This is a genomic window from Photorhabdus caribbeanensis (assembly GCF_018448885.1).
Taxonomy (GTDB): Bacteria; Pseudomonadota; Gammaproteobacteria; order Enterobacterales; family Enterobacteriaceae; genus Photorhabdus; species Photorhabdus caribbeanensis.
In genome coordinates this window covers 1-57671 of sequence record NZ_RCWB01000024.1, presented here as the reverse complement: position 1 = coordinate 57671, position 57671 = coordinate 1, and the positions used below count along the sequence as shown (strand labels likewise).

45 protein-coding genes and 1 other annotated feature (1 of these 46 running past the window's edge) are annotated in these 57671 nt (G+C 43.1%); of the genes, 11 read left to right on the top strand and 34 right to left on the bottom strand.

Translation table 11 applies throughout. The features are described from left to right. From ppsR to EAE90_RS15865, 8 genes are all read left to right on the top strand, one after another. Positions 1 to 294: the 3' end of a posphoenolpyruvate synthetase regulatory kinase/phosphorylase PpsR gene (gene ppsR, locus EAE90_RS15900; protein ID WP_214054286.1), read on the top strand. Its footprint begins 588 nt before the window's first position; only the last 294 of its 882 coding nucleotides appear in the window; the start codon falls outside the window, past its left edge; the stop codon is at positions 292 to 294. A 141-nt stretch (positions 295 to 435) separates the two neighbouring features. Continuing rightward, entirely contained in the window at positions 436 to 1482 is a 1047-nt protein-coding gene (locus EAE90_RS15895) for a 3-deoxy-7-phosphoheptulonate synthase (protein WP_214054285.1), read from the top strand. Positions 1483 to 1654: 172 nt separating this feature from the next. Next, on the top strand, positions 1655 to 1852 hold the full coding sequence (hemP, locus tag EAE90_RS15890; RefSeq protein WP_214054284.1) for a hemin uptake protein HemP: 198 nt from the start codon (positions 1655 to 1657) through the stop codon (positions 1850 to 1852). An 89-nt stretch (positions 1853 to 1941) separates the two neighbouring features. After that, a complete protein-coding gene (locus EAE90_RS15885) occupies positions 1942 to 3972 on the top strand; it encodes a TonB-dependent hemoglobin/transferrin/lactoferrin family receptor (protein ID WP_214054283.1) in 2031 nt (676 codons plus the stop codon). Between the two features lie 30 nt (positions 3973 to 4002). Continuing rightward, positions 4003 to 5076 (top strand): hemin-degrading factor, encoded by a 1074-nt coding sequence (locus EAE90_RS15880; protein ID WP_214054282.1) that lies wholly within the window; start codon positions 4003 to 4005, stop codon positions 5074 to 5076. Continuing rightward, the gene (locus EAE90_RS15875; RefSeq protein WP_214054281.1) at positions 5073 to 5894 is read left to right on the top strand and encodes a heme/hemin ABC transporter substrate-binding protein; all 822 of its coding nucleotides are present in this window, start codon (positions 5073 to 5075) and stop codon (positions 5892 to 5894) included. The genes EAE90_RS15880 and EAE90_RS15875 overlap by 4 nt, the downstream gene beginning before the upstream one ends. Then, positions 5891 to 6892 carry a FecCD family ABC transporter permease gene (locus EAE90_RS15870; protein WP_214054280.1) on the top strand — a complete coding sequence of 334 codons (1002 nt, stop codon included), beginning with the start codon at positions 5891 to 5893 and terminating at the stop codon, positions 6890 to 6892. Before EAE90_RS15875 ends, EAE90_RS15870 begins: the two co-directional genes overlap by 4 nt. Then, positions 6892 to 7686 carry a heme ABC transporter ATP-binding protein gene (locus tag EAE90_RS15865; protein WP_214054279.1) on the top strand — a complete coding sequence of 265 codons (795 nt, stop codon included), beginning with the start codon at positions 6892 to 6894 and terminating at the stop codon, positions 7684 to 7686. Before EAE90_RS15870 ends, EAE90_RS15865 begins: the two co-directional genes overlap by 1 nt. Before the next feature lie 49 nt (positions 7687 to 7735). Here EAE90_RS15865 and EAE90_RS15860 read toward each other — a convergent pair whose 3' ends face one another. Next, entirely contained in the window at positions 7736 to 8350 is a 615-nt protein-coding gene (locus EAE90_RS15860; protein WP_214054278.1) for a hypothetical protein, read from the bottom strand. Between the two features lie 263 nt (positions 8351 to 8613). Here EAE90_RS15860 and EAE90_RS15855 point away from each other — a divergent pair, with 263 nt between their 5' ends. Then, complete coding sequence (locus EAE90_RS15855; protein WP_214054277.1) at positions 8614 to 8979, top strand: helix-turn-helix domain-containing protein; 366 nt, start codon at positions 8614 to 8616, stop codon at positions 8977 to 8979. 863 nt (positions 8980 to 9842) lie between these two features. Here the strand turns inward: EAE90_RS15855 and EAE90_RS15850 are convergent. From EAE90_RS15850 to EAE90_RS15790, 13 genes are all read right to left on the bottom strand, one after another. Further along, the gene (locus EAE90_RS15850; RefSeq protein WP_339921601.1) at positions 9843 to 10253 is read right to left on the bottom strand and encodes a hypothetical protein; all 411 of its coding nucleotides are present in this window, start codon (positions 10251 to 10253) and stop codon (positions 9843 to 9845) included. 716 nt (positions 10254 to 10969) lie between these two features. Then, complete coding sequence (locus tag EAE90_RS15845) at positions 10970 to 11575, bottom strand: FMN-binding negative transcriptional regulator (protein WP_214054275.1); 606 nt, start codon at positions 11573 to 11575, stop codon at positions 10970 to 10972. 186 nt (positions 11576 to 11761) lie between these two features. Continuing rightward, positions 11762 to 13057 carry a SidA/IucD/PvdA family monooxygenase gene (locus tag EAE90_RS15840; RefSeq protein WP_214054274.1) on the bottom strand — a complete coding sequence of 432 codons (1296 nt, stop codon included), beginning with the start codon at positions 13055 to 13057 and terminating at the stop codon, positions 11762 to 11764. Positions 13058 to 13081: 24 nt separating this feature from the next. Continuing rightward, entirely contained in the window at positions 13082 to 14437 is a 1356-nt protein-coding gene (locus tag EAE90_RS15835; protein WP_214054273.1) for a diaminobutyrate--2-oxoglutarate transaminase family protein, read from the bottom strand. Between the two features lie 25 nt (positions 14438 to 14462). After that, a complete protein-coding gene (locus tag EAE90_RS15830; protein ID WP_214054272.1) occupies positions 14463 to 15503 on the bottom strand; it encodes an aromatic ring-hydroxylating dioxygenase subunit alpha in 1041 nt (346 codons plus the stop codon). A 77-nt stretch (positions 15504 to 15580) separates the two neighbouring features. Next, positions 15581 to 17107, bottom strand: coding sequence for a 4-hydroxyphenylacetate 3-hydroxylase family protein (locus EAE90_RS15825; protein WP_214054271.1), 1527 nt, complete (start codon positions 17105 to 17107; stop codon positions 15581 to 15583). Positions 17108 to 17142: 35 nt separating this feature from the next. Further along, the gene (locus tag EAE90_RS15820; protein ID WP_214054270.1) at positions 17143 to 17889 is read right to left on the bottom strand and encodes a sulfite exporter TauE/SafE family protein; all 747 of its coding nucleotides are present in this window, start codon (positions 17887 to 17889) and stop codon (positions 17143 to 17145) included. Between the two features lie 42 nt (positions 17890 to 17931). Further along, positions 17932 to 18996, bottom strand: a complete 1065-nt coding sequence (gene zapE, locus EAE90_RS15815) for a cell division protein ZapE (RefSeq protein WP_214054269.1) — start codon at positions 18994 to 18996, stop codon at positions 17932 to 17934. 371 nt (positions 18997 to 19367) lie between these two features. Next, the gene (locus tag EAE90_RS15810) at positions 19368 to 19823 is read right to left on the bottom strand and encodes a hypothetical protein (RefSeq protein ID WP_214054268.1); all 456 of its coding nucleotides are present in this window, start codon (positions 19821 to 19823) and stop codon (positions 19368 to 19370) included. A gap of 406 nt (positions 19824 to 20229) precedes the next feature. After that, entirely contained in the window at positions 20230 to 21456 is a 1227-nt protein-coding gene (locus tag EAE90_RS15805) for an efflux RND transporter periplasmic adaptor subunit (protein WP_214054267.1), read from the bottom strand. A gap of 43 nt (positions 21457 to 21499) precedes the next feature. Beyond that, positions 21500 to 22978, bottom strand: coding sequence for a TolC family protein (locus EAE90_RS15800; protein WP_214054266.1), 1479 nt, complete (start codon positions 22976 to 22978; stop codon positions 21500 to 21502). Continuing rightward, positions 22971 to 24185 carry an ABC transporter permease gene (locus tag EAE90_RS15795; protein WP_422615999.1) on the bottom strand — a complete coding sequence of 405 codons (1215 nt, stop codon included), beginning with the start codon at positions 24183 to 24185 and terminating at the stop codon, positions 22971 to 22973. Before EAE90_RS15795 ends, EAE90_RS15800 begins: the two co-directional genes overlap by 8 nt. Further along, positions 24178 to 24921, bottom strand: a complete 744-nt coding sequence (locus EAE90_RS15790) for an ABC transporter ATP-binding protein (protein ID WP_246550836.1) — start codon at positions 24919 to 24921, stop codon at positions 24178 to 24180. The genes EAE90_RS15795 and EAE90_RS15790 overlap by 8 nt, the downstream gene beginning before the upstream one ends. 316 nt (positions 24922 to 25237) lie before the next feature. On the opposite strand from EAE90_RS15790, the gene EAE90_RS15785 reads away from it, so the two are divergent. Then, positions 25238 to 25654 carry a flagellar protein FlhE gene (locus EAE90_RS15785; RefSeq protein WP_246550833.1) on the top strand — a complete coding sequence of 139 codons (417 nt, stop codon included), beginning with the start codon at positions 25238 to 25240 and terminating at the stop codon, positions 25652 to 25654. A 100-nt stretch (positions 25655 to 25754) separates the two neighbouring features. On the opposite strand, the gene EAE90_RS15780 is transcribed toward EAE90_RS15785, so the two are convergent. Both EAE90_RS15780 and EAE90_RS15775 read right to left on the bottom strand, forming a co-directional pair. After that, positions 25755 to 25976, bottom strand: a complete 222-nt coding sequence (locus EAE90_RS15780; protein WP_246550831.1) for a type II toxin-antitoxin system TacA family antitoxin — start codon at positions 25974 to 25976, stop codon at positions 25755 to 25757. Between the two features lie 168 nt (positions 25977 to 26144). Further along, positions 26145 to 27074 (bottom strand): hypothetical protein, encoded by a 930-nt coding sequence (locus tag EAE90_RS15775; RefSeq protein WP_214054265.1) that lies wholly within the window; start codon positions 27072 to 27074, stop codon positions 26145 to 26147. A gap of 443 nt (positions 27075 to 27517) precedes the next feature. Here EAE90_RS15775 and EAE90_RS15770 point away from each other — a divergent pair, with 443 nt between their 5' ends. After that, on the top strand, positions 27518 to 28321 hold the full coding sequence (locus tag EAE90_RS15770; protein WP_214054264.1) for a YrpD family protein: 804 nt from the start codon (positions 27518 to 27520) through the stop codon (positions 28319 to 28321). Positions 28322 to 28562: 241 nt separating this feature from the next. Here the strand turns inward: EAE90_RS15770 and EAE90_RS15765 are convergent, their stop codons facing one another. The 18 genes from EAE90_RS15765 to EAE90_RS15680 form a co-directional block, all read right to left on the bottom strand. After that, the gene (locus tag EAE90_RS15765) at positions 28563 to 29078 is read right to left on the bottom strand and encodes a C40 family peptidase (RefSeq protein WP_214054263.1); all 516 of its coding nucleotides are present in this window, start codon (positions 29076 to 29078) and stop codon (positions 28563 to 28565) included. A 96-nt stretch (positions 29079 to 29174) separates the two neighbouring features. Continuing rightward, positions 29175 to 29555: a 4-amino-4-deoxy-L-arabinose-phosphoundecaprenol flippase subunit ArnF gene (gene arnF / locus EAE90_RS15760; RefSeq protein WP_214054262.1), complete on the bottom strand. Its 381-nt coding sequence runs from the start codon at positions 29553 to 29555 to the stop codon at positions 29175 to 29177. Continuing rightward, a complete protein-coding gene (gene arnE, locus EAE90_RS15755; protein WP_214054261.1) occupies positions 29552 to 29893 on the bottom strand; it encodes a 4-amino-4-deoxy-L-arabinose-phosphoundecaprenol flippase subunit ArnE in 342 nt (113 codons plus the stop codon). The genes arnF and arnE overlap by 4 nt, the downstream gene beginning before the upstream one ends. Further along, positions 29890 to 31551: a lipid IV(A) 4-amino-4-deoxy-L-arabinosyltransferase gene (gene arnT / locus EAE90_RS15750; protein WP_214054260.1), complete on the bottom strand. Its 1662-nt coding sequence runs from the start codon at positions 31549 to 31551 to the stop codon at positions 29890 to 29892. Before arnT ends, arnE begins: the two co-directional genes overlap by 4 nt. A gap of 7 nt (positions 31552 to 31558) precedes the next feature. Beyond that, on the bottom strand, positions 31559 to 32452 hold the full coding sequence (gene arnD, locus EAE90_RS15745) for a 4-deoxy-4-formamido-L-arabinose-phosphoundecaprenol deformylase (protein ID WP_214054259.1): 894 nt from the start codon (positions 32450 to 32452) through the stop codon (positions 31559 to 31561). Next, positions 32452 to 34434, bottom strand: a complete 1983-nt coding sequence (arnA, locus tag EAE90_RS15740; protein WP_214054258.1) for a bifunctional UDP-4-amino-4-deoxy-L-arabinose formyltransferase/UDP-glucuronic acid oxidase ArnA — start codon at positions 34432 to 34434, stop codon at positions 32452 to 32454. The genes arnD and arnA overlap by 1 nt, the downstream gene beginning before the upstream one ends. Beyond that, positions 34435 to 35412 (bottom strand): undecaprenyl-phosphate 4-deoxy-4-formamido-L-arabinose transferase, encoded by a 978-nt coding sequence (gene arnC / locus EAE90_RS15735; RefSeq protein ID WP_214054257.1) that lies wholly within the window; start codon positions 35410 to 35412, stop codon positions 34435 to 34437. Then, complete coding sequence (gene arnB / locus EAE90_RS15730; protein WP_214054256.1) at positions 35413 to 36558, bottom strand: UDP-4-amino-4-deoxy-L-arabinose aminotransferase; 1146 nt, start codon at positions 36556 to 36558, stop codon at positions 35413 to 35415. A gap of 156 nt (positions 36559 to 36714) precedes the next feature. Beyond that, the gene (gene btuD / locus EAE90_RS15725) at positions 36715 to 37461 is read right to left on the bottom strand and encodes a vitamin B12 ABC transporter ATP-binding protein BtuD (protein ID WP_214054299.1); all 747 of its coding nucleotides are present in this window, start codon (positions 37459 to 37461) and stop codon (positions 36715 to 36717) included. 34 nt (positions 37462 to 37495) lie between these two features. Next, on the bottom strand, positions 37496 to 38503 hold the full coding sequence (gene btuC / locus EAE90_RS15720; protein ID WP_214054255.1) for a vitamin B12 ABC transporter permease BtuC: 1008 nt from the start codon (positions 38501 to 38503) through the stop codon (positions 37496 to 37498). A gap of 66 nt (positions 38504 to 38569) precedes the next feature. Continuing rightward, positions 38570 to 38866: an integration host factor subunit alpha gene (gene ihfA / locus EAE90_RS15715; RefSeq protein ID WP_011146885.1), complete on the bottom strand. Its 297-nt coding sequence runs from the start codon at positions 38864 to 38866 to the stop codon at positions 38570 to 38572. Between the two features lie 4 nt (positions 38867 to 38870). Then, the gene (gene pheT / locus EAE90_RS15710; RefSeq protein WP_214054254.1) at positions 38871 to 41258 is read right to left on the bottom strand and encodes a phenylalanine--tRNA ligase subunit beta; all 2388 of its coding nucleotides are present in this window, start codon (positions 41256 to 41258) and stop codon (positions 38871 to 38873) included. 14 nt (positions 41259 to 41272) lie between these two features. Continuing rightward, the gene (gene pheS, locus EAE90_RS15705; protein WP_214054253.1) at positions 41273 to 42256 is read right to left on the bottom strand and encodes a phenylalanine--tRNA ligase subunit alpha; all 984 of its coding nucleotides are present in this window, start codon (positions 42254 to 42256) and stop codon (positions 41273 to 41275) included. A gap of 86 nt (positions 42257 to 42342) precedes the next feature. Then, positions 42343 to 42467, bottom strand: a sequence feature (Phe leader region). 101 nt (positions 42468 to 42568) lie between these two features. Beyond that, positions 42569 to 42925 carry a 50S ribosomal protein L20 gene (gene rplT / locus EAE90_RS15700; RefSeq protein WP_214054252.1) on the bottom strand — a complete coding sequence of 119 codons (357 nt, stop codon included), beginning with the start codon at positions 42923 to 42925 and terminating at the stop codon, positions 42569 to 42571. A gap of 41 nt (positions 42926 to 42966) precedes the next feature. Further along, positions 42967 to 43164, bottom strand: a complete 198-nt coding sequence (gene rpmI / locus EAE90_RS15695; protein ID WP_011146889.1) for a 50S ribosomal protein L35 — start codon at positions 43162 to 43164, stop codon at positions 42967 to 42969. Positions 43165 to 43261: 97 nt separating this feature from the next. Continuing rightward, positions 43262 to 43801: a translation initiation factor IF-3 gene (gene infC, locus EAE90_RS15690; protein ID WP_071647077.1), complete on the bottom strand. Its 540-nt coding sequence runs from the start codon at positions 43799 to 43801 to the stop codon at positions 43262 to 43264. Positions 43802 to 43804: 3 nt separating this feature from the next. After that, complete coding sequence (gene thrS, locus EAE90_RS15685) at positions 43805 to 45733, bottom strand: threonine--tRNA ligase (RefSeq protein ID WP_214054251.1); 1929 nt, start codon at positions 45731 to 45733, stop codon at positions 43805 to 43807. 386 nt (positions 45734 to 46119) lie between these two features. Further along, a partial coding sequence (locus EAE90_RS15680) for a non-ribosomal peptide synthetase (protein WP_214054250.1) occupies positions 46120 to 57671 on the bottom strand: 11552 nt, incomplete at its 5' end.

The following is a 57671-nucleotide window of genomic DNA, read 5'->3' as shown; positions in this document are numbered from 1 at the left end:
TATCCTTTCACTGCGGATGATATGGACAATTTACAATTACCTGTGACATTAAAACAATTTCAACATAAGTTATTCGGTTTAACTATAAGCCCTGAACGGTTAGCCGCGATTAGGGAAGAACGTCGAGAAAATAGCCGTTACGCATCATTAAGGCAATGTAGAATAGAAATTTCCGAAGTTGAAGCTTTATTCCGTAAAAATAAGATTAATTATCTTAACACCACCAATTATTCTGTTGAAGAAATCTCGACCAAAATAATCGACATGATGAAGCTAAACCGCCGAATGTTTTAAAAATATATCAATAGGAATAATGGAAAAAAATTTATCATATGATTAATTATATCATTTGTTTAACTTAGTCGTTTTCGTTTATTGTAATTTCAATTACCTATAGATATGCCTGCTAATGTGAAACGAACTTTGAGAAAATATATGTACAAAACAGATGGTTTAAGGATTCACCGTGTCGATAGTTTGGTAACACCTCAAACTCTTGCAATTCAATTTCCCGTATCCGAAAAAATCGCCAACAATGTAACAGTGTCACGGAAACGTATTGCCGATATTCTCTGCGGGAATGACCCACGGCTTATGGTAATCATCGGTCCTTGTTCTATTCATGATATTGATGCTGCTTTAGATTATGCTCAGCGACTGAACAAATTGCGTGAAAAATACCAGCACAGACTGGAAATCATTATGCGCACCTATTTTGAGAAACCGCGCACGGTGGTAGGCTGGAAAGGTTTAATTTCAGATCCTTATCTCGACGGCTCTTGCCAGGTAAATCGGGGTATTACTTTGGCTCGGAAATTACTGGTTGACGTCAATGAGTTGGGTTTACCCACGGCAACCGAATTTCTAGATATGATAACCGGCCAGTATATTGCTGATCTGATCAGCTGGGGCGCTATCGGAGCGCGAACAACAGAAAGCCAGATTCACCGTGAAATGGCATCCGCCCTCTCCTGTCCAGTTGGCTTTAAAAATGGCACGGATGGCAACATCCGTATCGCCATAGATGCAATCCGCGCAGCCAGTGTCTGTCACACATTTCTCTCGCCAGATAAGCACGGTCAGATGACCATCTATCAAACCGAAGGCAACCCATACGGCCACATTATTATGCGTGGAGGCAAACAGCCTAATTACAATGCCGAAGATATCGCTCTGGCTTGTGCCCAGCTACGTGAATTTAATTTACCAGAACATTTAGTTGTCGATTTCAGTCATGGTAATTGTCAGAAAATACATAAACGCCAGCTGACTATAGCAAAAGAGGTGGGCCAACAGATTCAAGAGGGTTCTACCGCTATTGTCGGTGTGATGGTTGAAAGTTTTCTGGTCGAAGGCGCCCAGAAAATCATTCAAGGGCAACCGCTAAATTACGGTCAATCGATTACAGATCCTTGTCTAAACTGGCAAGATACAGAACAACTTATTGATATTCTCGCCGAAGCAGTAAGTTACCGTTTCTGACCCCTTATTCTGAGTTAGCCTTTTTCATTCATAAAAGGCTAACTAATAACAAATTAATTAACTTGCATTAATGTATTGATCATGACCACCAAAAATATTGCTTGAAGTCACCTCTTTATATAACGATAATAATTCTCACTATGATAATAGTTAGTATTCGCAAAGTGGTTTTATGACTAAAATATGTCACCAACATTCTTGCATTGCGCTTGAAAAACGATGCAACACCTATCCTGCTGAAATTGTAGAAATTGGCTATATTGACAGCAAACAACTATTAGGTGAGCTAGGAATTACCAGAATTCGTCATCAAGGAGAATTCTACCAATTACGCCAAACTAAAGCCGGTAAGCTGATACTAACTAAATAAAATAATAACTCAGCCAGCCACCCAGATCGCGTATCGGGGCAGCCAGCTATATCCATAACTCATTAAATATTATTATGGAGATTCGTCTGATGTCTCAATCTGCAAGATCAACACTTAAACTATCAGCGTTAAGCTTGGCGATTATCAGTAGTATTTCGGCTACTCACGCAGCAACAAAATCGCCCGATTCCGACAGTGATAAATCATCCCGCGATGTGATAACTGTTTATGCAACAGGTAATGAAAGGGATAGTTTCGAAGCTCCCATGATGGTAACAGTGATAAATAATCAGTCACCACAAAGTCAGACCGCCGGTAATGCTAACGACCTCATCAGAAAAATACCTGGTATTAGCATAGCGGGTACAAATCGCGCTAACGGGCAAGATATCAGTCTGCGTGGTTACGGTCCAAAAGGTGTTTTGACATTGATTGACGGGATTCGCCAAGGTACCGACACTGGTCATATCAATGGTACGTTCCTGGACCCGGCACTCATTAAACAAGTCGAAGTTGTACGCGGCCCTTCTGCCCTACTCTACGGCAGTGGCGCCTTAGGCGGTGTTATCGCTTATCAAACAGTTGATGCCGCAGATCTTCTACAAGCGGGTCAAGATCACGGGTTCCGCGTTTTTGCTCGCGGTGCAACAAGTGACCATAGCATGGGCTTTGGTGGTGCAACGTTCGCAAAATCAGAATCCCTGGATGGTGTCTTCGCTTTCAGCACCCGTGATTCGGGTAACATCCGTCACGGTGGTGGTGTGGTTGCCGATAATGATGAATTTATCAGTAACCTAATGGCAAAAGGCAGTTGGAAAATTGATGACAGCCAGTCCCTGAGCAGTCAATTACGCTACTACCGTAATGAAGCTAATCAGCCTAAAAATCCACAAACACTCACCGGAAAAAATAAAGATCCTAATACTTGGACTGACCGCACGACGACTCAACGTGATGCCCAACTTAGCTACCAATTAAATCCAGCGGGATATGATTGGCTAAATGCCAAAACTGACCTCTATTATTCTGATATCACCATTGATGCCCGTACTAAGAAAAAGGGGTTCGAAGGCCGTAAGCAAAAAACCTATGGCATAAAACTGGAAAACCGCTCCCGTTTGTGGACAGACAGCCCGCTGGCGCATCAATTTACCTATGGTGGTGAAACTTATAAACAGAAACAGACCCCAGACGGTAATACAGATAGCTTCCCTGACGCTAATATCCGTTTTTATTCCGGCTGGTTACAAGATGAAATAACTCTGCGCGACCTGCCAGTCTCTATTATCGCGGGCACTCGCTATGACAACTATAAAGGAACCAATTCTAAATATGAGGCTGTCAGCGCCGATAAATGGTCTTCCAAAGGTGCTATCAGTATCACGCCAACTGACTGGTCGATGCTGTTTACCTCTTACGCTCAAGCTTTCCGTGCACCGACAATGGGAGAAATGTATAACGATTCTATGCACTATCCCGGAAATTTCTGGATTCCCAATCCAAATCTCCGCCCAGAAACTAATGAAACGTGGGAGTCTGGTTTTGGTTTACGTTTCGATAATCTACTGGCAGATAATGACGAACTGAAATTTAAAGCGAGTTATTTTGATACTAAAGCTAAAGATTATATTAAATCAGATGTTATTAACCCTTATAAGATAGAACCCAACCGTATCGGATACCGGAATACAATATCTGTCAATATACCCAGAGCCAAAATCTGGGGTTGGGACATTTCTATGAATTATGAATCCAATTTGTTCTCTTGGGATCTGGCTTACAACCGCACAGAAGGTAAAGATGAACAAAGTGGTGAATCTCTCGATAACCTCAACCCAGACACTATCACTAGCATACTGGATATCCCTGTTGCACAGACTGGTTTCTCTGTTGGCTGGATAGGTCAATTTACCAAGCATACGGACTTCAAAGGACAGAGCAAACAACAAGCCGGTTATGGCGTTAATGATTTCTATGTCAGCTATCAAGGTGAAGGAATGCTAAAAGGTGTGACTACTACAGCAGTTTTGGGCAATGCTTTTGATAAAGAATACTACTCGCCACAAGGAACGCCTCAGGATGGCCGCAATGCCAAACTGTTAGTCAGTTACCAGTGGTAATTAAATAAATATATCTCAAGGAGTTAAATTGTGAATTCGTCACTTTATGAACGTTACTTGCAAGCCAAAGCTGATAATAAAGCCAAATATGCCCGTGATTTGGCTGCCTATCTGAATGTCAGTGAAGGTGAATTATTGCATAGCCGCGTTGGTATCGATGCCAAACGCCTTAATGTTGACGCCCCAACTTTACTGGAAGAGTTGTCCATTGTCGGAGAAATTAAAGCGATCACCCGCAACGATTTTGCTGTTCATGAACAAATTGGTCGGTATGAAAATACACGTTTCAGCAGCCATGCAGGGCTAATCCTGAACCCTCGTGAACTTGACTTAAGAATATTCTTTGAACATTGGAGTAGTGTATTTTATCTGGTTGAACCCGCAAAAAATGGCATGCGCCACAGCATCCAATTTTTTGATCATCAGGGTGATGCATTGCATAAAGTTTATGCAACAAACAATACTGATATGGCAGCCTGGGAAACGCTGATCGAAAAATATCAAACAGAAGACAACCCTGCGCTGGTTATCAAGCCTATAGAAGAAACCACCTATTCGACCATAACAAATGAACTGAAAGCCCTGCTTGATGAAGAGTGGCGAGCAATGACTAACGTTCATCAATTCTTCACATTACTTAAACGCCATAATCTGAGCCGTCAGCAAGTCTTCAATGCGGTACAGGATGATTTGGCTTACAAGGTAGAAAATTCTGCACTGAATGAGCTTATCAACACCGCTTATAACGATCAGAATGAAATCATGATCTTTGTCAGCAACCGCGGTTGCGTACAAATTTTCACCGGAAAACTGGAACGTCTGATGCCATATCAGGAAGAAAACTCAGATCAGAGATGGATTAATATCTTTAACCGCAATTTCACACTACATTTAATAGAGAGTGCTATCGCTGAAAGCTGGGTAACGCGTAAACCAACAGAGGATGGTTTTGTCACTAGCCTTGAGCTATTTGATGCTAATGGCAATCAGATTGCTCAACTGTTTGGTCAGCGTACAGAAGGCACTCCTGAACAAACTCAGTGGCGTGAGCAAGTAGCTGCTCTGCCAAAACTGCAATCAAAACAGGAAGAGTGTATAGCATGAAACAATGGCTTCTGACATTTGTCCTTGCGGTATCATCGTTCAGTGCTTTCTCCACTGAACGGATCGTCACTATCGGTGGCGATGTATCTGAAATTGTTTTTGCACTTGGTGAAGGCGGAAGAGTTGTCGCCAGAGACAGCACCAGCCAGAAACCAACCGAGTTGCTTACCTTACCCGATGTCGGCTATATGAGAATGCTCAACCCTGAAGGTATTCTTTCTATGAATCCGACACTGGTTCTAACCAGCGAGTTGGCAAAACCTTCACTGGCGCTCAAACAACTCCAGGATTCTGGCGTAGAAGTGATTCAGATAACCGGAAAAGCAGCGTTAGAAGCCATTCCTGAAAAAATTAAGACCGTCGCTAAGGCGGTCAATCAAGCTGAACGTGGTGAACAACTGATTCAGCAATATCAAAAAGCGCTGGCAGAAATACCGACAACGACATTGCCCACTCGTATTCTGTTCGTAATGAGTCACGGGGGTATCATGCCAATGGCTGCCGGGCAAAAAACCGCAGCGGATAAAATGATTCGCGCTGTTGGCGCCACTAATGCCATGCAAGGTTTCAATAATTATCGTCCACTTTCCCAAGAAGGCGTTATTGCCAGCGCACCAGATCTGTTATTAGTGACGGAAGATGGCGTTAAATCAATGGGCGGTTTGGATAAAATCTGGCAATTACCCGGATTGAAACATACCCCTGCCGGACAGAAACAACAGGTTTTAATTGTAGATGATATGGGGCTACTCGGCTTTGGCCTCGAAACTCCTTCAGTAATGAAACAACTCAGACAGGCGGCGGAGAAAACTCAATGAGCCGTATGAAGTCTCCGGGATTGGGTTTGGCGTTTCTTTGTTTATTATTGTCTGGGTTGGCTATCGGCTCTGCCAATATTGGCGCATTATCATTATCTTTTAAGACATTATGGGAATCTTCCATTAGTGATCCCCAGTGGCAAATCTGGCTAAATATCAGATTGCCAAGGGTGTTATTAGCCATACTGGTTGGTTGTGCTTTAGCGGCTTCCGGCGCTGTAATGCAAGGATTATTTCGCAATCCACTGGCTGATCCTAGCCTGCTAGGTATTAGCAGTGGAGCCGCACTGATGGTTGCAATGGCAATTGTTCTGCCCGTTAGCCTGCCATCTGTAATTGCTATGTACGGACATATTATCGCTGCTTTTATTGGCAGCTTGCTAATTTCATTACTGATTTTTTCACTCAATAAATATAACTACGGAAATCTGGCCCGCTTATTACTCGCCGGGATTGCTATCAATGCCCTTTGTATGTCTGCTATTGGCGTCCTGAGCTATATCAGTGATGATCAACAGCTACGGCAATTCTCCTTATGGATGATGGGTTCACTCAGCCAGATAGAGTGGCCAACGTTGGCAATTGCAGCTTCTTTAATTATTCCCGCCACTATCCTCACTTTCAGCCAAGCCCGTAAACTGAATTTGCTGCAATTAGGAGATGAAGAGGCCCACTATCTTGGTATAAATGTCCAACGCACTAAATTCCAATTATTACTACTCAGCGCTCTGCTGATTGGCAGCGCTGTTGCATTAAGTGGTGTTATTGGATTTGTTGGGCTAGTTATCCCACATTTGATCAGAATGCGATTTGGTGGTGATCATAACTGGCTGCTTCCCGGTGCTGCGTTAGGCGGAGCTTCTCTTTTGCTTACCGCAGATACACTGGCAAGAACATTGGTCTCCCCGGCAGAAATGCCCGTTGGCCTCATCACGGGTTTAATCGGCGGTCCATATTTTCTATGGTTGATACTCAAACAACCGGGGAGCCGCACATAATGGATGCCATAAAAAATAATATTTCCCTGCAAGCACAGAATTTAAGCTATTCAATTGGCAACCAGAAAATAATTGATAATGTTTCGCTATCGGTAAATAAAGGCGAGATTGTCGCCATCATTGGGCCAAATGGCGCAGGGAAATCCACATTATTGCGACTATTAACGGGATATATAAAACCTGAACATGGACAATGTTATTTACACGGAATACCCATTGAGCAATGGCCCGCTGAACAATTAGCCCGCACTCGCGCCGTCATGCGCCAGCATAGCGCACTCTCCTTTCCTTTCAGTGTGGAGGAAGTAATCGCTATGGGGCGCTCTCCTCATGGTATCCATCATAAACAGACAGCAATTGATGCCGTTATTGAGCAAACGGATTGCCAGGAGTTACGTCACCGCGACTACCGGCAACTCTCCGGTGGTGAACAGCAAAGGGTACAACTCGCTCGCGTCCTTGCTCAACTTTGGTACCCAACACCAATAGAGTGTTGTTTGTTTCTTGACGAACCCACATCAGCCCTGGATCTCTACCACCAGCAACATACCTTGCGTCTGCTTTACCGACTGACGCGGGAGCAACCTATGGCTATGTGCTGTGTTTTACATGACTTGAATCTTGCCGCTCTCTATGCAGATAAAATCTTTTTGCTACATAAAGGGAAGCTTGTCGCTGCGGGCACACCAGAAGAGGTACTAAATGATCATACTCTGAGAAAATGGTATCAAGCAGATCTTGGCATTACCCGCCATCCTGAAACTCAGCAGCCTCAAATCTATTTAAGGCAATAACAGCAAATCTGACAGGCAAATTATTTCAATTTTTTGCCTGTCTTACTTTTCACTTACGGAATTTTATTGCATCAGGCAGATACCAAAAAGTTGCAATCAAACACAAGCAATAACCCAGAAGTTCGCACCCTTCCTCAACCATGTTTTTTGCTGTTCGATCAAAATTTTCGAGCATCAAGCCTTTCCATAATTCTCCCATACCAAACAGGCGAGAAAAAACGAGCACACACAAGATACCTGCAACCATCATGCCGTAACTTTGATGGCGGGTAAAATGAACAAGACCAACCAACGTATCCCTGCCTTTATAAGCAGCATAAAAGATACAAATTAGCGCTAACGGAATAGCAATCCACGCCCAGGCACCATGAAATATTTCATCGAAAATAGAATCCAACTCTCTTATCAATAAACATGCAAAAAAACCTGATATTAAGACTAACGCGGGACGCAATTGACTATTCTTCTTTGCTTCCAACAGAAATACAGCAGAAATAATAAACAGTATGCTCTCCTGAGAAATTTCAGTTACTGAGTTCTCCTTTACCGCATTCTGCAAATAGATAACATCAACAAAGAGTAAACCTATAACCATAGTTAAAATCAGAGCATAAAGCACAAAAAATGCCAACTTTTTAGTTAAAAAAGTCAAGTCCGATTGCATTACAACCTCCATTAAATTAAATGACGAACGATGATACTGTTTTAAATAAATTAGTGAAGATCATTTGATGCTACTTATTGTCAAAACAAAGGGAATTTGCACAAATGATAATAATTATCAATTATAAATAGCACTTTTTGCCTATAGATATCCCTGATTTATTTTAAAATACACACATTAGTAACCATCGTTATTATCATTATGAAAATAACTAATGAAATCTAATGCTTTAGCAACTAGCCCACCATTAGTGGGAGGTGAAAATGTCAGAAAATGTAGTAAATGATATTGTCAGATGGCTCGAAACTCAGCTTCAACGCAACGAAGGTATAAAAATAGCGACCATTGCTGACAGAAGCGGTTATTCAAAGTGGCATCTACAAAGAGTGTTTAAAGAAGTGAAAGGCTATACCCTAGGTGAATATGTTCGCAAACGGCGTTTACATGAAGCAGCAAGATCTCTGCGTGAAGAAAACCTACCAATCCTTGATATCGCCTTACAGTATGGTTTTAGTTCCCAGGCAACATTTACCCGGATCTTCAAAAAACACTTTAATACCACGCCGGCTAGATTCAGAGAAAATGGTAATCTACCTGAATTAAAGTACTTCTTAGGTCATAGGCAATAACCGAGTTCTTAATAACCTTATTGATAATATTCCCTAATGGTCAATATTTTATTGACCATTTAACTTTTTGCTAGCTTAATTCATTAACATTGCAATTGTTCAAAAAGCAAAACAAAGATTTTCCATTTTCCAGATAGCTATTGGCTAGCCCCGTTTTATTTCCTAGAAATGGAGATAAAATTTCCATAACTCTTCCAGAAAAATTACCACATATACCAGCATAAGTGATCTCAAATAATAACTTTATTAAATGACAATAAAATTCATTAGGTTTTATTAATCTACTGCGAATAAATTAATTCATATAATTTAAAAATAAAAATATTTTCATACAAATCAAAACCATAATGTTAAATGCTTTATTATTTAACCACCAGGATAATATTTTACTGCCAACAAATAGATAAAAAACATTTAAAAAAACCCAATCAGAAATATAAAAACACCACTTTGCTTATTTTCCTCCAATTCATATTAAAGAAAGATTATTATTTATTGAAAAATAGTATTAGTTCGAATAACTTATTTAACATCAATTAATAACCGAGCAAAATAAAATCAAGAAAAACCCATATATCAGGTATTTATAAGCGCCATTTCTTAAAGTTCAGTGTATGTTCAGTTATTAGGAAGTAAAAACCCTGAAGATTAAACATCAGGGTTTTTATTCGAAATTAACTCCAATTAACTATTTATCCCACTGGACATTATTTTGCTGAAAGTTTAAATACGGCCAAAATTTAAAATGGCAAATAAAATAATTTAATGGGATAGACTTTTAATACCTTTAATGTAAATAATAGCGAATAATATTTTCTGTAGGAATTCTCACTCCGATCATTCCTAATTTTTACCGCCCTTTATTACCCCCCAGCTCCACCGCCTGTACCACCACCTGTACCACCACCTGTACCACCACCTGTACCACCGCCTGTACCACCACCTGTACCACCACCTGTACCACCACCTGTACCGCCGCCTGTACCACCGCCTGTACCACCGCCTGTACCACCACCTGTACCGCCGCCTCCTTTATCCTCCTTAATTAATACGCCGTTGATATATCCATGTTTATTATATTCATATCCTGTAGTTCTAATAGTAACTTTCTTTGAATTAAGATGTGCGAGAATCAAAGCTATTAAACTACCACTCCCTTGATAACCACCAGCAGAATTATCCAAAAGAAAATCCCGTGGAGCACCTTTGTCATCAACAATGATTACATGAACATTGTTTCTGGCGATCTCTGGAGCAATTTGAATGGCGGACACAGTTACATCAGAAATCGTCACATTAGGGGTAACTATATTATTAGAATTGTTTTGATCAATCATAATATATTATTCCTTATAAGATTAAATTCACACCAAGTTATAAATATAGAAATTCATACTACACCAAAAAACTCAACTCATTTACTGAACGTCCATATTCAACCATCATAATCCATAAACTTATAAAAAATAAAAACACTTTCTAACTTTAAAAATAGTGTAGAACTAATAATACGTCAATAAAAGACCAGAGAAAATCAAAACTAAAAAAAATAAGTATTCAACATTAATTTATAATAACAAATTAAATTACCGTATATTTTTTATTTTTAACGTAGCGCTACATGGTTCATATATTGTGTTATTTACACTGAACATACAATAAAGAAAAAACTCTCCCAATAGTAGCGGATAGTAATTATATGATCAACAGAAAATTCAAGACGAAAAATATAACACACAGATAGTTCAAAATTCAAAACAATTACACGCAATATCGACCAATTCAACACGAACAATAGATAACGAATGAACTCTGTTTCGCACTGAAATCCGATCAGACATTAAAAATCACGATAGCCGGTTGAATAATAACCAATACATCAGAAAAAATAATGAAAAAAAGATGAGCCAGATATCTTTAATAGAATAATCTGGCTCATTACTGACTACTTCATAATAAATTCAACTGACCATGCGTAGGTAAAATAACTCTAACCATTGATTAAACTCTTAATTAATGAATCAAACTCCGATGGATTATTATCTAGCAGCCACTGCATAGCTGACTCATGATCAACGAATGGTTTATCCTGAGATAATTTAAAACGACCTTCAATGTATTTCGGTACAACTTTCAGCCCCAGAATTCCAGGTAAATTCTTAACTACACGAGGATCTTCCTTATTTGGTCGGAAAGAATCTTTGCTCGTAGCCAAACGCTCACTCGTTGCTAGCAAAATATTTAAATTCGTTGAAGATTCTACGATGACATCAATACTGGCATCCATATGTACTGCCGTATAATTCCACGTAGGCAACTGCCTATTCTTATAAGCTTCAGGAGGAATATAACTGGATGGTCCCATGAATACAATATGAGCGTCAAATGAAATGAGATCATTGACCATAGGATTACGACGATCTGTATGCCCAAATAACATCTTATCAACACATTGGAATAAAGGAATATGGCTGGTAATGAAACCATTGTTCATGTAACGCGTTATTAATGCCAGAGGATATGCATCAATAAATCGCCCTAATATATTTACATTTTTACAAATGAATTCATGATAATGAAACGGGAAATTTTTCATAATATTGATTATCCTCTGAATTATTTTATCAATTTCAAAGCCTATTTGAATAATATTTTCATTCTTAATGCCTGATAATAATAAATAATAACAAAACCCATTTTAAGACTATATATTTTATCCTCAATAGACAATTCAGCCATTTCTAACACAAAATGTTAGGCATATTTCTTATATCCATCTGGTTCAAGATAGATGCTGACTTAATGAATCGACAATTGTTTTAGAACGCAATGCAAGCAAACTAAATGAACCAGCATCCCCCATACCATGAGTCGATTCACACAATCCATTTAAATAAATAGGGGTAAAATCTCCCTTTGTTAAATATTGCACCCTGTAATCTCTGCCTATAGACAATATATCTCCCTGATTGGTCAGTAATTTCTTAATAGGCAATAATAATTTAGGACAAAGCTCCTGACGTTCTCCTATGCCTAAATCAAGGAATCCGGTAGCAAGCACAACTAAATCAAAACACTCTTCAAATTCATTGTTATTAATAAAGTTTCGACTTTTTAGCAGTATACCGTTTGAAATACTCCGGCAATCAACTATCTCATTGCAAGTTAATATCTGCATTGAATTTTTATGCGACAGTTTATTTTCATACTGCTTAATATACAATTGATTCAAAACATCAATATCTGCCGACGAATAATTCGTATGTACCAATTCTCGACGCAGGCGAGCTTTATTCTCCGGCGTAGCCTCATAGAACGTATCGACAAAATCAGGGAAATAAACCTCATCAGAGAAAGGGCTCGTGTCTTTCTGCCTAAATCCAAAATTCCGGGTGACGCCAACGAGTCTTTTGATATCATTTTGGGTACTCGCATGTAATAGAATTTCTACTGCGCTTTGACTGCCGCCAATAACCGCAACACGTAAAGGATTACTGTATTTCCTGGCTTGATCTAATGAAGGCAAATAATGGTTAAGATGAACAACACGCGTATCTTTCAATTGATTAAAAGGTTCAGGTATGAAAGGAGTACGGCCGGGAGCAAGGACAATACTTCTCGCTCTATAGATATCGCCTTTAACGGTATTGACACGATAATGATCTATATATTCATTTTGTCTATCCAGAACAGGAAAAACCTCTGTCGCCTCACAATCGTAATCAACCTGATCATTAAAAAAATTCGCCACCCAACTTATATATTGTGCATATTCTAAACGCAAAGGATAATGCAAAGGTAAATTAAGATGTTGATATAATCGGTCAGTTTCATAAAGGAAATTGGTAAACGAATAATGACTTTTGGGATTTCTTGGCGTAACCAAATCACGCAACGGATGATTTTGAATATCAGATCCTGGCAACATCATTCCTGGCTGCCAACATGCCCTTTGCTGACGTTCAATAAACCGGACTGAAAAATGCGGGGCTAATTCCTCTAAAGCAATAGACAAAGCAATATTAGCAGGCCCAAATCCAATACCCAGGATATCATAAACTGATGAAGAGTTTTTCATAACCTCTCCTTAAATTATTTTGCTTCACGATGGCTGATAATTATAGTTTGAGCAAACAATAGAAAATGCTCTTCTTAAACGTTCTACAATATTGTTTACGTCTTGAGGAGTAATGATCAAAGGAGGCAACATCCTCAAAACAGCACTTTGCCGTCCTCCGCTCTCAATAATTAAGCCTGCATCAAAACAACACTTTTTTACCATTTGAGCTAATTTTCCATTAGCGAGAGGATGCCCAAGCACATCTGGCGGAGAATTTAAATCAATCAATTCTAAACCCAACATCAGCCCCCGACCACGAACATCACCAATAGCAGGATAATCATCTTGTAATTCAAGTAATCTGTTTTTCAGGAGATGACCTGTATAGTTAATCTGATCGAGAAGATTCTCTCGCTGAATAAAATCTAAGGTAGCAGCGCCACTGACTAAAGCAATCTGATTACCCCGAAATGTACCGGCATGTGCACCCGGCAACCACTGATCATATATATCTCGATAAAGAAGCACAGCAAGCGGATATCCTCCCCCTATCGCTTTAGAAAGAATAATCGCGTCAGGCGTAATATCAGCAAATTCATAAGCAAACATATCACCTGTACGCCCAATTCCTGTCTGTACTTCATCAATAACCAGAGGAACATCATGTCGCGTCGTGATTTCCCGGATCTGATGTAGCCAATTAGCGCTCACCGGAATACAGCCACCTTCACCCTGAATAACCTCAACCAGCACCATTGCGGGTTTGGTTATACCATTTTCTGGATCACTAAGGAGATTTTCCAGGCTTACAAGACTCAAGCGTTCCGTTTCGCTGACGCTGGTATTTGCACCAAAGGGGCTACGGAAAGTATATGGATAAGGTAGAAACTGAACTTCCGCAGAGAGCCCTGTCACAAATCTCTTTGGCGCCAAATTACCCATCAAAGAAAGTGCGCCATGAGTCATACCGTGGTAAGCCCCCTGAAATACAATAATAGAACGCCTCCCGGTGGCTGTTTTAAATAATTTTAACGCTGCTTCTATCGCATCAGCCCCCGTTGGACTACAAAATTGTATTTTTGCCTGACGAGCAAAGCTTTGAGGCAATATTTGATAAAGCTGTTCAACAAAGTTAATTTTCGCCGGGGTTGCGATATCCAAAGCCTGCTGTAATTGATCAGATTCCAAAAACTCAATAACTTTTTGCTTTACAAAAGGATGATTATGCCCAAGAGGTAAAGCACCGGCACAAGCTAAACAGTCAATATATTCTTTATTTTCACTGTCATATACATAAGACAATTTCCCTTTACTTAATACCCTGTCTATATTTCGCGAATAAGTACGCGCATTAGATTCGCGATCGACAAGTCGATATAATCTAAAATCATTATTCATTCTAATACCTTTTTTAAATAGGAAATTAAAAATCAGATTCTCTTGTTTCTGAGAGAATGACTTCACGTGCTTTAAGCCCCAATATTTTTAACCATCGACGGTATTCCAATCCCATTCGATCACTACTGAGATGCATTTCTTGCCGTGGGTCAAGTGGCAATCTTACTGGTCGTTGAGATTCAACAATAATTCTGTCTTGTTCAAATACGGTATCTTGTCTGGAAAGTATCTGCTCCAATGTGAGGTCATGACCAAAATTAATTGCAACAATCAGCCATATAATACATTCATCTTCATCAACTGGAGTCGCATTGAAGAAAGTACAAAAACGCTCAATATCCCCGGTCTTTTTCTCAAAATAAGCCGTAGTAGGATTGAGTACTGAGTAGCAATAATGTGCAGTAACCGGTATTCCCCGATGGTCGCCATAAGGTTGAAATACGCTAATTTCAGAAGAGTGGAGCCCACGATCATCTTGATTAACAGTATATTTCTTTATCTCCTCTGGAGCATCAGGCAAGCCGTTAAGATTGGCATGAACAAAAGGAAAATGCGAGGCATCTATAAAGTTTTCCAATGACCTTAACGCATTAGCTTTATAATAATAAGGACCTGCAACCACTTTCCTGAAATTGGACTTATCCCATTCAGGGAAGAAAGGAATAGGACGCAACGGCTCTAACAGGCTCACCCATATAAAACCATATTTTTCTTCTGCATAGTGACGGAAAATCAATCTTTTTGACGAAGGTGGAGTATTATTCGGATGCGCAGGTGTAAAAGTACAATTCCCTTTAGCATCATATCGCCATCCATGATATGGACACTCAATATTCCCATTTTTAATACAACCTAATGATAATTTAGCACCTCGATGTCCACAATAATCTTTCCATGCATGTATTTTATTTTCACTATCTCGCCAAAGTACCAGTTCTTCACCTAATAAACGAACAGCTTTTGGTCGATTATTTTTGACCTCCTTAGAATCTGCAACAACATGCCATTGATTATTTAAAGCACAATAATCAAGTTCCTCTCTATTCCATTTTCCTGAATACAGCATCGGAACCTCCATTACTCATATAATAGGACTTTAAATAGTGTAAGAACGCTGATAGAAATACGATTTAAATAATATGATTATAATTTTTCTATATTATTAGGATCAAAGTGCCAACCTTTATCTACCCAACCATTCAAATCATAGTCAGATAAACATTGACTCACTAAATCATTACATTGATCCATTATTCCAGTGGCTTCACAATGTTTCAGCATATCAAGGCGAATTTGTTCATGATTACCAGCATAATTATGTTCATATAGTTCATGACGCCCGGCAAACTCACTCCCTAATGCATCCCAAAGAAGTTTAATGAGTTTCTGGCGTTCAATAGCGGATTGATTAGTACCCTGATAATAGCAATCGATCAGTGGTCTAACCTCCGTATTTTCAATATCCAACCAACTTGAAACTTGCATAATAGGCGAGCCTCCTAAGATCGTATTAAATATAGGTTTTAACTGTGACATGACTTGAGTGCCGAAATATCTCACCGTTGTGGCTGCATCCAATTTAGGTATCACAGAACCGTCGTCTCTTTTTTCGGGATTTTGGCAAAGGTTTTCTGTTAACGACCACATTAGGTTGCGTATAGCAACAATATCAGCCAAATGGCTCCTGACGCCTCTGAATTGATCTGAACCATTGGATTTCAAAACATTAGCAAACAGTCCACATATCAGATCCATTTTAACGGCCAATCTTGTACCTGACTGCAAAGGGTAACGATTAAGAAAACCAGATACCGAATAGAAATTTCGTGCTCTCTCTATATCTCGATAAATCAATACATTTTCCCACGGAACGAAAACATTATTGAAAATCAAGACCGAATCATTTTCGTCAAAACGACTCGATAAAGGATTATCAAACGGGCTTAATGCCGCCAACTCATAAGATTTTCTACATACTATTTTTAGATTAGGAGAATTCATTGGCACTATAAGACACAGAGCAAAATCCTCTTCCCTGCCCTTCTCATAATGAGTGGCACTGTTTTGTGCAACAAAGGTAGCATTTGAAATTGCCGCACTCGTCGCAACCATTTTTACCCCTTTGACAATGATTCCCGCATCAGTTTCTTTTTCGACATGCAAATAAATATCTCGCATATCTGAAACATTCTTAGCCCTGCCAACAGGGGGATTAACTAATACGTGGTTAAGAAATAGTACTTTCCGAGCGCTTTTGCGATACCAAGATAGAGCGTTATCACTAAACGAACCATATATTTCAGGAGTCGAACGCAACGTAGCCGTAAATCCTGCTTTATAATCTGGTGTTCTTCCCATAAATCCATAGGTTAATTTTGCCCAATGTGCTATGGCATCTCGTGCTTTTAATAAATCCTCAGTAGATTTGGACGGCATAAAATACCGATGCGTTCGATAGCCGTCAGGATCAATATCGGTTAATATCTCCTGAGAATCTGAATTATGTAACGCGTCATAGAGTCTAGATATCGAATAAGCACTATTGCGGAATGCCTGATGTTTCGTAACATTACGCACTTTTTGCCCATATATTAATACATCACGCCCATCATCCAAGCTATCAAGATACTCTTCACCGGTCATCATTTCATTTTTATAGACACTTACCATATACTATTACTCCTTGTGACTCTTTATCTGGAGTATTAATGAAAATATTTAATTATTAACATCACACCAGAAACTAATACTACAATATTAACCAATTTTAAGAATTGCTCACGCGACATTCTCAACGTAATATACCGACCAAATGTGATACCAACCAACATGCCAGGAGCAAGTACTAATACCAACAAAATCAAATCAGTATCGAAATATACGCCAGCCAAACCAAAAATTATGACTCGCGTTAATGTACTGAGACCAATCAGTGTTGTTTGAGTGATGCGCATAGCGTCTTTATTTTCAATCCGCCCGCTTAGATAAATTGCATATAGAAAACCACCGCTACCAAATAATGCACTGAATACTCCGCCAATTAATCCGAAAGGGAATGATGCAGTAGATGAAAAATTCCGATTTGGCTTTAAGCCACTCAAAGAGTAGACAGAATACAGAACAACAAATACACCTAAGGCAAGCAATAGTATTTCAGGTTTAGTTTTAAGTAATATCGCCGCACCAATAAGGCTACCGAAAATCATCAATGGAACAAGACGTTTTAATTCCTTCCAATCGGCTTTACGTCCGTCACGACTAACATTAACGATCGCGGCAAACATATCTAGTAATGCCAGCAAGGGAACAATTTTAGCCACAGGAATATATAACGCGAGTACTGGGCTTGCAATTAAGGCCGTACCAAAACCAGCAATTCCAAATATAATGTAAGCAATCAACAGAGCACCGGCTATTACAACATAATTTGAGTAAGTTAAAGCATCCAACATTTTTTTCTTAACCTATCTTATGAGTCGTTAACAAGATCATATTCACGCTATAGAAAAGCCCAAACCATATTGTTTCAATTGATTAAGGCGGCTGCGTGTACGCGAAATATCTGCCAGTTCAACACCATCAAACATTTTATCATCCAGTGGGTGACAACCGATTAAAAAGAGCTGACAGCGTTGGTCATAAAGCACATCGACCACATTAATAAAACGCTGTTGAGCGGCGCTGGAAACCTGACCTAATTCAGGAACATCCTCAATAATCCAACGCTGATAACGTTCACTTAAAGCAAGATAGTCCATTACCGCTGTCGGACTGATGCACAGATCCTGGAAAGTCAAATGAATTGTACCATTGGCAGCAGATAATACAGACAACATGCGATAGCCAACTTTTAAATCTATAGTAGACATAAGACGTTCTGGCAAAGACAGCTTAATACGTTGTTCTTCATTCCCAGGCCAAACATAAGCACCTTGGCAAAAAGGATCGACATCATTGCCAACCAGACATCGATAATCAATTTCTCCCTCCATCGAAACTATCTTCATATTTTTCTCAATCAACTCAATAGCAGGTAAAAACCGCTCATGATAAAGGGGGTTTGCTAGTAAATCATTAGGAGGATAATTTGAAGTCGTTATTAAGACTATGCCACGCTGAAAGATAAAATTTAAAAGCCGGCTAATCAGCATTGCGTCTCCAATATCATGCAGATGGAATTCATCGAAACACAATAATTGACAATTTTGTAGCTGAGTATGTAAAGTTGCTTCCATTGAATCCTTCTTTCCTGCTTGAAGGTTCATTAATTGATGAAGTTCACGAAAGAAATGGTGGAAATGGACTCTACGTTTATTTTTTATAGGCACCGCCTCGAAAAAAGCGTCTAATATGAAGCTTTTCCCTCTGCCTACCGGGCCCCAAATATAAATTCCCTTTACATAGGGACGTTTAAACCAAGAGCGACGAAGCATCGTATTAATTAAACACACCATATTCTCGACGACAGATATTTGATATTTATCAAGAGTGTATTTATACAATTGAGCTTTTTTTTGAATAGCTTGTTGTAACTCTATGCCCTTCGCTCGCTTTTCCATATACAAACCAGCCCCATAGTGTTTAATTTGTTAAAAATAAAAACTAATAAAATAGCAGTTCATCTTTAGAATATTTTTTCCCTAAGATAAATAAACACCAACAAAGGGAACTACACAATACCCTAAAGTTGTTTTTATGATTTTTATGATTCCTATCACATATGTATCACATAAGAATAATAATGGCATACCACTATGTTCTTTGACACATTTTTCAATAAATTCACAGGCTTTTGATAATAGTAACAAATTCTTTTTAAGAATCTCATTATCATCAATTGTGCAGCAGGAAAATTAATTAACTGAGAAATAAACCAAGTGAAAAACATGATGAGCCAGATATATCCCATAAAGTATCTGGCTCGCCTGTGCTACTTCATCGTAAATTCAACTGACCATGCGTAGGTCGCAATATTAGTAGAGGTGATGGTTGCATTACAAACAGCACCTCCGCTCGGTGTTGCTCCTTTATTCCATTTTGGAATTTTAACGCCATTAACATATCCGTTCACAAAAGTGGTCATAAATTCGCAGGTCTTAACCCCTATCTTATATCGCACCATCGCATAGTTTACGTCCGGTGAAAGCGGGCTTTGAACCTGATAAATATCGACTCCTCCTGGCGCTACGCTTGGACTAGGTTTGGGTGTCGCATTGACATAGGTACCAGATTCATTATTAGTAATGATGGTATAAACAGCATCTCCGCTACCAGACGCACCAAGATGCTTAAATATAACTGTTACCGCCGGACCTGCATAAGCGACACCTGCGGCAGTTAGGGAAGCAGTTGCAAACAGGGCCAACAACGACTTACGTACTAACATGTTAGATACTCTCCTTTATGTTGTTTAGATTGGCTTACTGCGTTTTAATACAACTTTCTTTTCTATAATTTATTTTTGCGTACAATATATACTCAATTTCATAAAGTAAATTTCCACTTTATGTCTCTATAATATAGACCACTTTTTTGCAGAGTTTATTTAAATAGTGCACTATCGGAAGGTTTAAGCATTTTTTGAAATGGATGGAGAAGCCCTTCATGTTCACATGTTGATTGACAACGATGGTCGAGATTTTACTTTGCTGTAGCGCAAAGGAGGTAACGAAAGATCATCAATTGCAGATTCAAAAATTTAAATATTGTGACAAATGAACCTCCAATATATGAACTTTCACAATGAGATATTGCACCCAAATTAGATTATCTGATTAATGAGGTTAAATTCGTTATTTCTGCGCAGGAACTTCAACATAGCCTGCCTCCAACCCACTCACCTCTACACCTTGAGGAACGGCATGCCCCGGTGTCACCATAATCTGCTGTGTTTGTGCGTTTAATTCACGACGATAGGTGACGAAAGTTCGTCCATCAGAGCCGGTATGTAATGCCTCGGCTGGCACGGCCAACCCACGTTCATTGCGATAGGTGACAATAGCCAGTTTCGCACTCATGCTCAGCCGGATACGCTGCCGCTGTTCGGGAGTAAGAGGATCAATCGCCACTAATAGATCATAGGTTACGCCCGCTCCCTGCATTTCCTTTGAATTCCCCTGTACACCAATTGTCTTAATTTGCCCCCGTAGAGATAACCCGGCAAAACCATCACCGGTGATCTCAACCGGCATTCCTTCATACACTTGATGAAGGTCGGCCTCTTCAATACGAGCTACCGCTTGAATTTGTTCCAAATTGATTACCCCTAACAGAGGTGTTCCCTGAGTGACACGTGTTCCCTTTTGAATAAATACCCCCTTATCTGATTCCGGTACCTGGGGACGAATAACAATGCCATCAAAAGGAGAAAGCAATTCACGTTGGGCTTGCTGGGCCTGAAGCGCCTGATAACGCGATTGGGCATTAGCTAATTCCATATCAGCAATCTGGCGATTCTCCCCTGTACCTTTATCGAGGGCAACACTCAGTTCCACCTTAGCGGCGGCAAGATCGAGTTGTTGGACTCTGACCTGCTGTTCCAATGTATCAACCTCCATACGGGGAACAATGCCACGCTCGAACAAAGCCCGGGTATCGATTAGCTTGCGTTCGGTATCACTCAAACTTAACTGGGCATTGGTTAAAGTTCTACGTACCCTAGCAACATCGGGGCTGTTCTCCCACCCCACCAAATCTTGTACCGTTTTCTGAGCTTTCAACAGTTCTGTAAGCGCCTGCCGCAGTTGAATGTCCAACTGTGTTGTATCAAGGCTCAACAGCGGTTGCCCACGCTTAACGCGCTGGCCTTCCGTTACCATCACTTCGGCAATAACACCATCGAATGGCGCTGCGATCGTCAAACTGGTTGCCGCCTGAATACGGCCAACTAACCCAAGACGATTCTCCAGTAATTGAGGTTCAACATGTACCCATCGCTGCGGTGATGATGTATCAGTTGAGGAAAAAAGGAGAACATAAGCAATGGCAGCCCCAATGACTAATGCAATGGCAAATGTCATGAGCCAACGAATCTTATATTTGGAACGAGCAAGTCCCCTGATCTTAGTCGTTAAGTGCAATATCCCAACTCCCTAACGTGGTGCCTAACGTTTCGTCCAACTCCGCTTGTGCATTTAAGTAGGTGATCAACGCATTAAGACGAACATTCTCGGCATTACGCAAATCGGTTTCAAAGCTCAATACTTGAAAGTTACTGGAGCGGCCCACCGTCAATTTTTCACGTTCAATTTCTAGCTTGCGCAAGGATAGATCTCTGGCACGCTGTGCGATCTCATATTGACGCCAGCGCGTACCAATATCGCGCACCGCATTACCCACATTACGTTCCAGTGACTGTTTTGCCTCTGCAAGACGAATGTCCTGGTTCTGAACATCAACCCGCGCCCGCACTTCCGCCTGGCGCTGACTCAAATCGCCAATGGGTATCTCTACTTGAACACCGGCATAATTTTCCCAATTACGGGAGCTGTTTGCCCCTGTTCTATCTCGTACCTGGCTGGCTCCACCAACCAAAGAGACATCCCATAAGCGTTCGTTACGGGCAACTGTCAGGTTAATCGCAGCCTGCTCCGCAGTAATCAATTGAGTGAGATACGATGGTTGCTGCTCTTGTGCTAAATTCTGCGCCTGTAGCAGGTTAATATCTACACGTTTAGCTTCCAATCTGTCAGTAGCCTTTACCTGAGTTTGTAAGTCTAAGGCAAGCAGACGCAACAACTCTAAGCGGCTGGTATCTAATTGATTAGCTGCTTCCTCCGCAGCCAGTTCTTGCATTGCAACATCAGCCTCCGTCTGGACAATCTCAAAAGCCGCCATTCTGCCTGCGGAGATCATAGCTTTGTTAACTTCCAGTAGTTGACGCGAACGTTCAAGAGCATCACGGGCGATTTGTAATTGTTCTTGAGCACGCAACAATTCACGATAAGCCATAATAATTTGCGTGATAGTCTGGGATACCGTCGCTTTTAGGTTCAAACGATTTGTCTGCTCCATCAATTGAGCAAGGCGCACAGGCGCTGTAGCCACATCTTTACCGGCACCCCGCAGCAGAGGCTGAATAACTGAGAATGAAACACCATCATTACGGCTACGACCCGCATTGTCTGCCCATGTCGTCCGATTCGTCCAAGACAAACTAAACCGAGTGCCATATTCTCCAAGCAGCGTAGATGTGGGTGTAATCTCGCTTTGGCGATAACGATCGCTTTGATTACGGGCCGCGATATAACGGCTATTAATCAGCAATTTTGGCGTAAAACGATCCTCAGCAACGCGCAAATCGAATTTCTGTGCAATCCGATCCAAATAAGCACTGCGAATCAAACGATTATTTCGTAACCCTAAATAGATTGCATCACTCAGCGTCAGACCAATAGTTTGCTGATTAAGAGAAATTGACTTCGTTGCAGACATGGTTGCCTGTGATGGATTCAACTGTTCCGCTATAGCCTGTTCGGCAGATACAGCTATTATCAAGGCAATGATAATGCCAATAGCACGTTGAAAAACTTGGCTAATCATCACGCAGTGCCTCTACCGGTTGTAACCTGGCAGCCGCTAATGCCGGATTGATACCAAAAAACAGACCGATCACTAATGAACTGGCGATACCCAGAGGCAAAGAGAATAAGGATAACGTAAATACCCAACCGGAAAATTTTACAAATAGGTACCCTGCCGCAACCCCCAACAATGAACCAACCATTGCACCGGCAATGGCCAGAATGGCAGCCTCCAACATAAACAACATACCAATATCAACAGGCCGAGCTCCCAAAGCCATACGAACACCAATTTCACGTCTACGTTCTGAAACATTCATCAGCATGACATTCATCACGCCCACACCTCCCACCAGCAACGAAATTCCCCCTAAACCCGCGAGCAAATAGGAAAATGTTCTTGCCTGACGTGTCAATCCATCAAGCAATTGTTTCGGAATATCAACTTCGACACGACGACCTTTTGATAATGAGAAAAGGTAGTCACGTAACGACACTGCGTCACTGTTTAGCGTTGTTGTGTCACGTGCTCTGGCAATGACGCTGCCAATTTCTGGCGCAGACCGCAACCGTCGCATTGCTTCAATGGGCAGTATGACGGAATGATCAATAGAGCCGGGGAGTAAAGGGTTCGGCCCCTGAGCAGCGAGAATTCCTATCACTTCAAACAGATATTCCCCAATTTGCAATTGACTGCCTACTCGAATAGGCTGATTGGCTACTTTTAATTGTTTGGCAATGTCCGCTCCAAGCACGGCATAGGTCGTTTGGCGATCATAGTCCGATAGAAAACGCCCCTGCTCGATCTGTAAATCCAGCACCGCAGCCAGATCAGAGGATGTACCGGTAATATTGGTATCGATCCCTTTTCCGTGAAAGCGTACACGAGTCGAATATAACGTGATGGGCGCAGCATGTGTAATAGTCGGTATTGTACGAGTCAGTGCCTGAGTATCCAGCGTAGATGGCGCGGGTTTGACATCGACACCTGGAATGAAAGCAAAATGAGCAACCAAAATATTGCTTCCCATACTTTTAAAAGTACTGATAGCTTCATTAACAGCGTTATGACCGATATTTAAAAGTGCAATGACCGAAGCACATCCGACGGCAATACCAAGTAAAGCAAGCAAAGAGCGTCTTCCTAACAGACGCAGGCTACCCAGTGATTCTCGCAAGGCTTGCGTGAAGGAAAAACCGTAGCGACCAGAATTCAGATTAAGCATCGGGGCTATCCAGCCACATATCGGTTTCGGAAAGCCGCCCGTTGTTAACATAGAGGCAGCGCTGCATATTTTTGGCTATGGCTTCATCATGTGTAACCATGACGAGTGTAACGCCTTGCTCACGGTTCAATGACAGAAGAAGCGCCATGATATCTCGTGCCGTCGCACTATCGAGATTGCCTGTCGGTTCATCCGCCAAAATCAGAGAAGGCTTACCAACCAAAGCCCTGGCAATGGCAACACGTTGCCGCTGTCCCCCGGAGAGATCAGCCGGACGATGATAAATACGGCCAGCCAGACCAACCAACTCAAGCTGGTATTTCGCCTCCTGCCGAGCTAAAGAACGAGAGTATCCACGATATAGCAATGGCAGCGCCACATTATCCAACGTCTGCATTTTGGGAAGTAAATTGAAACTCTGAAATACGAAACCAATTTCCTGATTTCTTATTCTCGCCCGTTCATTAGGAGTAACATTTGTTATATTAACGCCACTAAACTGAAAATACCCAGAAGTGGGTTGATCCAGTAAACCAAGAATATTGAGTAGAGTACTTTTGCCTGAACCGGAAGCGCCGACAATCGCACAACTTTGCCCACGCATGATAGTGAATGATATTTTATCAAGTACCGGGTAATATTTTTCCCCCATACGATAAGATCGACAAATATTTTCCATGTAAATCAGGGCTTCCTGGCATGGGGAAGTTATGATTGTCATGTCTGATTTATTCATCGCGTTTGACATCCATTAAACGTATCACTGGCTCCACTGGGTTGTTTAGCAGGTTTTATATCATGGGAAGATCTTCTTGTAAAAGATTACGGTCTAAGTGACAGGCAAAAACATCGAACAACGAAAATATATTAGATTTACTTAACATAAATTCAAATCACTCATTGCATTTTGGAGTTAATCCCCCCAAATTACTCCAGCCTACTTTGGCATTGCGTACAGGCTTTTATAAAAATTCAGGAGATACAGGGCGCGAGATCGAAATGTATATCTAAGTTCTCGCAATAGAAAAGTATCAGGTACTGGGGTAATGGCTATGAAATTAAAAAAAATCTTGGGTATTGGTAGCGCTTTATTGTTAACTATGTTCTCACAGACAGTAGCTGCGGCAAGTGGCAGCTATCACTCTTCAGTTGTTTTACCCACACTGTATTCCAAAAATTTCTTAGAAACTGTTAACGTTCCTATTGTCGGTTCTCCCCCTGCAACAGGAAAGATTACCAATGTATCTTGGACTTGGAACGTTGTTGGATGGCCTCAGAATTTATCGGTTTATCTTTGTCAGGGAAATATCAGCAGTTGCGTAGATATATCACGCACGCGAAGAATGTCGACAGCCGCATTTAATAATAGAAGCCCAGCACAGCAGTTCCTTTTCGCCTTAAAGGTTGGAAACGGTAACGTTATGCCAATAGCAGGTCAAACCGGAGAAATTACTGTCAGTTGGGAATGATATTTCAATAACTCTCCAAAGATTGCCGTCTGTATTATAGGCGGCAATTTTGATTTGCTTTGAATATTGTAGGGTTTAAGAAAGTTACTAGATGATTTCTTCAAGGATTACGGACATTCACCATATCCTTATAGTGCTTCGCGGCTTTAAGTAGCTTAGAGTTTGCTTTTGGCGGATTTTCCAAAGCTGCCAACAAAGCATCAGCCCCCTTCATCGAAAGATGTAAGGTTTCAATTCGTTCAATCACGTTACTCGCTCTCTCCATTCTTGATGCAATAAGAAACTCTAAATACGTCTCTTTGCGTTCTGTATTAGTAGCCATGATTTCATCTGCATTTTTAATCCATATAAACATGGTGCCATTATGGTATACAAAACATTTATCAATATGTATGCTGAAAAGGCATACATAGATACTCAAAGATATATTATTCCTACCGATAAGATGACGGCCCTAACCGCCATCTAGGCATCTCTCAGATAATTAACCCTATGGTAGTTCAACCCCTTTATAACCAGATAAAATCAATTCCCATTCCTGTTGAGCAAACCATGTCTGGGTTTTGCCATCATAATGCAGACTATCAGGCAGAAAAACACCAAACTCAGTCGCCTTCCCGGTATAGTCGGGCGAATTCCGTGCATCAATCAGCGTTCGGTATTGCGGATCATCCGCGATAACATTATTAATTGCTTCAAGTACGTAACGGGTGTTGATGGGATCAAACGCAACCGAAAGTGGATAATACAATCTCCACGGTATACTGCAAGAACCCAAAGCATCACTGATACCAGTAATGATGCGGGTAAAATTCCGCTCTGATGCCTGTGCCGCCAATAAACTTTCGGTTTCCGCTTCCCACTGGTTCCAATGAACAGCCAAAATACGAGGATTTTTTCCTAGTTTACGCAATGATTCGATTGCCATGCGCAAGGTTCTGATCGCACGCGGATAGAGCGATTCCACATCACAAGGATCTCGCTCAGGCGCCCAACGGTTATCCGGCGGATTATCCAGATACATCCCTTGACCACCCCAGCCCATCAAAATGACATAAAGATCAGGCAAATTAAGTGCATTACCCTGATTTATATGGTCTTGCCAGAGTTTGGCAAAACGATTGGCAGCATTGACCGAGTGATCTTGATTACCACGAGGTAAACCGACAGGAGCGCCAATATTGGCATTGCCAAAGCTGGTCAGCCCTGTCCAGTTAATTGCGGGAAAGTCAACGCTGTAAACTTCTGGCAGAGATAATGTGAATACGTTTTTTAAACCTTGTGTAATTTCTTCATCTTGTGGTAATTGTGTTCCATGACCATAACTATTTGATTGTCCAAGTATGATAAATAACGGCGCATCATTAGGTTCCCATGGGAAATATTTTATTTCAGGTGAATAAGGTTGTTTATCTGTCATCAGTTTTTCTCTTAAGATGATTTAAGTTATTAGGTCTGTTCTCTTCGCCAAAATATAATTAATTTCTGGTGGATAAAAATCATTTCGTTAATCAATCATATTGATAATCCGAGAATGTAAAACTGTTTTAAATATTGCGCTTCACAGACCAGTTATTTATATTTCATCTTAAAAATACACTCACCAATGTAATCAAGCAAACAAAAATATAATTCATAAAAACAAGTCAGTTTGATAAATAATATTTAAGCCTTTTTTATCATAAAACAAAATAAAAATGTTTTTTGTTGTGTTTGGAATTAATGGTATTTTATTAATGAATACAAAACTCACTAAAATATATGGCTTCCTGACAGGAAATCATGGTATTAAATTAATACAACCCTGTCAATATTATTCATATTGATAACTAAACTTAAAAATACATTAATGAGGAAAATAATATGATTCAATTTAAAAATAAATTTTCTATGAGAGATAATATTGTCACCTCAAGTAATAAACTCACTAAAATAGCTTTAGCCAGTATAATTGTAATTAATACTTTCTCAATAATTAACGCATATGAAGTTAAAGCAGCCGAAACACAATCGCTTTCAAATACATTATCTCTTCGTGAAGAAACTATTAAAGGTGGTATCGGAGGAAGAGCAATTCTTAATAGTCAAGGATCTATTCTCACCACAAAAGTAATCCTGCCAGAGATTAAACAAGGTGCTTCATTTAAAGCATCGGGTGGAACGCTATATGTATACTCTGGTTTTTCTGGTCAAGTAGAATCAGATATTGGTTTCCAATACAGTACTACCTATAATGTTTGGAAGCCATATATGAAAGTAGGAAATCGTGGACAAGACACGGTTCAATATATTGAAGGAAAAGATAACTTTACTTATAAAAATGGTTTTAAACCTGGCAGTGAAGTACAACTCACCATATATAAAAATTTAAATGGTGCAACAAGGGCGATATATTGGGGAATATCCAATAATGGTTATGCTGGTAGACTGATTTCAGAGATAAAAAATACCAATGTCAGCTCAATAAGTAACTGGAAAATATTATCCACAATCGCTATACCTAGTGGAACACCAGAAGGAAATATTAAAGTCCATAAAGAATATATTGCTACATTTAAAGATGTAGTTATAGACAATAAAGTTGTTAATCCAGTCATTCATGCAACAAAAGGAGCAAGTATTACTACAAGTTCGAATAGTGCCGCAATAAAAATAACAACCAGATAATATCATAATAGATATTTTAACCAGTTCCCTAATATCTAAGGAACTGGTTATTTATTTTTAAACGTTCTTCACTAATATACCTTAAATCAAAATTAGGTATTCCCTAGCCAAGTTAAATGCAATATGGATAATTTATTTACTGTCATAAAATCATTATTATTTTCGATGGTTAAATTTCAATTGATAAGATTGAAATTACTGCCATTAATTACTGAGATTTAAATAAAACTGCCAGGCGGATTTAGATTCTACGGGCTTGCCAAAAAGCTTTTTTCCAGTAAGCATTATTCATAGATGAACGAGTAACACCTTTATGGGTTGATGCATGAATAAACTGGTTATTGGCATCATAAATGCCAACATGTAACCCATGTTCGCCACTACCTGTTCTGAAAAAGACCAAATCACCTGGCATTAAATCGCTTCTATCAATACGGGCCCCTAACTTTATTTGCCCACCAGTAGTACGAGGTAATTGAATATCAAACCGGTCACTGAAAGTACGGTAAACAAAACCAGAACAATCTACCCCCCGACGATCCATTCCACCATAATGATATGGCGTACCACGCCATTGATTAAGCTGCTCCTTAAGTTGAGCAATCACCATGATTGAATCAGAAAGCGCCGTTTTTAACGCGGGAGCCGGAGTCTTGGGGGCATGACTGGAACAGCCAATAAGTAACAGGCTGAGCAATAAGAGTAACTCTTTTATTTTTATTCTTATTCTTATTCTTATTCTTATTCTTATTATCATTAACCCCTCCTCATAAAATCAGCAAAGCAAGATAACTCTATCCGGCACTCGATAAAAAAACAAGACTGTACTTCAAGTAAAACAGCTAAATATTCTTCATTCTGGGCGGCTAATCAACCAGATACCATACAAAATAAAAATCACACCCGCAGTTTTCAATAATGTGATGGTTTCATTAAACCAAGGCAATGAAGCCGCCATTAAATAGACAAATACATAACTTAAACTTATTAACGGATAGGCTTTATTTAATGGCAAATATTTTAGCGTAAATAGCCAACACAGCATAGATAATAGATATCCAGCCAAGCCAGCCATTACCATCACCAGAGAATGACGATGGCTCCATAGCCACTCAATATCAAGCCAATGCAAACCAAGATTCAATGCTGGTAAATTGACAACACCCCATTTCAGTAATAACTGGGCTATTGTCACCAGTAATACACTAACTAATCCCCAAATATAACCTTTCATTCATTCAAGCTCATCAGCAAAATTCCCAACATGATAAACACAACCCCGCGCCAATGTTTTCTGCCTGCTTTTTCCTGATAGAAAATTTTCCCTGCCAAAGTGACCATAATAAAATTTATACTCAACATTGGATAAGCAATTCCTAACGGCAATATCTGTAATAAACGGAGCCAAAATAACATTCCTACAGCTAATAGAATCACAGCTCCTATCAACCATTTCAGCGCAGGCGCCCGCTGATAAACATCACTCTGCCAACATATCACAGCCTGTTTCTGACATAACTGACCAGCACATGTCAGTAAGCTAACCAGCAACAATAAAGCGAAACTTATCATGGCCGCTTCTCATAAACCAAAATAGCAAAGCGATAATTGCGATTAACTTGATCTGCCTTTGGCAAATCAGGCAATTTCTCATTTTTACATAAATGAAAGAGTACTGATACCCGCCCTTCTTTACGCGCTTTTTCTAACCATTGCGGAAAATCTTTATAGCTGATATATCGATATCGGCTATCTGGATAATTCAACCCATATTCCAGCTCTCCCCAATTCTCAAGCATATAAATATCGCTACGCTTCATCTCCCAAGCTACAGTGGTTGCAAGACCAACACTTTCCGATAGAATATAGCGACTATCTGCAAGTTCCTGATGATGTAACTTAATAAAACTCTGCGGTAATTTGGAATTAACGGTATTCTCAGGCAAAGCATTACCTATCACTGAACTGACGACAATGGAACAAAATGCGGCACATAACCAATATTTCCCATTCAGCGCAAAACATAGATAACCAATAATTCCCCAAATACCAAAAGCAACAATCGCTAAAACCCATTTAGACCATTCTGATGGCTGATATAAAGAATGTTCTGTTACTGCTTCCATAGCAAATAGAATCATTACCGCCAGCAAACCAAGAAATACGTTAATCATTCCATTGATTTTCAGTAATTTCATTTTGCCATCTCTTACGCAATCGACACCAAATTTAGCCATCATCATTGCCAATGGCGCCATACAGGGCAGGATATAAGTTGGTAATTTTCCCTTCGCAATACTGAAAAATAACAATGGCACGACAAACCAGCAAAGCAGAAAAAACATTTCAGGATTGGATTTTCTCTCTTTCCAACTTTTCATCACCGCCCCGGGTAATAATCCTAACCACGGAATCACGCCAAGAATAAGGATCGGTATGTAATACCAGAATGGCGCAATATGCTGTGCATCATCGGAAGAAAAACGCTTAATATGCTCAACCCAGAAGAAATAGTGCCAATAGTCAGGCTCACGTTGGGCAATGGCAATCACCCACGGTAAACTAATTGCTACCGCCGAAATAATAGCAAGTGGGCCAAAGTATATTATTTGCAGAACCCGCTTCTGATAAATGGCAATGGGCAACATAGCAATGACTGGAACGGCCAATGCCAGAAACCCTTTGGTCATAAACCCCATACCACAGCATAAACCAAGTGCCAGATATGCCATAATCCGCTGTTTGGTACAATCGGCTTTTAACGCCCAGAAGCCAGATATCATGGCAGCCGTTATCCATAAAGAAAACATCGGATCGAGTACGCTATAAGTGCCAATGGCCAATACCAGAAACATTGAGATGTAAATAAGGCTGGCGGCAAAAGCAATATGCCGGTTATGCCACATCATCATAGCAAGTCGATATAATAAAATTGTGCTGATAAAAATACAGAAAACCGATCCAAAACGGACCGCAAAATTATTATCACCAAAAATCCATTGGCTAATATTATTAATCCAATAACCCGCTACTGGCTTTTCAAAATAACGAATATCCAGCAAATACGGAACAATCCAATCCCCTCGTTGCAGCATTTCTCGGCTAATTTCCGCGTAACGGGTTTCATCAGGCTGCCATAGCAGACGGCCATTAAGGGGTAATAAGTAGGTAAGGATAAAAAAAAGAGCCATCAAAAAGGCCCCCACTCTACACGCCCGGTTATTTAACATAGATAAGTTAAACCTCTTGTTGGCATCCTAACCATCCTTCTCTACCGGGAAATTCAGAACGAATAATTCTCCCGACAGGAAGTCGCTGTATATTTTCAGGCAGCAGATGACTCAATGCACAAAATTGTATGTTTTCCTGATGAACCATTTCCAACAGCGTTGCAAATTCTGTGGACTTGGACATCCCTTCAACTTCCGTATGGATGGTATATACCGGAACTCCCTGGCTGTTTTTTATCTTATCAAGGATAAACTGGTTAAAATCTTCATCTTTAACCTGAATTCCTATCACTTCGTCATAAGTTGGCAGCGTCACCGGAATTTGCACAGTACCAAGAGTACCATCAGGCAAAATGGGCCTGAATGGATGAGTTCCCCGGCAATCGCTGTTGTAATCAAATCCAAACTGTTGCTTTACCGCGAGTACGCGTTCATCCGCCCGCCAACCCGCAACAGCAGAACAAGTTACCCGTTGACCAATTGCCTGTACCAATGCATCCACCCCCAGTTTAACCTGCTCTGTTAACTGAGTTTCAGACCAACGGCCAACTTTCGCCTGCCAACGCTGATGATCCCAGGCATGCAGGCCCACTTCATGGCCTGCATCCAGAGTTTGCCTCATCAGGTAGCCTAAATCTTTAGCAATCTTCTTACCCGGCCATGCCGTTCCCGCCAGTAAAATATCAAGACCATACAGAGACGCCGCATTTGACCTCAACATTTTCCATAAGAATTTTGGCCGTAAAAGACGCCACAAATGGCGCCCCATATTATCCGGCCCAACACTAAAGAAAAAACTGGCCTGAATTTGGTGTTTTGCCAAAATTTTGAGCAATTGCGGCACCCCTTCAACGGTTCCTCGATAGGTATCCACATCAACTCTCAAGCCAACTTGTTTCATTAATTTTTCCCTAATTCTTCCACGGCGCCACGCAAGAAGAAATCCAGTGTTTCATCTATCGTCTGTTTCATATCAATGGTTGGCTTCCAACCTAGTAACCGCTCCGCGTTTTTAATACTTGGCTTACGGTGTTCAACATCCTGATAACCTTTACCGTAGTAACTACCACTTTCAATCTTTTTAAATCCAGCAAATGGAGGAAAATGATCTCTCAATTCATGGTTTTCAAAGCTATCAAGTAATATTTCCGCTAATTGGCGAATACTGGCTTCATTAGTTGGATTACCAATATTGATAATTTGACCGTCACATAACCCATCTCGGTTTTCAATAATACGGAATAGCGCCTCAATACCATCATTAATATCAGTAAAACAGCGTTTCTGTTCGCCGCCATCTACTAGTTTGATTGGTGAACCTTCAACTAAGTTCAATATTAATTGTGTGATTGCTCTGGAACTGCCAATACGTGCGGAGTTCAAATTATCCAAACGTGGCCCCATCCAGTTAAATGGACGAAATAGGGTGAATTTAAGCCCTTCTTTCTCACCATATGCCCAGATAACACGATCCAACAACTGTTTGGATACAGAGTAGATCCAACGTTGTTTGTTGATCGGGCCAACAATCAGACGAGAGTCATCTTCATCAAATTCTTTATCATCACACATTCCATAAACTTCTGATGTGGATGGGAAAATAATTCGTTTATTATATTTAACACAATAACGAACAATCTTTAGATTCTCTTCAAAATCCAATTCAAATACACGCAGCGGATTACGGGTATATTCAATTGGAGTCGCAATGGCGACTAATGGCAAAACAACATCACACTTTTTAATGTGATATTCGATCCATTCAGTATGGATATTGACATCACCTTCGATGAAGTGAAAACGCGGATTGCCAATAAAACGCTCAATGGCGGAAGAACCGATATCCATACCATAAATATCATAGTTGCCATCACGTAATAGACGTTCTGTCAAATGATTACCGATAAAGCCATTTACACCGAGAATTAATACACGTTTCCGGTGGCTAATTTGAGCGGTTGCCTTTGGACCAACACGGACATCAGCCACAATGCTCATATCCACTGCCAAGCGGTGGCCCTGAACATACAAACCCAATTCACTTTGCCCATTGATAATTTCCAACGCACCTTCTCCACAGGCAATAATTAACGGATCTACCGATAATACCGTTCCGGGCTGTTTATCATGAGTCTCATTCAGCGGGGAAGCGCGCCAGATAGTAATCTTCCGCTCACCCAAGAAAGTAAATGCCCCTGGATATGGCTCAGTCACTGCTCTGACAAGATTGTTAATTTCAGTGGCTGATTTGCGCCAGTCAATCTCCCCATCCTCCGCAGTACGACGCCCAAAGTAAGTTGCCTGACTTTCATCTTGAGGTATAGCTGGATAAGTTCCCGCTTTGATCTGGGGTAATACTTGATTAAGCAGTTTTTCCGCTGCTTCACGAATTTTACCGTGCAAAGTCAACGCGGTATCTGTCTCTGCAATAGCAACCTTGTGTTGAGCAATAATATCCCCAGCATCAGGTTTCAACACCATTTTATGCAGGGTGACTCCTGTTTCCACTTCACCATTTAAAATCGCCCAGTTAATCGGGGCACGACCACGGTATTTTGGCAACAGTGAACCATGCAAATTAAATGCGCCTGTGCCCGCCAGCGATAAAATATCTTCGCTCAACATATCTCGGTAATAAAAAGAGAAAATCACATCGGGTTTCAGTTCCCGAATACGTTCAATCCAAAGTGGATGGTTAACATTCTCTGGCGCAAAAACCGGCAGTGCCAAATCTGCACTTAAACGGGCAACAGAAGAGAAAAAATGGTTTTCATTAGGATCATCTGTATGGGTAAATACCGCCTGAATATCAAAACCGGCTTTAGTTAAAGCATTGATCCCGACACAGCCGATATCATGATAGGCAAATACAATTGCTTTCATTTAGTACTCTTCCTGGTTGTTGTTGGTCTTTTTATTTCCGACCACTTTTTGAATAAAATAACGTGGGCGTGCACGAACATCGTTATAGATACGGCCTATGTATTCACCTAATAAGCCCATCGCGACAAACTGCGCGCCAATAAACATGAAAAGGATGGCAAATAGAGTAAATACCCCTTCTGCTGCCCATATGGCACCGAAAATCAGACGTAAAACCACCAATAATACAGCCAGCAAAAAACCAGAAACTGCAATCACACTGCCGACTACACTCAGCAAACGCAAAGGCGCGGTTGTCAGGCAAGTTAGTAAGTCATACATCAGATTAATCAGCTTCATAAAGCTATATTTGGAATCACCAAATTCACGCTCTGCATGAGCGACATCAATCTCAATGGTTTTACGGGCAAACGTGTTTGCCAGTATAGGAATAAAGGTGCTGCGTTCATGGCACTGCAACATAGCTTCAACAATATGGCGACGATAGGCACGGAGCATACAGCCATAATCTCCCATAGAACGACCTGTTGCCTTAGTAATCATAGCGTTGATGATTTTTGAAGCTGTTTTACGGAACAGAGAATCCTGCCGATTAGCCCGGCGAGTACCCACAACGTCATAACCTTGTTCAGCCGTTTTAACAAGACGAGGGATCTCTTCTGGCGGATTCTGCAAATCGGCATCGAGCGTAATAATTAAATCGCCATTGACCTGATTAAACCCCGCCATAATCGCTGAATGCTGGCCATAATTACGATTAAGTAAAATTGCGATAATATGATTTTCAGGTTGTTCCGCGGCCTGAATCAGAATTTCCGCCGATTTATCACTACTGCCATCATCAACAAGAATAAGCTCATATTCCTGAGTCAATTGTTTACAGGCTGCTAAGGTTCTTTCCAATAAAAGAGGCAAACTTTCTTCTTCGTTATAAACCGGAATAACAACAGAAACTTTTTTAATTTGTTCAAATAACACTTATCTGTGCTCCGAAATAATTTCTTGTAAAGCATCAATAACATAATCCACATCGTCATCACTCATATCAGGAAAGAGCGGCAACGAACAAAGTGTTGCTGAATTCCATTCTGATTCGGGTAATGACAATTTCGGATACCGATCACGATAATATTTTTGTGTATGCGCCGCTCTGAAATGCAACCCTGTACCAATATTTTTCTCTTTCAAACGTTCCATTAACGTATCGCGATCAATGCCGCAAACGTCCTTATCAACCCGCACCATAAATAGATGATGTGCATGCATATGTTCATAATCAGGCACACTTAACATCTGCAAAGGCGAATCTTTTAATGCCGTTGAATAACGGGCGACAATTTGCCGACGGCGAATATTCATTGATTCCAATTTACTTAATTGCACAACAGCAATCGCAGCATGAATATCAGATAAATTATATTTGTAACCCGGTTCTACAACTTCCGCCTGTGGTCTCCTGCCTTGAATCTGACGATCAAAAGCATCAATACCCAATCCATGAAACTTTAGACATCGAATTCGTTCAACAAGTTCATTATTATCAGTAGCAATTAACCCCCCTTCTGCACAAGTGGCATTTTTTATGGCATGAAAAGAGAAAATCGCTGTGCCATGCTCACCAATCCATTCACTCTGATAACGGGTTCCTAATGCATGAGCTGCGTCTTCAATCAATGGAATACCCGCTTCCTGAGCAATCCCACGCAATGCGTCTAAATCACAAGGCGCACCGGCATAGTGAACCGGAATAATCGCTTTGGTTCTGGCAGTAATCGCCTTTTTCACTGCCTGCGCATCGACCATTAATGTATGACGATCAACATCAATCATGATCGGTTCAGCACCAAGCAAACAGATCATATTTATTGTGGAAACCCAAGTTTGAGACGGTGTAATCACTTCGTCACCGGGGCCAATCCCCAGCGCCATGAGTGTCAGATGCATACCCGCCGTCGCTGAAGCCAATGCAACCGCGTGTTTGCAGCCAAACATACGGCAAAAGTCCTGTTCCAATTGATGATTTTGCGGGCCCGTGGTAATCCAACCCGAACGAAGAACCTTCTCTACTGCCTGAACTTCTTCATCACCTATCGCAGGACGAGAAAATGGAAGAAAGCCACCCATAAAACACAGTCCAATTCATTCATAACATAACGATATATTAGATGACTATATTTGAACGAATCGTAAACACAGGTATGATTTAGCAAATTAAGTGGAAATTACTATAAATCCACGATACGTACAGATTCACGGTAGGCACATACGGCTGGGCTGTAATTATGGTAAGAAAACCCGCCAATATTTATCTGTGCTTTCTGGCACACATTTGATATCAGCAGCAAAAACTTTAGAGAGCGTATTTTCTTTCATTACCTCATCCGGTTTTCCACTCGCAATCAGCGATCCATTAGCAAGCAACCAGACCCGATCAGCTTTACCATAGCTATGATTTAGATCATGACCACTCATAACTACGGTTCCACCGAGTTCACAAAATTTTTTTATCAACAGATCAAGTGCCGCGACCTGAGTAATATCAAGATTATTCGTAGGCTCATCCAAGAGCAATAATTTGCCTTCCGAATTGATTGTTGGCCAGACTTGCAAAAAAACCCCGGTTAATCGCACCCTTTGCCATTCACCACCAGATAAATTGCCCACAGGTGTTTCCAGAAGTTTTCCCAACTTAAAAAAGGAGCAAAGTTCTGACAACACGCTGTCACAATTAACAAGATGGGCAGCTAAGTACAGTTGCAGATATTGAAAAACCGGCATTATTGGCACAGAAGAAATTTGCTGGCTAAGCCATGCTCTGTGCCGTGCTAACTGGCAATGACTATATTGACTAAGACACTTTTGTTGCAAATTGATTGCACCGCTATAGGGTAAAATACCGGCCATACAGGCCAGTAATGTGCTTTTCCCTGAACCATTCGGCCCAATGAGATGTACCTGTTCACCTTGTTGCACCAACGCTGTCAGCGGCATTAATCGGTTTCGTACTGATACTTGATTGAGAGCCATCAACTGATTGGTCACTTTCACATTGTCCACTTTCTTAACCCCAGTCTCTGACTCTCAATAATAACCAAATGAATACTGGCGCACCCAATGTTGCCGTCACAACGCCAATCGGCACTTCTGCATTATTCAAGCTAAGGCGAGAAAATAAATCAGCCAACAATAATCCACAACCGCCGGATAGTACACAAGCAGGCAGTAGCATTTTATAATCTGTCAGACCGCATAAGCGCAAAATATGTGGAATTACTAAACCAATAAAGCTGATTGTTCCAGCAAGTGCAACACTTAACCCAACCAATAACCCAACAGCAAATACAAATAAATTACGCCAATAATAAAGCGAGATACCCAACTGTTGAGCCTGTGTTTCTCCCAGTGAAAGAAAATTAAGTACTTTTCCTTGCCTGCTCAACCAAATGATCAAAGGAAACAAAGCAACGACCAACCATTGCTGCCGCCAGTCTATGCCACTGAAACTTCCCATCATCCAATACATTAGCTGACGCAAGTCCAGGCTAGTGCTGAAATAAACCATCCAAGTCATTAACGCACCAGAGACGACGCCAAAAGCAACCCCTACCAACAATAAACGGGCATTATTCAAATAACGCTTTCTTGAAAAAGTCAGCAATATCATTGTGACTGTCAGCGCTCCGAGCACAGCGCTAATACTTAATAACCAGAATGGCGCAATACCATGAAACATCAACACCAAAAACACGACTACCACACCAGCACCATTACTGACCCCCAATAGCCCAGGTTCCGCCAACGGATTTTCAAATAGCGCCTGCATTACGGCACCCGCCACAGTCAAGCTTGCACCTACAGCAACTACAGCTAATACACGAGGAAAACGCAACTGCCACACAAACAACTGACCGGTTTCAGAAAACCATTTATCAGGCCAGATCCAATTTTCTCCGGCACAGAGTGAGAGAAAAAAAATTAATAGAAATAAACAAATGAGGATTGCCAGAAAGCGATAATCACGCTTTTTCTGACGAGTCACTAATTCAGTGATGGAGTAAGTGGGCTGCATGGTACATCGAACTCATGAGGGCAGATTCGTTTAAGAAAAAGGCCGCGATTGATGCGGCCTTTTTGATTATTCTTTAGGTGTGGCTTTCTCAACCCTGCTTTTTAACTTCTGACCAGGACGGAATGTCACTACTCGGCGAGCTGTAATCGGAATGTCCTCACCAGTCTTAGGATTACGCCCCGGACGTTGGTTTTTATCCCGTAAATCAAAGTTGCCAAATCCAGACAATTTTACCTGCTCACCATTCTCCAAAGAACGACGCACTTCTTCAAAGAATAATTCAACCAGATCTTTAGCATCACGTTTGCTAATTCCCAGTTTCTCAAACAGATTTTCTGACATTTCAGCTTTAGTAAGCGCCATAAGTTCAGTCCCTCAAGGATGCTTGGAATCGCTGTTTCAGCACTGCAACACATTTATTAATTGTCGCAGCAATCTCTTCTTCTTCCAGTGTACGCGCGGTATCCTGCAAGATAAAACTTATAGCAAGGCTCTTATGACCCTCTGCTACACCTTTACCACAATACACGTCAAACAAGTTTATGCCAACTATATGATTTACGCCAACTTTTTTGCACTCAGCCAAAACATCTTCTACAGCAACATTTTCAGGTACTACGATCGCAATATCACGACGGTTTGACGGGAAACGTGAAATCTCTTTCGCATCAGGAACCATGCGACTTGCCAGCTTATTCCAAAGTACTTCGAATACTACGGTGCGACCATTTAAGTCAAGTTTACGTTCCAATTCTGGGTGAATTACACCAATATATCCGATGTATTCATTTTCCAAATAAATCCCTGCGCTTTGACCTGGGTGCAACGCCAGATTTACATCTGCCCTAAAAGAAATCTTAGATAATTTTCCGGTTAACTCCAGAACAGCTTCCAAATCGCCTTTCATATCGAAGAAATCAACAGACTGTTTTTCCAGTGACCAGTGTTCTTCAAAACGATTACCGGTAATAACTCCCCCTAACATCAGCTCCTGACGAATGCCCTGCTCCGCATTTTCATCAGGAACAAAACGCAAGCCAGTTTCAAACAAGCGCACACGGTTTTGCTGGCGGTTCTGGTTATATACCACCGTTGTTAGCAAACCTGTCAGTAGAGATAAACGCATTGCTGACATATCTGCTGAAATTGGGTTAGGCAGCATCAACGCTTGTTGCTGTGGATGTAACAGTGCCTGAATTTTGGGATCAACAAAGCTATAAGTAATCGCTTCTTGATAACCTCTATCAACAAGCATCGTTTTAACACGTTGCAGGGAAAGATCCGCTTCACGATGTTTTTTCATGATAAGATCTGCACGCATCGGTACATCTGGAATATTGTTGTAACCGTAGATACGGGCAACTTCTTCCACCAGATCTGCTTCCAACTCCATATCAAAACGCCAGCTTGGCGCAACCGCTTGCCAGCAATTTTCCTGAATAGTAACCTTGCAACCTAAACGGGTCAAAATGTCACCAACCTGTTCATCAGGTATATAGTGACCAATCAAACGATCCAGTTTTTCACGACGTAATGTGATTGTCGCAGGCTGTGGCAATTGAGATTCATCAGTAACATCAATAATCGGACCGGCTTCACCACCACAAACATCAATCAACAGTTGAGTCGCTCTCTCTATTGCTTTGTGTTGCAACTGAGGATCAACGCCACGTTCATAACGGTGAGAAGCATCAGTGTGTAAACCATAGCGACGAGCACGGCCAGCAATCGCTAAAGGGGCAAAAAATGCGCACTCAAGTAAGATATTTTGCGTCTCTTCATTCACACCTGAATGTTCACCGCCAAAAATACCTGCCATTGCAACAGCTTGTTTTTCATCAGAAATAACTAGCGTATCAGTAGAAAGGTTGGCTTCTGTACCATCCAGCAGCACCAATTTTTCATCCTGCTTCGCCATACGTACAGTGATTGAGCCATTCAGACGTTGCAAATCAAACGCATGCAACGGTTGGCCTAATTCAAGCAATACATAGTTAGTCACATCGACAATCGGGTCGATGGAACGGATACCACCACGACGTAATTTTTCACGCATCCACTGTGGTGTCACTGCTTTCACGTTAATGTTTTTAATTACCCGTCCCAGATAACGTGGGCAAGCTTCTGTTGCTTCAACACGAATAGGGAAAACAGCATCTGTTGTCGGTTTTACTGCTTCAATTTGTGGCTCAGTTAATGGCATTTTATTAGCAACCGCCACATCACGCGCAACCCCGATAATACTCAGGCAGTCAGCGCGATTAGGCGTAATGCTGATTTCAATGACTTTATCATCCAGCTTCAGATATTCACGCAGATCAACACCTAAAGGAGCATCCATTGGCAATTCAATAATACCGTCGTGATCCTCAGAAATACCCAGTTCAGAAAAAGAACATAGCATCCCTTCAGAAGGCTCGCCTCGCAGTTTTGCCGCCTTGATTTTGAAATCACCCGGTAGTACAGCACCCACGGTTGCTACTGCAACTTTCAATCCCAAGCGGCAATTTGGCGCACCGCAAACAATGTCCAGCAGTCGTTCACCGCCTACATTTACTTTTGTTACCCGTAGCTTATCTGCATTTGGATGCTGAGCACATTGAACAACTTCACCGACAATCACACCATGAAATTGACCGGCAACGGCTTCAATGCCATCAACTTCCAGACCTATCATGGTAATTTGATCAGATAATGTTTCACTGCTGATGGCTGGATTTACCCATTCGCGTAACCAGAGTTCACTGAATTTCATGAGATATTCCCGCCTTATTTAAACTGTTTGAGAAAACGCAGATCATTTTCGAAGAACGCACGCAAATCAGTTACACCGTAACGCAGCATTGTCAGACGTTCCACACCCATGCCGAAAGCAAAACCAGAATAAATTTCAGGATCAAGGCCAACATTATTCAGCACATTAGGATGAACCATACCGCAACCCAACACTTCCAGCCATTTACCGTTTTTACCCATGACATCAACTTCCGCCGAAGGTTCTGTAAATGGAAAGTAAGAAGGCCGGAAACGAACCTGCAAATCTTCTTCAAAAAAGTTAGTTAGGAAATCGTGCAAGGTTCCTTTCAGATTGGTAAAACTGATATCACGATCAATAATCAAACCTTCGACCTGATGGAACATAGGTGTATGTGTCTGGTCGTAGTCATTACGATACACGCGACCCGGTGCAATAACACGAATTGGCGGCTGTTGACTGTGCATAGTTCTAACCTGAACACCTGAAGTTTGAGTACGCAGCAGACGTTTGGCATCAAACCAGAAAGTATCATGATCAGCACGTGCAGGATGGTGAGCAGGAATATTCAGCGCATCGAAATTATGATAATCATCTTCAATTTCAGGGCCTGATTCTACAGAGAACCCTAATTCACCAAAGAAAGTCTCAATACGCTCTATTGTACGGTTAACCGGATGTAGTCCGCCATTTTCCATACGGCGACCCGGCAATGATACATCAATCTTTTCCGCTGCTAAACGGAAGTTCAGAAGGTCAGTCTCCAGTTTTTCTTTACGGATATTCAGAGCTTCTTGGACTTCTTGCTTAGCCTGATTAATAACTGCCCCTGCTGCTGGGCGCTCTTCGACCGGCAGATCACGCAGCGATGACATTTGGAGAGTTAAATGGCCTTTTTTGCCTAAATATTCAACACGCACCAAATCCAACGCAGCAACATCCTGGGCATCTTCTATGGCTGCTCTTGCTTTTGCAACCAGTTCAGCGAGATGTGGCATCGTTTTCCTCTTCCTTCGGCCTAACGGCCTGCTAGTAATGATCGTAAATGACCCTATGTACCTATTTCTGTTTCTACTGTCATAAAAACAAAAAAGCCTCCACAACGGAGGCTCAGGCGCTACTTTTCGTTTCTTTTCTTACGCGCAAAGCCCCCTGAATTCAGGTGCTAAAGTAAGAAAAGATGCGAAAAAAAGCTAAGGACATAATGTTGGTTCTCTCAGAATAAAGCTCTTTTTTGGCAACGACATTTTCGTAAGCCACATTTGACAACAAAGTAAAAGAGGGAGCACGCTCCCTCTTACTACCCTAACTTATGCCAGAGCGCTCTTCGCTTTTTCAACTAAAGCAGCAAATGCCACTTTGTCAAACACAGCGATGTCAGCCAGGATCTTACGGTCGATTTCAATAGAAGCCTTTTTCAGGCCATCAATGAAACGGCTGTAAGAGATACCATTCTGACGTGCAGCAGCGTTGATACGTGCAATCCACAGTTGACGGAACTGACGTTTACGCTGACGACGGTCACGGTAAGCGTACTGCCCTGCTTTGATTACTGCCTGGAAGGCAACACGGTAAACGCGCGAACGGGCACCGTAGTAACCTTTCGCTTGCTTTAAAATTTTCTTGTGACGTGCACGGGCGACAACACCACGTTTTACGCGAGCCATATACTTCTCCTATCGTCTCTGAGTTCTAATCTAAAAATTGCTTATGCGTAAGGCAAGCAAGCAACAACCAGGCCCAGATCACCTTTGGAGACCATGCCCTTTGGACGTAAATGACGTTTACGCTTGGTTGATTTCTTAGTCAGAATGTGACGAAGGTTAGCGCGCTTACGCTTAAAACCACCACTTGCAGTTTTTTTAAAGCGTTTAGCGGCGCCGCGTACTGTTTTAATCTTTGGCATTTTAATTTCCACTTCGCATTGTGAATTACAACGAATTAGTCAGGCGAACAAGCCCCAACCAGATAAACCGACTGGAGCTTATTACTTGATTGCCTAACTATTTCTTCTTAGGAGCGAGCACCATTATCATCTGACGGCCTTCAATCTTCGAAGGGAAGGATTCAACTACCGCCAGTTCATCCAGATCGTCGCGGATGCGGTTAAGCATTTCGACGCCAATCTGTTGGTGTGCCATTTCACGCCCACGGAAACGCAGGGTGATTTTGGCTTTATCGCCATCTTCCAGAAAACGAATCAGGTTGCGTAGTTTGACCTGATAGTCGCCTTCATCTGTACCAGGACGGAATTTAATTTCCTTAACCTGAATAACTTTTTGTTTTTTCTTCTGCTCTTTGATCGACTTACTCTTCTCATAGAGGAACTTACCGTAGTCCATGATACGGCAAACCGGCGGCTCGGCATTCGGGCTGATTTCAACTAAATCAACATCCGCTTCCTCAGCTTTTTCAAGAGCTTCCCTCAGACTGACAATGCCAATCTGTTCGCCATCTAAACCTGTTAAACGAACTTCAGAAGCGCGAATTTCTCCATTAATGCGATTAGGACGCGCTGTTTGAATTCTTTTTCCGCCTTTAATACCTTATTCCTCCAATTGATGAAGATTGCGACTGCGTATTTCTATAAGCAGTTTTTCGATGAACTCGTTAACATCAATGCTGCCCAAATCTTTACCACGGCGGGTACGAACGGAAACTTTTCCTGATTCGACCTCTTTTTCACCACAGACAAGCATGTAGGGAACACGACGAAGAGTGTGTTCACGGATTTTAAAACCAATCTTCTCGTTTCTCAAGTCTGCTTTTGCACGAATGCCTGCTTCTTGAAGTTTTTTTACTAATTCCTGTACATAATCAGCCTGGCTATCGGTGATATTCATCACTACCACCTGCTGTGGAGCAATCCATGTCGGAAAGAAACCCGCATACTCCTCAGTTAAGATGCCGATAAACCGTTCCAGTGAACCCAGAACTGCACGGTGAATCATTACAGGAACCTTACGTTCATTATTTTCACCTACGTAGGACGCACTCAAACGACCTGGTAGTGAAAAGTCGAGCTGCACAGTACCACATTGCCACGCACGATCCAAACAATCATGCAAAGTAAATTCAATTTTCGGTCCGTAGAAGGCTCCTTCACCTGGCTGATATTCAAATTGAACGCCATTTTCTTGTAGTGCTGCCGCCAAAGCGGCTTCCGCTTGATTCCATTGTTCCTCAGTACCAATGCGCTTTTCCGGGCGGGTTGACAGCTTAACCACGATTTTTTCAAAACCAAAAGTGCTGTAAACGTCATACACCATTTTAATGCAACTACTAACTTCCCGGTGAATTTGCTCTTCTGTACAGAAGATATGAGCATCATCCTGAGTAAAACCACGAACACGCATCAAACCATGTAATGCCCCGGATGGTTCATTACGGTGACAACTGCCAAATTCAGCCATACGTAACGGCAAATCACGATAGGATTTTAAGCCTTGATTAAAAATCTGAATATGCCCTGGACAGTTCATCGGCTTAACGCAATATTCACGGTTCTCTGAAGAAGTGGTAAACATATGCTCACCGTAGTTTTCCCAGTGACCGGTTCTTTCCCACATTACACGGTCCATCATAAACGGACCTTTAACTTCCTGATATTGATATTCTTTCAGTTTGGTCCGAACAAAAGTTTCCAGCTCACGGAAAATAGTCCAACCATCATTATGCCAGAATGCCATACCAGGAGCTTCTTCCTGCATATGGTACAGATCTAATTGTTTACCAATCTTACGATGGTCACGTTTGGCCGCTTCTTCCAAGCGTTGCAGATAAGTATTGAGCTGTTTCTTATCAGCCCACGCAGTACCGTATATCCGCTGCAACATTTTATTGTTGCTATCACCACGCCAATATGCCCCTGCAACTTTCTGCAATTTAAAATGATGGCAGAAACGCATATTTGGCACATGTGGGCCACGGCACATGTCAATATATTCTTCATGATTATAGAGACCGGGACGATCATCGCGACTGATGTTTTCATCCAAAATCTGTACTTTATAATCCTCGCCACGAGCAACGAAAGTATCACGAGCTTCTTGCCAGCTCACTTTTTTCTTGATGACGTCATAGTCTTTCTTGGCAAGTTCCAACATACGCTTTTCAAGCAGCGTAATATCTTCCTGCGTCAGGGCGCGGCCAATATCAACATCATAGTAAAAACCATTATCAATAATCGGACCGATAGCCATTTTCGTATCTGGCCATAATTGTTTAATCGCATGGCCTAATAGATGAGCGCATGAGTGGCGGATAATTTCCAGCCCTGCATCATCTTTACTCGTGATGATGGCAAGATTTGCATCTGAATCGATTAATTCACAAGCATCCACTAGCTCACCATTTACGCGGCCAGCAATACATGCTTTCGCTAAACCTGGACCAATATCACAGGCAACATCCATTACAGAAACGGCATGGTCAAACTGGCGTTGGCTACCGTCAGGAAGAGTAACAACAGGCATTTAAAATCCTTATCTACAGTGGTGACCCACACGAAAGGTCACTTGAAGGAGTTTGATATTCAACTAAAATAACGATTTAAATTATTATCTCGTCAATCCATTAAAGTTTGGTACTAAAATTGGCGCCCAATGTAAAAAGTGACTACCTTCAATACCAAAACATCGCGAAAATATACCACCAACAACCATTCAGGTCACGGCGATGTTTAGCATCGGTACCATCATTTGCACTTATTTATGCAAATGCACAAACTACAAAAAATAATTTTATAATGAAATAATATGTTTTGAGGAAAAACAGATAACTTGCTCTTCAAGACACACATAGAACAAATCCGGCATAAATTACATATGCCGGATTATCATACATATAGATACAGGATCATTTAGTCTTTTTTAAGCCATGACTGAATTCTCTCGTCACACTCCTCTGCCAACACCATATTTAAAACCTGAACTAAAACAGCTTTATCTTCATCATTCTCCAACAGACTAAAATGATTACCCGAAATTGGAATTAACCGAAGCGAAGAATCAGGCAATATCTGCGCCCAACCTAACGACAGGTCCCTATTTAAAGGCAGTGGTTCAACATCCATAGCCTTAGTTTCCATAGCTTTAGTTTCCATAACAACAGGGACAGGTGGAGAAGGCTCCATTGCGTAGAATTGATGCAGTGTTATCGCCAATACTTGCGGCTCATAGTTTCTAACTATTTGGGCATAATTTGCTATCTGCTCCCAACGTCTTGCGATTAAATCAGCACGCAAATTTGCCGGATATAACGCCAATTTCTGCGCCGTTTCAATAAACTGCACCAAGTTTAACTCATCAATTCGCCGGTACAGTGCCGCAATTTCTTCAATATGCTCATCCTCTGCCTGCCTCACCAATTCAATAAGAAATTGAAGTTTTGGGGACGCTATCCGCTGCCTGTAATAATGAGGAGCTGGTGTATCTATCAGGCCGAGGAAATTAATTGCCTCACCGGAATACAGAAGCTGCTGAGCAATCGCGTAAGCCAATATGCCGCCAGAAGAGTAGCCACATATCCGATATGGCCCTTCCGGTTGAACCACTTTCATAAAGTTGATCATTCTTGCCGCCTGCTCTTCCATTATCGACATCGGTTCTTCACTAATGGACGGCCAGGGCAATGCATAAATCGGGTAGCCTGAATGAAGCTGCTGAGACAACCCGAACACATAGGAAAAATCACCCATCCCGCTAGGCACAAAGAATAACGGCAGACCCGTTCCACCAGATCGCGCCGATATTGCCCTGTTTCGCGGTTGAGACAACGTATCTGATGTCATTTTTGCTGCCAGTTCAGACAGCACAGGGAATTGAAACAGATCATTCAATGTGCAAATAAGTCCATGATTAGCTATAAGACTTATCATCCGCATAGCCAACAGTGAGTGACCGCCCAAAGCGAAGAAATTGTCATACCGGCTGACCTGCTCAACGCCCAGTAATTCACCCCAAATAGCCGCCAATACGGTTTCCGTTTCTCCTTGTGGCGCTTCATAGATTTGCCGGGCAAAAGCTTCATTGTTCGGTGCCGGTAGCGCGTGACGATCCAATTTACCGTTAGGCGTCAACGGAAAATCATCCAGACGAACAAAGGCCGACGGCACCATATAATCCGGTAAAATGGCACTCAGATAGGTACGCAAGCTATTAGCCAGTCCTTCATCCTGTTGCGCCATGACATAAGCCACCAAACGTTTGTCCTGTCCATCACCCAACACCAACACAATGGCCTCTTGTACCGTTGGGTATTCCACCAGCCGGGCCTCAATTTCACCCGGCTCAATACGGAAACCACGGATTTTAATTTGCTGATCGTTACGGCCAAGGAACTCCAAATTACCGTCCGGCAGGTAACGGGCTAAATCCCCGGTTCGGTACAGGCGAGCATCAGGTAAATCACTAAAGGGATCAACAAGGAAGCGTTCAGCCGTCAACTCAGGACGATTGAGATAACCACACGCTACGCCATCTCCCCCAATATACAATTCCCCTACTACCCCCAGAGGTACCGGCTGACCATAGGTATCCAGCAAATAAACCCGCGTATTGGCTATCGGTCGACCAATGGGGATCTGGGTCATCCCCGGTGATAATGCCGTAATGTGGTAAGTGGTGGTAAAGGTGGTTCCCTCACTGGGTCCATAACCATTCAATAACTGTTGCGGTGGGCTATCACGCAGAACCTGAGCAATCACATGCGGGTCCAGCATATCGCCGCCAACAATCAGGATCTTAAGCTGCGGAAGAACCGGGGACAACTCTGCCGCCAGCCGGTTAAACAACCCGACACTCAACCACATAACGGTGACTCGATAAGTTTGTAATGTTTGGACAAATTCCTGCGGCATCAATACAGTAGCGTAATCAATCACCACCAGTGTTCCGCCATTGAGCAACGGCGCCCAAACTTCAAAGGTACTGGCATCGAAAGCTGGATTAGCCTCAAAAGCAACTCGATCATCCGGCCCGATTTCAGCATAGCCATTATTAATCACCAGCCGAACCACTGCCCGATGCGGCACCATCACCCCTTTGGGCGTACCGGTTGAGCCGGAAGTATACATAATATAAGCCAGCTCGATATTAGACCGAGGTAAGTCAAGATTAAGGTAATCCTCCGCCTCGATATCACCCACCTCATCAGCAAAACAATACAGGGGAATATCAAAATTAACCGGAATATCTGTAAGCAACAATTTGGCTGCACAATCGTTTATCAACCAATGCTGCCGCTCGTCTGGTACCCGGGGATCGATAGGCACATAAACGGCTCCGGCTTTAAGGATTGCCAATTGAGCTACCACCAGTTCAATAGAACGCTCTAACAGCACCGCCACGCGATCATCCGACCTGATCCCAAGCCCGATTAACCGACGAGTCAACCGGTTAGCACGAGCATTTAATTCTGCATAGCTGAGAATCTGTTCTTCATACATCAGCGCTATCGCATCAGGCGTTTTTTCTGCCTGTTGTTCAAACAACCGGTGAATACAACACTGGTCAGGATACAACGTCTGAGTTGCGTTCCAGGTCTCCAGCAACAACCTCTTCTCAGCTTCCGGCAAGATATTCAGCAACCGTACTGGCGCCTCCGGCCGCTGTTCAAGCGCCTCCGCCAGACTTTCCAACGCCTGTTGCATATAACCACATATCCGCGCCGGATCAATCGGTTGAACAATTTGCGTCGTCAGCCCCAGTGCATTGCCAAAATCCTCCACCGACAACACAAATGGATAGTTAGTGCGCTCTTGTCCGCCCTGAGATTCAATGCCGCTGGTAACTTCATTCGTGACGATCACCGGCGCATTATGTCGGTAATTCAACAAAGCACTAAAGAGTGGAATTTCATTTTGTACCCCACTACAACGTTGAGCCAATGCCAGTGAAGCGTGCTCATGTTCCAATAATCCAATCAGCCGGGTATGTGCTGCCCGTACACTCTCCCGAACGGAGGTATCATCCATATCTAATCGTAACGGCAAGGTGTTGATAAACAGTCCCATACTGCTGTCAACCCCTTCTCCTGCCTGCATCCGCCCAAACAGCACGGTACCGAACACCACTTTTTCCTGTCCGCTGGTACGTGACAATACCTGTGCCCAAGCCAGATGGCATAACGCAGCCAAACTAACTCCCAGACGCCGAGCCTGACTACGCAAACGGTCATTCAACATGGAGGGCAGCATCCGGTGTGATTGTGCCACCTGTGAACCATCCCGATGTACTTCCATCAATCCGAATGGCAACGTCGGTTGATCCACCTCTGCCAACATATCGGTAAAGAAGCGAGTATGTTCAGCCTGACTCATCCCCAACCGCGCCTCAGCTATCAGATTGCGGAAAGGAGTTGGAATAGGCAAGCGATACCCCTGCCCGGCAAGGTACGCCTGAACTTCGCGGTTCATCACCTCCATTGCAGTATGATCACCAATCAAATGATGCTGCAACTGCAATACGATCCAACGACCATCCGTTTCTTGTGCAATAACAACACGTAACAGTGGTGCTTGACCCAAATCAAGACGATGCTGACGCGGGTCAAAACGTTGAGCCAGTTGTTCACCAACCGGTCCATCTGCGGGCTCCAACGTCAATTCAGTCACTGATAACAGCGCCTTACGCCAGACTACCTGAGCCGGAACTGATAATCCTTGCCAGACAAAAGCAGTACGCAAAATATCATGGCGATCAATCACCTGTTGCACTGCCGCCAAATAACAATCCAGCAACGAACGATCAGCAAAACTCATCGGATAGGCCAGCAGATATGGATCGCCCTTATTCGCCAATAAATGGTGGAATAGGATGCCATCCTGTAACGGTGACAGGGCATAGATATCCTGAATATTAGCCACGCCCCCCGGCACTTGTTTCACGATATGGTCAATTTCAGGTTGGGTCAGCTCAATCAATGGCAACATCTCAGGTGTAAGTGTTGTGGTCTCTGGAATGATGACATTCGCCGGTACCACCGCCGCCCGAGACTGTCCTACTGTTTGAGCAAATGCCGACAGCACCGGAGATTGGAACAGATCACGCACCGCCAACGTTAACCCCGCATTACGCAGACGCTCAATCATCTGTATCGCCAACAATGAATGACCACCCAACGCAAAGAAACTGTCATGCCGACTGACTTGTTCAATACCCAACAACTCACTCCAAATAGTGGCCAATGTGGTTTCTATCACCCCTTGCGGCGCCTCATAAACCTGACGGGCAAACGCTTCTTCTTCCGGTGGCGGCAACGCCCGACGATCTAACTTGCCATTAGGCGTCAGTGGGAAGGAATCCAGACGTACAAACGCGGCTGGCACCATATAATCCGGTAAAATGGCACTCAGATGAGTACGCAAGTGATTAACCAACTCTTCATCCGCTTCTGCCTCCACATAAGCCACCAATCGTTTGTCCTGACCATCCCCCAGCACCAATACAACCGCTTTACTCACCGCCGGATGTTCCATTAGCCGGACCTCGATTTCCCCCGGCTCAATGCGGAAACCACGGATTTTCACCTGTTGGTCATTGCGGCCCAGGAACTCCAGATTGCCATCCGGTAGGTAACGGGCCAAATCTCCGGTTCGGTACAGGCGGGCATCGAGTTCACCACTAAACGGATCCGGTAGAAAACGTTCCGCGGTCAGTTCGGGACGATTGAGATAGCCACAAGCCACTCCATCTCCACCGATATAAATCTCACCGATTACCCCTTGCGGTACAGGCTGTCCATAAACATCCAGCAGATAAACCCGCGTATTGGCTATCGGTCGACCAATGGGGATGCGACTCACTCCCGGCGACAACGCCGTGATACGGTAGGTGGTGGTAAAGGTTGTGCCTTCACTCGGTCCATAACCATTCAATAACTGTTGAGGCGGACCATCACGCAAAACCTGCGCCATCACATGGGGATCAAGGACATCACCGCCAACAATCAGAATCTTGATTTGTGGCAGCACTGGAGACAACGCTGCCGCCAGTCGGTTAAACAGCCCGACACTCAGCCATAGCACGGTAATGCGATAAGTCTGTAATGCCTGAACAAACTCTTTAGGCGTCAGTAATGTGGTGTGATCAATCACCACTAATGCACCGCCATTGAGCAATGGCGCCCAGACTTCAAAAGTACTGGCATCAAAAACCGGATTAGCCTCAAACGCCACCCGATCATCCGGCCCGATTTCAGCGTACCCATTATTAATCACCAGCCGAACCACAGCACGATGCGGCACCATCACCCCTTTGGGTGTGCCGGTCGAGCCGGAGGTATACATGATATAGGCCAGTTCGGTACTGGAACGGGGTACATCAGGATTACGGTAATCTTCCGTTCTGATGGCGCCCATCTCATCAACAAAGCAATACAGAGGAATCGCCAGATCAACTGGAATATCGGTGAGCAACAACTGAGCTGAACAATCGTTTATCAACCAGTTTTTCCGTTCGTCCGGTATACGGGGATCGATAGGTACATAAACGGCCCCGGCTTTGAGAATAGCCAACTGAGCCACTACCAGCTCAATGGAACGTTCTAACAGCACTGCAACTCGATCATCCGATCGTATCCCCTGTTCGATTAACCGGCGGGCCAGCCAGTTGGCACGGGCATTTAATTCCGCATAGCTAAGAATACGTTCTTTATACACCAGTGCTACTGCATCAGGGGTTTTCTCTACCTGTTGCTCAAACAGCCGGTGAATGCATGACTGGTCAGGATACAGCGCCTGGGTTGCATTCCAGGTTTCTAGTAACAGCTTGCGTTCCGCTTCGGTCAGGATATTAATTTTACCGACCGGCTGTTGAGGATTAGCTGCCATCTCGCGCAATACGTTATGGAAATATTGCATATAGCGTTCAATGGTCGGTTGATCAAACAGGGTGGTGGCATAATTCAGACAACCGACAACTTGCCCATCCACCTCAGATAAACTCAGCTCAAGATCAAACTTAGCCCTATCAAAAGTTTGTCCGACCGGTGAAACGACCAATTCGGGTAACATCCAATCCTTACTTTCATTGCTCTGCCAGGCAAACATCACCTGGAACAATGGGGTATGCGTCAGTTGACGCGGTGGTTGCACGATTTCCACCACCTGTTCAAACGGCAGATCCTGATGTTCCTGCGCCGCCAGCGCGGTTTGCCGCACACGCGCCAACAATTCCACTACATTTGGCGCACCAGATAAATCCATCCGCAACGCCAACGTATTCACAAAGAAACCGATCAAAGATTCCACTTCCTGCCGACTGCGACCGGCACTCGGTGTACCGATAACCAAATCTTCCTGACCGGACAAACGCGATAGAACTGTCGCCCAGCCAGCCAGCAGGGTCATAAATAGCGTGACACCTTGCTGTTCACTCAGATGCTTGAGGGATTGGGTTAACTCCATATCCAGACTGACGGGCCAGATATTCCCAGCAAATGACTGCCGAGGCGGACGTGGCCGGTCAGTAGGCAAATCCAACAGTACCGGCGCATCAGCCAGCCTCGTGCGCCAATAATCAGATTGGGACTGTATGCGTTCAGCCGACAACCACTGATGCTGCCAAGCAGCGTAATCAGGATACTGAATCGTTAACGGTGGCAACGGATCTGATTTCCCTGCAAGGAAAGCAGTGTAAAGGGTGCTCAATTCACTCATTAACACGCTGACAGACCAGCCATCAAAAATAATATGATGTAAGGTCAACAAGAAAACGTGGTCATCGTCAGCCAGTTGTACCAGACTGGCTCGAATTAATGGGCCGCGAGCAAGATCAAACGGCGCCCCAGCTTCCTGAGCAGACAGAAACGCAAGCTGCGCATCCCTATCAGGCGCATCCCGCAGATCATATTTTTTCATCGGTAAGCCCGATTCTGCCGACAACAACTCTACCTGTGGCTGACCATCAACAGCAACGAAGACAGAGCGTAACGCTTCGTGGCGAGCAAACAGCGTATTAAACGCTTGCTGCCAGGCAGCGATATCCAGCCAACCACGTAAACGCAATGCCACCGGAATATGGTAAGTTTCACTCACCCCTTCAAACTGGGCCAAGAACCACAGGCGCTGTTGTGCAAATGACAACGGCAATTTACCCTCACGGGATAGCGGGATAATAGCTGGTAACTTACTGCTCTGTTCATCAAATCGAACATTTATCTCTTTAGCAAAATCGGCTAAGGCCGGGAATTTAAACAGCGTGGACAGCGGTAATTCAATCCCCAACACCGCCAGCCGGTTCATCATCCTTACTGCCAACAGCGAATGGCCACCTAAAGCGAAAAAGTTGTCATACCGGCTAATCCGCTTAACACCGAGTAATTCACGCCAGATAACCGCCAATGTGCTTTCCATCTCTCCTAACGGTTCAGCGTAAATCTGCCGGGCAAAAGCCTCTTCCCCCGGTATCGGTAATGCCCGACGATCCAGCTTACCGTTCGGGGTCAGCGGGAAGGCATTCAGGCGTACAAAAGCCATCGGCACCATATAATCCGGTAAAATTGCGCTCAAGTGTGTATGCAGATGGTTAACTAGCGCATCATCCGCTTCTGCCACTACATAAGCTACCAACCGTTTACCCTGCTCATCACCTAGCACTAACACAACAGCCTCTTGCACAGTTGGGTATTCCATCAGTCGGGCTTCGATTTCCCCCGGTTCAATACGGAAACCGCGGATTTTGACCTGTTGGTCATTGCGGCCTAGGAATTCCAGATTGCCGTCTGGCAGGTAACGGGCCAAATCCCCAGTGCGGTACAAGCGAGCATTGGGTTCACTATTGAATGGATCTGGCAGAAAACGCTCAGCCGTCAGTTCAGGACGATTAAGGTAGCCACGCGCCACTCCCGCACCACCCACATACAACTCACCCACTGCCCCCAACGGCACTGGCTGGCCGTAAGTATCCAGCAAATAAATCTGGGTGTTCGCCGTCGGATGACCAATCGGCACTATCGTATCTGTGTAGTCTGACGGACAACACCAGGTCGTCGCACACACCGTGATTTCTGTCGGGCCATAGGCATTAAACACCGTCGCCCGACGACTCAGTGCCTGAAGCAGCATTGCACTAGGCGCTTCACCCCCGAGTATCACCGTAGGTCTTATCGTCATTTCCGGTAAATCGGTCCTTTCCCGGAGCAGGGCCGGGGTCAGACAGGCATGGGTCACTGCCTGTTGTTCCAGATAATGCCAAAGGCGAAGTGGGTCCTGACGGACGACATCAACAGCAATCACCAGACAAGCCCCACTCCCCAACGCCATCATGATTTCCCAAACACTGGCATCAAAACTCAATGAGGCAAACTGCAACATCCGGCTATCCGAGTGAATGCTAAACTGGGCGACTTTATCCCGGACAAGATTGATTAGCCCACGATGTTCAACCATCACGCCTTTTGGTGTGCCAGTTGAACCCGAAGTATAAATCACATACGCCAGATGCTGTGCAGTCAGTGCGGTCACTTGCGGGTTACTGTCCGGCTGATCAGGCAAAACATTCGGGTCCAGTACAGTGAGTCCTGCCAGTGCTTCCTCACCCAATGCGATACATCCGACATTATCCGCCAGCAAAATAGCCGGGGCTGCATCGGTTAAAATATGTGTCAAACGTTCCCCTGGATAGGACGGGTCCAATGGAACATAGGCTCCCCCCGCTTTCAGCACAGCCAGCAAGCCCACCACCATCGTCAGTGAACGTGTAACACAAATCGCTACTCGCTGGTCTGGCGCAATACCCTGCGCAATCAGTTGATGGGCCAGCCGGTTAGCGCGGGCATTCAGTTCCGCATAACTGAACGTCTGGGCTTCATACACCAGAGCCGTAGCATCAGGATTTTTCTCCACCTGTTGCTCAAATAACTGATGGATACATAATTGCTCAGGGAAGACAGTTTCAGTCGCATTCCAGGTTTTTAGCAACAACTGGCGTTCCACTTCTGGCAGAATATTCAATGTCCGTACTGGTGTTTCCGGCGCCTGTTCAAGTGCTTCCACCAAACTCTCCAGTGTCTGTTGCATATAGCCGCATATCCGTTCCGGCTCAAACGGTTGTACTGCTTGAGCCGTCAGCCCCAGAGCATCACCAAAATCCTCCACCGACAAGACAAACGGATAGTTGGTACGCTCCTGTGCGCCAAGAAATTCAATACCATTCAGGGTTTCATCTGGGGCTGTTGGCAACGCATTATGCCGGTAGTTAAGCAATGCATTGAACAACGGTGTACCACTAGCAACCCCACTGCAACGTTGAGCTAGCGTCAATGAAGCATGTTCATGCTCCAGCAATCCGGCTAACCGGGTATGGGCTAATCGTACACTGTCCTGCACCGAGGTATCATCCATATCCAGTCGCAACGGCAAGGTATTGATAAACAGCCCCATGCCGCTGTCAGCCCCTTGTCCTGCCTGCATCCGCCCAAACAATACGGTGCCGAATACCACTTTCTCCTGTCCACTGGTACGCGACAAGACCTGTGCCCAGGCCAAATGGCACAAAGTCGCCAAACTGACGCCCAAACGCCGAGCCTGACTACGCAAGCGGCTATTCAATATGGCGGGCAACATCCGATGCAACTCTGTCACCTGCGAACCATCTCGATGTACCTCTGTCAATCCAAATGGCAACGTCGGTTGATCCACCTCTGCCAACATATCGGTAAAAAAGCGAATGTGCTCGGCTTGGCTCACGCCCAACTGGACCTGAGCCACCAGATTGCGGAAAGGGATCGGCGCAGGCAATCTGTCTTCTTGTCCAGTAAGGTACGCCTGAACTTCGCGGTGCATTACTTCCATTGCGGTATGATCGCCAATCAGATGATGCTGCAATTGCAGTGCAATCCAGCGACCATCCGTTTCCTGTGCCACCATAAAGCGCAGCAAGGGAGCCTGACTTAAGTCGAGGCGATGCTGACGCGGGCCAAAACGTTGAAGCAATTGTTCATAAATCGGTCCATCAACGGTATCCAACGTCAATTCAGTCAATGATAGCGGCACCTGACGCCAAACCACCTGAACTGGTGCGGATAATCCTTGCCAAATAAAAGCAGTACGCAAGATGTCATGGCGGTTAATCACCTGTTGCACTACCGCCAAATAACTATCCAACAGCGATCGGTCAGCGAAGGCCATCTGACTGGCCAATAGATACGGATCGCCTTTATTCGCCAACAAGTGATGGAATAGAATGCCGTCTTGTAACGGCGACAGGGCATAAATATCCTGAATATTAGCTACTCCACCCGGCACTTGTGCAACGATATGGTCAATCTCAGACTGAGTTAGATCAATCAATGGCAACATCTCAGGTGTGATTGCCGTGGAGGCCGAGGTGATCACATTCGCCGGCACTATCATCGCTTGTGACTGCCCCACTGTTTGGGCAAATGCGGACAACACCGGGAATTGGAAAAGGTCACGTACCGATAGTGTTAACCCCGCGCTACGTAGACGTTCAATCATCCGCACCGCTAACAGCGAATGTCCTCCCAGAGCAAAGAAGCTGTCATGCCGACTCACCTGTTTAATGCCCAACAACTCACTCCAAATAGTGGCTAGCAGAGTTTCTGTTTCCCCTTGTGGTGCAGCATAAACCTGACGGGCAAAGGCATCTTCCCCCGGTGCCGGTAGCGCCCGGCGATCCAGTTTGCCGTTCGGTGTTAACGGAAAGGCATCCATATAGACAAATGCTGTCGGCACCATATAATCCGGTAAAATCGCACTTAAGTGAGTACGCAGGCGATTAATTAACCCCTCATCCGCTTCTGCCACCACATAAGCCACCAGCCGTTTATCCTGACCGTCTCCGAGCGCCAGCACAACCGCTTCACTCACCGCCGGGTGTTCCATCAACCGGGCTTCGATTTCACCCGGTTCAATGCGGAATCCCCGGATTTTCACCTGCTGGTCATTACGGCCTAAGAACTCCAGATTGCCATCCGGCAGGTAACGGGCCAAATCCCCGGTGCGGTACATCCGGGCATCTGGAAGATGACTAAACGGGTCTGCCAGAAAACGCTCCGCGGTCAGTTCAGGACGATTGAGATAACCCCGTGCCACACCGGCCCCGCCAATATATAACTCACCCACGCTGCCCAGCGGTACTGGCTGACCATACTTATCCAGCAGATAGAGGGTTAAATCCGGGATACGCGTGCCAATAGGACTCGTTGTCTGTTCTGCATCATGGCGACCCAGTGCCCGGTAAGTGACGTGAACCGTGGTCTCTGTGATACCGTACATATTCACCAACTGAGGCAATGTCTCCTCACGCAGGGCATACCACGGTTTCAAAATACTCGGATCAAGCGCTTCCCCGCCAAAGATGATATAGCGCAAACAGTCCGGTAACGGATTGGCGATATAACTGGCAATAAAGGCTTTAAAGGCACTGGGAGTCTGATTCAGCACCGTGA

Bases quoted from the DNA above. Each gene is read 5' to 3' on its own strand.
- EAE90_RS15895 (WP_214054285.1), top strand. From the start codon at position 436: ATGTACAAAACAGATGGTTTAAGGATTCACCGTGTCGATAGTTTGGTA.
- hemP (WP_214054284.1), top strand. From the start codon at position 1,655: ATGACTAAAATATGTCACCAACATTCTTGCATTGCGCTTGAAAAACGA.
- EAE90_RS15885 (WP_214054283.1), top strand. From the start codon at position 1,942: ATGTCTCAATCTGCAAGATCAACACTTAAACTATCAGCGTTAAGCTTG.
- EAE90_RS15875 (WP_214054281.1), top strand. From the start codon at position 5,073: ATGAAACAATGGCTTCTGACATTTGTCCTTGCGGTATCATCGTTCAGT.
- EAE90_RS15870 (WP_214054280.1), top strand. From the start codon at position 5,891: ATGAGCCGTATGAAGTCTCCGGGATTGGGTTTGGCGTTTCTTTGTTTA.
- EAE90_RS15865 (WP_214054279.1), top strand. From the start codon at position 6,892: ATGGATGCCATAAAAAATAATATTTCCCTGCAAGCACAGAATTTAAGC.
- EAE90_RS15860 (WP_214054278.1), bottom strand. From the start codon at position 8,350: ATGCAATCGGACTTGACTTTTTTAACTAAAAAGTTGGCATTTTTTGTG.
- EAE90_RS15855 (WP_214054277.1), top strand. From the start codon at position 8,614: ATGTCAGAAAATGTAGTAAATGATATTGTCAGATGGCTCGAAACTCAG.
- EAE90_RS15845 (WP_214054275.1), bottom strand. From the start codon at position 11,575: ATGAAAAATTTCCCGTTTCATTATCATGAATTCATTTGTAAAAATGTA.
- EAE90_RS15840 (WP_214054274.1), bottom strand. From the start codon at position 13,057: ATGAAAAACTCTTCATCAGTTTATGATATCCTGGGTATTGGATTTGGG.
- EAE90_RS15835 (WP_214054273.1), bottom strand. From the start codon at position 14,437: ATGAATAATGATTTTAGATTATATCGACTTGTCGATCGCGAATCTAAT.
- EAE90_RS15830 (WP_214054272.1), bottom strand. From the start codon at position 15,503: ATGCTGTATTCAGGAAAATGGAATAGAGAGGAACTTGATTATTGTGCT.
- EAE90_RS15825 (WP_214054271.1), bottom strand. From the start codon at position 17,107: ATGGTAAGTGTCTATAAAAATGAAATGATGACCGGTGAAGAGTATCTT.
- EAE90_RS15820 (WP_214054270.1), bottom strand. From the start codon at position 17,889: ATGTTGGATGCTTTAACTTACTCAAATTATGTTGTAATAGCCGGTGCT.
- zapE (WP_214054269.1), bottom strand. From the start codon at position 18,996: ATGGAAAAGCGAGCGAAGGGCATAGAGTTACAACAAGCTATTCAAAAA.
- EAE90_RS15810 (WP_214054268.1), bottom strand. From the start codon at position 19,823: ATGTTAGTACGTAAGTCGTTGTTGGCCCTGTTTGCAACTGCTTCCCTA.
- EAE90_RS15805 (WP_214054267.1), bottom strand. From the start codon at position 21,456: ATGACATTTGCCATTGCATTAGTCATTGGGGCTGCCATTGCTTATGTT.
- EAE90_RS15800 (WP_214054266.1), bottom strand. From the start codon at position 22,978: ATGATTAGCCAAGTTTTTCAACGTGCTATTGGCATTATCATTGCCTTG.
- EAE90_RS15795 (WP_422615999.1), bottom strand. From the start codon at position 24,185: ATGCTTAATCTGAATTCTGGTCGCTACGGTTTTTCCTTCACGCAAGCC.
- EAE90_RS15790 (WP_246550836.1), bottom strand. From the start codon at position 24,921: ATGAATAAATCAGACATGACAATCATAACTTCCCCATGCCAGGAAGCC.
- EAE90_RS15785 (WP_246550833.1), top strand. From the start codon at position 25,238: ATGAAATTAAAAAAAATCTTGGGTATTGGTAGCGCTTTATTGTTAACT.
- EAE90_RS15780 (WP_246550831.1), bottom strand. From the start codon at position 25,976: ATGGCTACTAATACAGAACGCAAAGAGACGTATTTAGAGTTTCTTATT.
- EAE90_RS15775 (WP_214054265.1), bottom strand. From the start codon at position 27,074: ATGACAGATAAACAACCTTATTCACCTGAAATAAAATATTTCCCATGG.
- EAE90_RS15770 (WP_214054264.1), top strand. From the start codon at position 27,518: ATGATTCAATTTAAAAATAAATTTTCTATGAGAGATAATATTGTCACC.
- EAE90_RS15765 (WP_214054263.1), bottom strand. From the start codon at position 29,078: ATGATAATAAGAATAAGAATAAGAATAAGAATAAGAATAAAAATAAAA.
- arnF (WP_214054262.1), bottom strand. From the start codon at position 29,555: ATGAAAGGTTATATTTGGGGATTAGTTAGTGTATTACTGGTGACAATA.
- arnE (WP_214054261.1), bottom strand. From the start codon at position 29,893: ATGATAAGTTTCGCTTTATTGTTGCTGGTTAGCTTACTGACATGTGCT.
- arnT (WP_214054260.1), bottom strand. From the start codon at position 31,551: ATGTTAAATAACCGGGCGTGTAGAGTGGGGGCCTTTTTGATGGCTCTT.
- arnD (WP_214054259.1), bottom strand. From the start codon at position 32,452: ATGAAACAAGTTGGCTTGAGAGTTGATGTGGATACCTATCGAGGAACC.
- arnA (WP_214054258.1), bottom strand. From the start codon at position 34,434: ATGAAAGCAATTGTATTTGCCTATCATGATATCGGCTGTGTCGGGATC.
- arnB (WP_214054256.1), bottom strand. From the start codon at position 36,558: ATGGGTGGCTTTCTTCCATTTTCTCGTCCTGCGATAGGTGATGAAGAA.
- btuD (WP_214054299.1), bottom strand. From the start codon at position 37,461: ATGGCTCTCAATCAAGTATCAGTACGAAACCGATTAATGCCGCTGACA.
- btuC (WP_214054255.1), bottom strand. From the start codon at position 38,503: ATGCAGCCCACTTACTCCATCACTGAATTAGTGACTCGTCAGAAAAAG.
- ihfA (WP_011146885.1), bottom strand. From the start codon at position 38,866: ATGGCGCTTACTAAAGCTGAAATGTCAGAAAATCTGTTTGAGAAACTG.
- pheT (WP_214054254.1), bottom strand. From the start codon at position 41,258: ATGAAATTCAGTGAACTCTGGTTACGCGAATGGGTAAATCCAGCCATC.
- pheS (WP_214054253.1), bottom strand. From the start codon at position 42,256: ATGCCACATCTCGCTGAACTGGTTGCAAAAGCAAGAGCAGCCATAGAA.
- rplT (WP_214054252.1), bottom strand. From the start codon at position 42,925: ATGGCTCGCGTAAAACGTGGTGTTGTCGCCCGTGCACGTCACAAGAAA.
- rpmI (WP_011146889.1), bottom strand. From the start codon at position 43,164: ATGCCAAAGATTAAAACAGTACGCGGCGCCGCTAAACGCTTTAAAAAA.
- thrS (WP_214054251.1), bottom strand. From the start codon at position 45,733: ATGCCTGTTGTTACTCTTCCTGACGGTAGCCAACGCCAGTTTGACCAT.